The organism is Thalassospiraceae bacterium LMO-JJ14, from assembly GCA_021555105.2.
In the GTDB taxonomy this organism is placed as follows: Bacteria; Pseudomonadota; Alphaproteobacteria; order Rhodospirillales; family Casp-alpha2; genus UBA4479.
The window spans coordinates 3650001-3705932 of sequence record CP134604.1; the positions used below are offsets into that span (position 1 = coordinate 3650001).

At 58.7% G+C, this 55932-nt stretch carries 61 protein-coding genes and 1 pseudogene (2 of these 62 running past the window's edge); 22 read left to right on the top strand and 40 right to left on the bottom strand.

Annotation, left to right across the window (positions count from 1 at the left end; all coding sequences use genetic code 11):
* Positions 1–2542: the 5' portion of an ATP-dependent chaperone ClpB gene (clpB, locus tag L2D14_17225; protein ID WNJ99593.1), read on the bottom strand. It extends 50 nt beyond the left edge of the window; the window shows 2542 of its 2592 coding nt (coding positions 1–2542); its start codon is at positions 2540–2542; the stop codon falls past the left edge of the window.
* Between the two features lie 269 nt (positions 2543–2811).
* On the opposite strand from clpB, the gene L2D14_17230 reads away from it, so the two are divergent.
* The 3 genes from L2D14_17230 to L2D14_17240 all read left to right on the top strand — a co-directional run bounded on the left by L2D14_17230 (position 2812) and on the right by L2D14_17240 (position 5145).
* Positions 2812–4002, top strand: a complete 1191-nt coding sequence (locus L2D14_17230) for a hypothetical protein (GenBank protein WNJ99594.1) — start codon at positions 2812–2814, stop codon at positions 4000–4002.
* On the top strand, positions 3950–4315 hold the full coding sequence (locus tag L2D14_17235; protein WNJ99595.1) for a hypothetical protein: 366 nt from the start codon (positions 3950–3952) through the stop codon (positions 4313–4315). Before L2D14_17230 ends, L2D14_17235 begins: the two co-directional genes overlap by 53 nt.
* A gap of 68 nt (positions 4316–4383) precedes the next feature.
* Positions 4384–5145 carry an MOSC domain-containing protein gene (locus tag L2D14_17240; protein WNJ99596.1) on the top strand — a complete coding sequence of 254 codons (762 nt, stop codon included), beginning with the start codon at positions 4384–4386 and terminating at the stop codon, positions 5143–5145.
* A 6-nt stretch (positions 5146–5151) separates the two neighbouring features.
* On the opposite strand, the gene L2D14_17245 is transcribed toward L2D14_17240, so the two are convergent.
* From L2D14_17245 to L2D14_17290, 10 genes and pseudogenes are all read right to left on the bottom strand, one after another.
* A complete protein-coding gene (locus L2D14_17245; protein WNK01712.1) occupies positions 5152–5490 on the bottom strand; it encodes a hypothetical protein in 339 nt (112 codons plus the stop codon).
* A 75-nt stretch (positions 5491–5565) separates the two neighbouring features.
* Positions 5566–5799: pseudogene (locus L2D14_17250) on the bottom strand (DUF4167 domain-containing protein).
* A 164-nt stretch (positions 5800–5963) separates the two neighbouring features.
* Positions 5964–6839, bottom strand: coding sequence for a peptide chain release factor N(5)-glutamine methyltransferase (prmC, locus tag L2D14_17255; GenBank protein WNJ99597.1), 876 nt, complete (start codon positions 6837–6839; stop codon positions 5964–5966).
* Complete coding sequence (gene prfA, locus L2D14_17260; protein ID WNJ99598.1) at positions 6839–7906, bottom strand: peptide chain release factor 1; 1068 nt, start codon at positions 7904–7906, stop codon at positions 6839–6841. Before prfA ends, prmC begins: the two co-directional genes overlap by 1 nt.
* Complete coding sequence (gene hemA, locus L2D14_17265) at positions 7903–9174, bottom strand: glutamyl-tRNA reductase (protein ID WNJ99599.1); 1272 nt, start codon at positions 9172–9174, stop codon at positions 7903–7905. Before hemA ends, prfA begins: the two co-directional genes overlap by 4 nt.
* Before the next feature lie 5 nt (positions 9175–9179).
* Positions 9180–10424 (bottom strand): histidine--tRNA ligase, encoded by a 1245-nt coding sequence (gene hisS, locus L2D14_17270; protein WNJ99600.1) that lies wholly within the window; start codon positions 10422–10424, stop codon positions 9180–9182.
* An 18-nt stretch (positions 10425–10442) separates the two neighbouring features.
* Complete coding sequence (ispG, locus tag L2D14_17275; GenBank protein ID WNJ99601.1) at positions 10443–11693, bottom strand: flavodoxin-dependent (E)-4-hydroxy-3-methylbut-2-enyl-diphosphate synthase; 1251 nt, start codon at positions 11691–11693, stop codon at positions 10443–10445.
* A 13-nt stretch (positions 11694–11706) separates the two neighbouring features.
* The gene (locus L2D14_17280; protein ID WNJ99602.1) at positions 11707–13242 is read right to left on the bottom strand and encodes a DUF4115 domain-containing protein; all 1536 of its coding nucleotides are present in this window, start codon (positions 13240–13242) and stop codon (positions 11707–11709) included.
* Positions 13243–13391: 149 nt separating this feature from the next.
* On the bottom strand, positions 13392–15665 hold the full coding sequence (ptsP, locus tag L2D14_17285) for a phosphoenolpyruvate--protein phosphotransferase (GenBank protein WNJ99603.1): 2274 nt from the start codon (positions 15663–15665) through the stop codon (positions 13392–13394).
* Between the two features lie 62 nt (positions 15666–15727).
* Complete coding sequence (locus tag L2D14_17290; GenBank protein ID WNJ99604.1) at positions 15728–16948, bottom strand: aspartate kinase; 1221 nt, start codon at positions 16946–16948, stop codon at positions 15728–15730.
* Between the two features lie 165 nt (positions 16949–17113).
* On the opposite strand from L2D14_17290, the gene ubiG reads away from it, so the two are divergent.
* Positions 17114–17887 (top strand): bifunctional 2-polyprenyl-6-hydroxyphenol methylase/3-demethylubiquinol 3-O-methyltransferase UbiG, encoded by a 774-nt coding sequence (gene ubiG, locus L2D14_17295; protein ID WNJ99605.1) that lies wholly within the window; start codon positions 17114–17116, stop codon positions 17885–17887.
* A gap of 6 nt (positions 17888–17893) precedes the next feature.
* On the opposite strand, the gene L2D14_17300 is transcribed toward ubiG, so the two are convergent.
* On the bottom strand, positions 17894–18319 hold the full coding sequence (locus L2D14_17300; GenBank protein ID WNJ99606.1) for a DUF1178 family protein: 426 nt from the start codon (positions 18317–18319) through the stop codon (positions 17894–17896).
* Positions 18320–18424: 105 nt separating this feature from the next.
* On the opposite strand from L2D14_17300, the gene L2D14_17305 reads away from it, so the two are divergent.
* Positions 18425–19024, top strand: coding sequence for a class I SAM-dependent methyltransferase (locus L2D14_17305; protein WNJ99607.1), 600 nt, complete (start codon positions 18425–18427; stop codon positions 19022–19024).
* Here the strand turns inward: L2D14_17305 and L2D14_17310 are convergent.
* Genes L2D14_17310 through L2D14_17320 form a run of 3 tightly spaced genes read right to left on the bottom strand, consistent with a single transcriptional unit; the run spans position 19021 to position 20926 of the window.
* A complete protein-coding gene (locus L2D14_17310) occupies positions 19021–19848 on the bottom strand; it encodes a carbon-nitrogen hydrolase family protein (GenBank protein ID WNJ99608.1) in 828 nt (275 codons plus the stop codon). The two genes, L2D14_17305 and L2D14_17310, sit on opposite strands and share 4 nt — an antisense overlap.
* Positions 19845–20108: a glutaredoxin 3 gene (grxC, locus tag L2D14_17315; protein ID WNJ99609.1), complete on the bottom strand. Its 264-nt coding sequence runs from the start codon at positions 20106–20108 to the stop codon at positions 19845–19847. Before grxC ends, L2D14_17310 begins: the two co-directional genes overlap by 4 nt.
* Positions 20109–20167: 59 nt before the next feature.
* Entirely contained in the window at positions 20168–20926 is a 759-nt protein-coding gene (locus L2D14_17320; GenBank protein WNJ99610.1) for a ComF family protein, read from the bottom strand.
* 9 nt (positions 20927–20935) lie between these two features.
* Here L2D14_17320 and L2D14_17325 point away from each other — a divergent pair, with 9 nt between their 5' ends.
* Entirely contained in the window at positions 20936–21892 is a 957-nt protein-coding gene (locus L2D14_17325; protein WNJ99611.1) for a methyltransferase domain-containing protein, read from the top strand.
* Positions 21893–21973: 81 nt separating this feature from the next.
* Here L2D14_17325 and grxD read toward each other — a convergent pair whose 3' ends face one another.
* Both grxD and L2D14_17335 read right to left on the bottom strand, forming a co-directional pair.
* Entirely contained in the window at positions 21974–22309 is a 336-nt protein-coding gene (gene grxD / locus L2D14_17330) for a Grx4 family monothiol glutaredoxin (protein WNJ99612.1), read from the bottom strand.
* Positions 22310–22366: 57 nt separating this feature from the next.
* A complete protein-coding gene (locus L2D14_17335) occupies positions 22367–22612 on the bottom strand; it encodes a BolA family transcriptional regulator (GenBank protein ID WNJ99613.1) in 246 nt (81 codons plus the stop codon).
* Positions 22613–22771: 159 nt separating this feature from the next.
* Between L2D14_17335 and L2D14_17340 the strand changes: the two genes are divergently transcribed.
* From L2D14_17340 to L2D14_17355, 4 genes are all read left to right on the top strand, one after another.
* Positions 22772–23536 carry a phosphoribosylaminoimidazolesuccinocarboxamide synthase gene (locus tag L2D14_17340; GenBank protein WNJ99614.1) on the top strand — a complete coding sequence of 255 codons (765 nt, stop codon included), beginning with the start codon at positions 22772–22774 and terminating at the stop codon, positions 23534–23536.
* A gap of 204 nt (positions 23537–23740) precedes the next feature.
* Entirely contained in the window at positions 23741–23980 is a 240-nt protein-coding gene (purS, locus tag L2D14_17345; protein WNJ99615.1) for a phosphoribosylformylglycinamidine synthase subunit PurS, read from the top strand.
* Positions 23981–24000: 20 nt separating this feature from the next.
* Positions 24001–24690: a phosphoribosylformylglycinamidine synthase subunit PurQ gene (gene purQ / locus L2D14_17350; GenBank protein WNJ99616.1), complete on the top strand. Its 690-nt coding sequence runs from the start codon at positions 24001–24003 to the stop codon at positions 24688–24690.
* A 149-nt stretch (positions 24691–24839) separates the two neighbouring features.
* The gene (locus L2D14_17355; GenBank protein ID WNJ99617.1) at positions 24840–25904 is read left to right on the top strand and encodes an OmpA family protein; all 1065 of its coding nucleotides are present in this window, start codon (positions 24840–24842) and stop codon (positions 25902–25904) included.
* 76 nt (positions 25905–25980) lie between these two features.
* Here L2D14_17355 and L2D14_17360 read toward each other — a convergent pair whose 3' ends face one another.
* Positions 25981–26469 carry a hypothetical protein gene (locus tag L2D14_17360; GenBank protein WNJ99618.1) on the bottom strand — a complete coding sequence of 163 codons (489 nt, stop codon included), beginning with the start codon at positions 26467–26469 and terminating at the stop codon, positions 25981–25983.
* A 189-nt stretch (positions 26470–26658) separates the two neighbouring features.
* On the opposite strand from L2D14_17360, the gene purL reads away from it, so the two are divergent.
* The gene (purL, locus tag L2D14_17365; protein ID WNJ99619.1) at positions 26659–28860 is read left to right on the top strand and encodes a phosphoribosylformylglycinamidine synthase subunit PurL; all 2202 of its coding nucleotides are present in this window, start codon (positions 26659–26661) and stop codon (positions 28858–28860) included.
* A gap of 31 nt (positions 28861–28891) precedes the next feature.
* Here the strand turns inward: purL and L2D14_17370 are convergent, their stop codons facing one another.
* The 3 genes from L2D14_17370 to L2D14_17380 form a co-directional block, all read right to left on the bottom strand.
* Positions 28892–29521 carry a hypothetical protein gene (locus L2D14_17370; protein ID WNJ99620.1) on the bottom strand — a complete coding sequence of 210 codons (630 nt, stop codon included), beginning with the start codon at positions 29519–29521 and terminating at the stop codon, positions 28892–28894.
* Positions 29522–29667: 146 nt separating this feature from the next.
* Positions 29668–30246 (bottom strand): hypothetical protein, encoded by a 579-nt coding sequence (locus L2D14_17375; GenBank protein ID WNJ99621.1) that lies wholly within the window; start codon positions 30244–30246, stop codon positions 29668–29670.
* Complete coding sequence (locus L2D14_17380) at positions 30236–30994, bottom strand: NRDE family protein (GenBank protein ID WNJ99622.1); 759 nt, start codon at positions 30992–30994, stop codon at positions 30236–30238. The genes L2D14_17375 and L2D14_17380 overlap by 11 nt, the downstream gene beginning before the upstream one ends.
* A 111-nt stretch (positions 30995–31105) precedes the next feature.
* Between L2D14_17380 and L2D14_17385 the strand changes: the two genes are divergently transcribed.
* Complete coding sequence (locus tag L2D14_17385; GenBank protein ID WNJ99623.1) at positions 31106–31432, top strand: DUF1476 domain-containing protein; 327 nt, start codon at positions 31106–31108, stop codon at positions 31430–31432.
* A gap of 21 nt (positions 31433–31453) precedes the next feature.
* Here L2D14_17385 and purB read toward each other — a convergent pair whose 3' ends face one another.
* Entirely contained in the window at positions 31454–32842 is a 1389-nt protein-coding gene (gene purB, locus L2D14_17390; GenBank protein WNJ99624.1) for an adenylosuccinate lyase, read from the bottom strand.
* A 117-nt stretch (positions 32843–32959) separates the two neighbouring features.
* Here purB and L2D14_17395 point away from each other — a divergent pair, with 117 nt between their 5' ends.
* Complete coding sequence (locus L2D14_17395; GenBank protein ID WNJ99625.1) at positions 32960–33970, top strand: hypothetical protein; 1011 nt, start codon at positions 32960–32962, stop codon at positions 33968–33970.
* Here L2D14_17395 and L2D14_17400 read toward each other — a convergent pair.
* Positions 33936–35165 (bottom strand): MFS transporter, encoded by a 1230-nt coding sequence (locus tag L2D14_17400; GenBank protein WNJ99626.1) that lies wholly within the window; start codon positions 35163–35165, stop codon positions 33936–33938. The two genes, L2D14_17395 and L2D14_17400, sit on opposite strands and share 35 nt — an antisense overlap.
* Before the next feature lie 192 nt (positions 35166–35357).
* Here L2D14_17400 and L2D14_17405 point away from each other — a divergent pair, with 192 nt between their 5' ends.
* Complete coding sequence (locus L2D14_17405) at positions 35358–35972, top strand: DUF2062 domain-containing protein (protein WNJ99627.1); 615 nt, start codon at positions 35358–35360, stop codon at positions 35970–35972.
* A gap of 9 nt (positions 35973–35981) precedes the next feature.
* On the opposite strand, the gene radC is transcribed toward L2D14_17405, so the two are convergent.
* The 4 genes from radC to L2D14_17425 all read right to left on the bottom strand — a co-directional run bounded on the left by radC (position 35982) and on the right by L2D14_17425 (position 38842).
* Positions 35982–36671, bottom strand: coding sequence for a DNA repair protein RadC (gene radC / locus L2D14_17410; protein WNJ99628.1), 690 nt, complete (start codon positions 36669–36671; stop codon positions 35982–35984).
* A 4-nt stretch (positions 36672–36675) separates the two neighbouring features.
* Positions 36676–37497, bottom strand: coding sequence for a type I methionyl aminopeptidase (gene map / locus L2D14_17415; GenBank protein WNJ99629.1), 822 nt, complete (start codon positions 37495–37497; stop codon positions 36676–36678).
* An 88-nt stretch (positions 37498–37585) separates the two neighbouring features.
* A complete protein-coding gene (sfsA, locus tag L2D14_17420) occupies positions 37586–38293 on the bottom strand; it encodes a DNA/RNA nuclease SfsA (protein WNJ99630.1) in 708 nt (235 codons plus the stop codon).
* Between the two features lie 54 nt (positions 38294–38347).
* Positions 38348–38842: a TerB family tellurite resistance protein gene (locus L2D14_17425; GenBank protein WNJ99631.1), complete on the bottom strand. Its 495-nt coding sequence runs from the start codon at positions 38840–38842 to the stop codon at positions 38348–38350.
* A gap of 145 nt (positions 38843–38987) precedes the next feature.
* On the opposite strand from L2D14_17425, the gene L2D14_17430 reads away from it, so the two are divergent.
* Positions 38988–39617 carry a hypothetical protein gene (locus L2D14_17430; GenBank protein WNJ99632.1) on the top strand — a complete coding sequence of 210 codons (630 nt, stop codon included), beginning with the start codon at positions 38988–38990 and terminating at the stop codon, positions 39615–39617.
* On the opposite strand, the gene L2D14_17435 is transcribed toward L2D14_17430, so the two are convergent.
* The 3 genes from L2D14_17435 to L2D14_17445 all read right to left on the bottom strand — a co-directional run bounded on the left by L2D14_17435 (position 39614) and on the right by L2D14_17445 (position 41961).
* Positions 39614–40366 carry a glycosyltransferase family 2 protein gene (locus L2D14_17435; protein ID WNJ99633.1) on the bottom strand — a complete coding sequence of 251 codons (753 nt, stop codon included), beginning with the start codon at positions 40364–40366 and terminating at the stop codon, positions 39614–39616. The genes L2D14_17430 and L2D14_17435 overlap by 4 nt on opposite strands.
* Positions 40367–40478: 112 nt before the next feature.
* Positions 40479–41093 (bottom strand): 30S ribosomal protein S4, encoded by a 615-nt coding sequence (gene rpsD, locus L2D14_17440; protein WNJ99634.1) that lies wholly within the window; start codon positions 41091–41093, stop codon positions 40479–40481.
* Positions 41094–41256: 163 nt separating this feature from the next.
* Positions 41257–41961: a winged helix-turn-helix domain-containing protein gene (locus L2D14_17445; protein ID WNJ99635.1), complete on the bottom strand. Its 705-nt coding sequence runs from the start codon at positions 41959–41961 to the stop codon at positions 41257–41259.
* A 115-nt stretch (positions 41962–42076) separates the two neighbouring features.
* Here L2D14_17445 and L2D14_17450 point away from each other — a divergent pair, with 115 nt between their 5' ends.
* Together L2D14_17450 and L2D14_17455 are read left to right on the top strand one after the other, a co-directional pair.
* Entirely contained in the window at positions 42077–42904 is an 828-nt protein-coding gene (locus tag L2D14_17450; GenBank protein ID WNJ99636.1) for an isocitrate lyase/phosphoenolpyruvate mutase family protein, read from the top strand.
* A 5-nt stretch (positions 42905–42909) separates the two neighbouring features.
* A complete protein-coding gene (locus L2D14_17455; protein WNJ99637.1) occupies positions 42910–43068 on the top strand; it encodes a DUF1127 domain-containing protein in 159 nt (52 codons plus the stop codon).
* Here the strand turns inward: L2D14_17455 and L2D14_17460 are convergent, their stop codons facing one another.
* The 3 genes from L2D14_17460 to L2D14_17470 all read right to left on the bottom strand — a co-directional run bounded on the left by L2D14_17460 (position 43069) and on the right by L2D14_17470 (position 45043).
* On the bottom strand, positions 43069–43629 hold the full coding sequence (locus tag L2D14_17460) for a hypothetical protein (GenBank protein ID WNJ99638.1): 561 nt from the start codon (positions 43627–43629) through the stop codon (positions 43069–43071).
* Between the two features lie 74 nt (positions 43630–43703).
* Positions 43704–44258 carry an HNH endonuclease gene (locus tag L2D14_17465; protein ID WNJ99639.1) on the bottom strand — a complete coding sequence of 185 codons (555 nt, stop codon included), beginning with the start codon at positions 44256–44258 and terminating at the stop codon, positions 43704–43706.
* Between the two features lie 89 nt (positions 44259–44347).
* The gene (locus L2D14_17470; GenBank protein WNJ99640.1) at positions 44348–45043 is read right to left on the bottom strand and encodes a phospholipase; all 696 of its coding nucleotides are present in this window, start codon (positions 45041–45043) and stop codon (positions 44348–44350) included.
* A gap of 93 nt (positions 45044–45136) precedes the next feature.
* On the opposite strand from L2D14_17470, the gene gluQRS reads away from it, so the two are divergent.
* The 3 genes from gluQRS to L2D14_17485 all read left to right on the top strand — a co-directional run bounded on the left by gluQRS (position 45137) and on the right by L2D14_17485 (position 48364).
* On the top strand, positions 45137–46003 hold the full coding sequence (gluQRS, locus tag L2D14_17475; protein ID WNK01700.1) for a tRNA glutamyl-Q(34) synthetase GluQRS: 867 nt from the start codon (positions 45137–45139) through the stop codon (positions 46001–46003).
* Positions 46004–46792, top strand: a complete 789-nt coding sequence (locus L2D14_17480) for a thermonuclease family protein (GenBank protein WNJ99641.1) — start codon at positions 46004–46006, stop codon at positions 46790–46792.
* 135 nt (positions 46793–46927) lie between these two features.
* Positions 46928–48364 carry a M48 family metalloprotease gene (locus L2D14_17485; protein WNJ99642.1) on the top strand — a complete coding sequence of 479 codons (1437 nt, stop codon included), beginning with the start codon at positions 46928–46930 and terminating at the stop codon, positions 48362–48364.
* Positions 48365–48379: 15 nt separating this feature from the next.
* Here the strand turns inward: L2D14_17485 and L2D14_17490 are convergent, their stop codons facing one another.
* From L2D14_17490 to L2D14_17505, 4 genes are all read right to left on the bottom strand, one after another.
* Positions 48380–48886, bottom strand: coding sequence for a putative molybdenum carrier protein (locus L2D14_17490; protein WNJ99643.1), 507 nt, complete (start codon positions 48884–48886; stop codon positions 48380–48382).
* A 29-nt stretch (positions 48887–48915) separates the two neighbouring features.
* Positions 48916–49410: a CarD family transcriptional regulator gene (locus L2D14_17495; protein WNJ99644.1), complete on the bottom strand. Its 495-nt coding sequence runs from the start codon at positions 49408–49410 to the stop codon at positions 48916–48918.
* Between the two features lie 224 nt (positions 49411–49634).
* Complete coding sequence (locus L2D14_17500) at positions 49635–49970, bottom strand: ferredoxin family protein (GenBank protein WNJ99645.1); 336 nt, start codon at positions 49968–49970, stop codon at positions 49635–49637.
* Between the two features lie 10 nt (positions 49971–49980).
* The gene (locus tag L2D14_17505) at positions 49981–50451 is read right to left on the bottom strand and encodes a TerB family tellurite resistance protein (protein ID WNJ99646.1); all 471 of its coding nucleotides are present in this window, start codon (positions 50449–50451) and stop codon (positions 49981–49983) included.
* Positions 50452–50545: 94 nt separating this feature from the next.
* Here L2D14_17505 and L2D14_17510 point away from each other — a divergent pair, with 94 nt between their 5' ends.
* Entirely contained in the window at positions 50546–51172 is a 627-nt protein-coding gene (locus L2D14_17510) for a DUF938 domain-containing protein (GenBank protein ID WNJ99647.1), read from the top strand.
* Between the two features lie 53 nt (positions 51173–51225).
* Here the strand turns inward: L2D14_17510 and uvrB are convergent, their stop codons facing one another.
* Both uvrB and L2D14_17520 read right to left on the bottom strand, forming a co-directional pair.
* Positions 51226–53340, bottom strand: a complete 2115-nt coding sequence (gene uvrB / locus L2D14_17515; protein WNJ99648.1) for an excinuclease ABC subunit UvrB — start codon at positions 53338–53340, stop codon at positions 51226–51228.
* 33 nt (positions 53341–53373) lie between these two features.
* Complete coding sequence (locus tag L2D14_17520; GenBank protein ID WNJ99649.1) at positions 53374–53964, bottom strand: class GN sortase; 591 nt, start codon at positions 53962–53964, stop codon at positions 53374–53376.
* A gap of 168 nt (positions 53965–54132) precedes the next feature.
* On the opposite strand from L2D14_17520, the gene L2D14_17525 reads away from it, so the two are divergent.
* A complete protein-coding gene (locus L2D14_17525; protein ID WNJ99650.1) occupies positions 54133–55335 on the top strand; it encodes a pyridoxal phosphate-dependent aminotransferase in 1203 nt (400 codons plus the stop codon).
* 37 nt (positions 55336–55372) lie between these two features.
* On the opposite strand, the gene htpG is transcribed toward L2D14_17525, so the two are convergent.
* On the bottom strand, positions 55373–55932 hold the 3' portion of the coding sequence (htpG, locus tag L2D14_17530) for a molecular chaperone HtpG (GenBank protein ID WNJ99651.1). It continues 1339 nt past the right edge of the window; only the last 560 of its 1899 coding nucleotides appear in the window; its start codon lies off the right edge, out of view; its stop codon occupies positions 55373–55375.

Below are 55932 nucleotides of genomic sequence, written 5' to 3' on the forward strand. Positions count from 1 at the left end.
CAGAGATCTTGATCTCGTCGCCGTCGTTGATGCGGCCTTCGAGGATCGCCTGCGCCAGCGGATTTTCCAGTGCGCGCTGAATCGTCCGCTTGAGCGGCCGGGCACCGTACACCGGATCGTAGCCCTGATCGGCAAGCCAGCCGCGCGCCGCGCCATCGAGCTTCAGCGTGATGCCCCGGTCCATGATGCGTTCGCGCAACCGGCCCAACTGAATTTCGACGATACCGTCCATATGCTCGCGCGCCAGACGGCGGAACAGGATGGTTTCGTCCAGCCGGTTGAGAAATTCCGGGCGGAACGAAGACTGCACCACTTCCATCACCAGCGGGCGGATTTCCTCGAGATCGTGGCCGGGTTCCTGCGCCGCGATCAGATCGCTGCCGAGGTTCGAGGTCATGATGATCAGGGTATTGCGGAAATCGACGGTGCGTCCCTGGCCATCGGTCAGACGTCCGTCGTCCAGCACCTGCAGCAACACATTGAAGACATCCGGATGCGCCTTCTCGACCTCGTCGAACAGGATCACCTGGTAGGGCCGGCGGCGAATCGCTTCGGTCAGGGATCCGCCCTCGTCATACCCGACATAGCCCGGCGGCGCCCCGATAAGACGGGCGACGGCATGCTTTTCCATGAATTCCGACATGTCGATGCGGACCATGGCCTGCTCGTCATCGAACAGGAACTCGGCCAGCGCTTTGGTCAGCTCGGTCTTGCCGACACCGGTCGGCCCGAGGAACAGGAAAGAGCCGATCGGCCTGTTCGGATCGCCGAGACCGGCACGCGCCCGGCGGACCGCGTTGGAAACGGCAACCAGCGCATCGTCCTGGCCGATGACCCGGCCGCGGAGTGCTTCTTCCATACGCAGCAGTTTGTCGCGCTCGCCTTCGAGCATCTTGTCGACAGGAATGCCGGTCCAGCGTGAAACCACCTGCGCCACATGTTCGGCAGTCACCGATTCGTCGACCATATGCGATTCCGACCCATCCTCGGCTTTTTCAAGAGCCTCCTGGAGGCGCGGGATCTCGCTGTAGGTCAGTTGCCCAGCTTCCTCGAGGTGACCCTCACGGATCGCCCTGTCGGCGGCCATGCGGGCGGCATCGAGCTCTTCCTTGAGCTTGGTCGTATCAGCCAGCGAGGCTTTGTCGGCCTCCCACCGGCTGGTCAGCTCTTCGGATTCTGCTTCGAGCCCCTCAAGCTCCCCCTCAATTTTCACGAGGCGATCCTGGGATGCCTTGTCGGTTTCCTTTTTCAGGGCTTCACGTTCGATCTTGAGCTGGATGATGCGCCGGTCCAGTTCATCGATTTCCTCGGGCTTGCTGTCGATCTGCATCTTCAGTCGGCTCGCCGATTCATCGACCAGATCGATCGCCTTATCCGGCAGGAAACGATCCGTAATGTAACGCGCGCTCAACGTCGCGGCGGCAACCAGCGAAGAATCGGTAATCCGCACGCCGTGATGCAGTTCGTACTTTTCCTTGATGCCGCGAAGAATGGAAATCGTGTCCTCGACCGTCGGTTCGGAGACGAACACCGGCTGAAAACGCCGCGCCAGGGCCGCATCCTTTTCGACATACTTGCGATATTCATTCAACGTCGTCGCGCCGACACAGTGCATCTCGCCGCGCGCCAATGCCGGCTTCAGCAGATTGGACGCATCCATCGAGCCTTCACCCGCACCGGCGCCGACAAGCGTGTGCATTTCATCGATGAACATGATGATCTGCCCGGCCGCCTGCGTCACCTCGTTCAGGACGGCCTTGAGGCGTTCCTCGAACTCACCGCGGAATTTCGCCCCAGCGACAAGTGCGCCCAGATCCAGAACCATCAGGGTCTTCTGTTTCAGGTTTTCCGGCACATCGCCGTCGACGATACGCTGTGCCAGCCCCTCGACGATGGCGGTCTTGCCGACACCGGGCTCACCGATCAGCACCGGGTTATTCTTGGTGCGGCGGGAAAGCACCTGAATGGTACGGCGAATTTCCTCGTCACGGCCGATAACCGGGTCGAGTTTCCCCTCCATCGCGGCCTGGGTCAGGTCGCGGGCATATTTGTTCAAGGCGTCGTAATTGTCTTCGGCATTGGCACTGTGCGCCGGCCGGCCCTTGCGGAATTCATTGATCGCGGCGTTGAGGTTCTGCGGCGTCAGCCCGGCATCGCTCAGCACCTTCGCGGCAACCGTGTCCTTGGCCAGGGCAATCGCGAGCAAAACCCGCTCGGCGGTCACGACGCTGTCACCAGCCTTTTCGGCAAGCTGTTCCGCCTGATCGAACAGGCGTGCCGCTTCAGGTGCGAGATAGAGCTGGCCCGCACCTTCGCCTTCGACTTTGGGAATTTTATAGAATTCGCGGTTCACGCCTTCGATCGCGCGACCGCGATCACCGCCTGCGGCATCGATCAGATTTGCCGCCAGGCCTTCCTTGTCCTCAAGCAGAACCTTCAGCACATGAAGCGGTGTCAGTTGCTGATGGTTGGTCCTGAGCGCCAGTGTTTGCGCGGACTGTATAAAGCCCCGCGCACGGTCGGTAAAGTTTTCAAAATCCATGGTCTCGTCCTTTCAATGCGCCGGTGGCAATCACCCCCAATCGGGCAGCGATAACCCCTCGCGGTATGTGGATATCTTACTCCAAATATGGCCTGCAGGGCGAGGGCCGCAAGTCTATCCACATGAAAATATCATGCGCCCTTCAGGCAATGTAGATACGCCCCAATCCGATTACATGCGTGAAATAATCGGAAATCACCCGATAACACTTACAGGTTACAAGATTGTCCCAGAATTGGTTCCAAGAAGAGGGACGCGGCCACAGAACGATGGCACTGAGCGAGTTCGATATTCAGATTCTCCGCGATAGCCGCTGGACCACGGAAGCCGTCCGGGGCAGCGAAATGGATGCGCGTGCCCTCGCCACGAAATACCTGAAAGATCCCGAATGCGCAGGGGCACGGGTTGTCGCCAACCGGACAATGCGTGACGGGACGATCAATGAAATTGTCGTGTTTGAGGAAACCCAGTCGGTTTCCGGTGACAAGCCCGTCCGTATCACACCGATCGAAAGTATTAAGCCTTATTGCAAGACGCCCAAGGATTTCTTCGGTCTCGAATGCCGGATGCACCTGAACAGACTGTTCCGCGAATATCTTGAAGACGTGACCCTGCCCCCGACCGAAGTACTGCACAGCCATAAACAACTGCAACGTCTTTTCGAGCGCGATTCCCTCAGGCTTTCGGCCGTCAGTCACATCGCTTCGTTACAAGTCAAGGGACAGGGAAAAAGTAACAGGCAACGACAGGCCGAGCTGAACATAATAATTGATCAGATTGCCGAACAGGCGCACGAGGCAGTATCAATCAAACTGCCGAAACTGGGCGGCAAGTTCTCGCGCACGATCGCCGGCGTTCCGAAAATTCAGAGCCAGAGTGTCGAATATCTGGCCATGGTTACGCTGTCGTGTGAATTGATTAAATTACCCAGTTGGATCGGCAAGCTCGACCTGCTTTGCGAAATGGCGCTACGGGAAACCGACCGTACGGCGACCCTTTTGCTCGACACCGTGATTGCCGATTTGCTTGGAGCCAACGTCATTCAGGAAATCCTCGGCGCTGCTTTACAAAGCCGATCCATCAAAGGAGATGGAGGAGTACCAGCGCGTCCTGGCCCGGCTGCTGGTGCCGGAGGGTATTCTCTCCGGTGCTCAGGCCGCAGAAGCACTTACCATGCGCGGTTCGCAATTCGTCGAGGCCGGCGGGAGATCCGGCCGGCGCGCCGCCATCGGGGCAACCGTCAAGGCATTGTCCGATCCCGTCCGAGGCACCATGTATCTTGCCGAACTGTCGAAAACCGAGCTCATCGACGAGCACATGGACGATATCGTCCAGCAGCTCGACGTTGTCTTCAGCGCGCGCGTCATCAATCAACTTTGCCTTCAGTTCATGTCCCACAAGGACCGCATGGTGACGGCTACCGGGGCATATCAGGCAGCGGCATCTTCGGAGCTGCCTGACGATGTAAAACATCATGTAACGGAACACATCGACACCGTTCTGGAACGCTACCTGCTCGACGAAAATATTATCGAACGCCTGGACAGCCCCAGCACACATATTCGCGACCGTGCCGTGCGTCTGGTTAAATTTTGTGGGGCCGGTGTCCTGCCAGAAGGCAAGGCATTGAAACTGGCGCGCAAACGCATCGTCAAATTACTGCGCCAACCGGATTTCGATGCGCATTTCATCGAGGGGATCGAGGATCCGGTAAAAGCCGAAAAAGCGCTGCGTGATTTTCATAAGCTTCTGATTCAAGGCGGCCTTGCCTGAGAAGCCACCGATGAGCCATGAAGCGCAACCGTTTGACAGCTTCATGAGGGCTCGCCAATCTGTCGGCCATGACCATCGCACTCGACAATATCTGCCGTTATCCGGTGAAAGGGTTGAGCCCTGATCGCCTCGACGCGGTCACGTTAAGTGCCGATGCGGCATTGCCTTATGACCGTCATTACGCACTGGCGCTGGGCTCGACCCCCGTATCCGGGGCCATATCGCAGTGGATGCCCAAATCAAGCTTCCTGTGCCTGATGCGCAATGAAAAACTTGCACAGCTCGAAACGCAATTTGACGACACGACGGCAACCCTGACCATCCGCAGGGGCGGCAATCAGGTGGCGCGCGGCCAACTGACCCAGAAAATCGGCCGCACCATGATCGAGGATTTCTTTGCCGCCTTTATGAAGGAAGAAGCCCGCGGTCGACCCAAGCTGGTCGAAGCCGCAGACGGGCATGCCCTGTCCGATCACGACAGACCGGTAATTTCCATTATCAACCTGAACTCGGTCAAGGATCTGGCCCGGGTCGTCGGCAGCGAAATCGATCCAGCGCGGTTCCGCGGCAACTTCATGATTGATGGTCTTGATGCGTGGGCTGAATTCGATCTTTACGGCAAATATATCGCCGTGGGCGGCGCACGTCTGGAAATCGTCATGCCTATCGACCGGTGCGCCGCAACCAACGTCAACCCGACAACTGCCGAACGCGATCTGAATATTCCAAAGGATATGATGCGCGGCTACGGCCACATCGATTGCGGCGTATTCGCACATGTCATCGAAGGCGGCACAGTCAAGGCCGGCGATGAGATAAGAATTGTCTGAAGACTGTCAGTCTGCTGCGGACTGGTCCGTTGCATCAACGACCGGCTGTTCCGTCTTGCGCGGACGGCGTGCACGCGGTTTGCGCGGCGCTACCGGCTCGGCATCATCGGCTGCAGCCTGTTCCGTTACGGCATCTGTATCGCTAGAGGGTGTTTCTGCATCCGGCTGACGGCGCTTCCCATTCTGGCCGCGCGAAACGGTGCGTTTCAGCCCGTTCGCGTCGTCGCCGTCCGGCGCCGAGCGGCTTTCGGCCCGCGATTCGGAATCCCCGTCTGACTGAGAATTGGATTTGGCGTTCGACTGCGGATTGTCGTCCTCGTTATCCATATCATCATCGCGGTTCATGTCTTCGTCACGGTTCCCATGCACCTGACGACCGCGGTTCCCATCCCGTCCGGACCCTTCACTCTCAGAGTTCAAAATCCGGTAATAATGTTCGGCATGCTGCAGATAGCCTTCGGCAAGAATCCGGTCACCCGCAGAATACGCATCGCGTGACAGGGCTTGATATTTTTCAAGGACCTGCTGCGCCGTTCCGCGGACTTTCGCTTCTGGACCATTGCTCTCGAAAGAGCCGCCTTTTTGATTCGGGTACCTGCGGGGGTTTCCACCGCGTGACCGTTGACGTCTATTATTATTTTGACCGTGTTTCATTATCTCAGATGCTTATCTGTGTAAGACAGTGCCCACGTCACACCAAGCTCTTGCTCGGCTGAGAGTCCTCCCCCGAAGAAAGATGACCAGAACGTGGAACGGTGGGTTTTTGGACGCCGTTTGGCGTTCCCCCCTCAACCCCGAAAGGCTGAACTGAAAGGAAGTTAGCCTGTGGCTCCGGGAATTCCAACACCTTTTTTACAAAAAGAAATCGCCCTTTCAATGCCGGCAATATCACGTTTTGCGGGGCCTGGTAAAAGTCCTGTGTGCGTTGCGAGTCCCAACACGTCTGCAGCCTGGCCGATCCCGACTTCAACTATCAACACACCATCGCCAGCCAGGGATTTCTCCGCAAGCGGCAGCAATTCACGATACGCGTCAAGGCCATCCGCGCCACCATCAAGTGCGGACAGCGGTTCATGATCTCGCACATCACGTTCAAGTCTTCCAATATCAGCGCTTGGAATATAGGGAGGGTTCGAAACTATCAGATCATAGGTTTCATTGATTCCGCTTGCCCATGTTGCCTCGATAATTTCGCAGCGAGGATCAAGACCCAGCGCATGTGCATTGCTGCATGCAATCCGGCATGCCTCTTCTGAAATGTCCATGCCGCATCCCGTTGCCTCGGGGAAACATGTCAGCAGACCCATGAGAATACACCCGCTGCCGGTGCCGAGATCGAGAATCTTTTTCGGATACGGCCGCTCCTTGTAAATCTCGAGCGCGAGTTCGATCACCGTTTCCGTATCCGGTCGCGGGATCAGTGTTGCCGGCGACACCTGAAAATCGAGGCTCCAGAATTCCCGTTTGCCGGTGATATGCGCCAACGGCGTCCCAGTGGCGCGTTGTCTCACGGCATTATGGAACGCCTGCAGTCCAGCATCATCGGCATCTTCATTGATACGGTTGAATACCTGAGCTCTCGACAGACCGAGGATATGCGCCAGCAAAAGCCGCGCTTCCATTCTCGCATTTTCGATACCGGAGCGCTTGAGCGTCTTTAAAGCCTCGTCCAGCGCCGACCCTATGGTGGTCATTACATGCTCGCAAGAAGTTGCGCGTTGTCTTCGGCAAGCAGCGCATCGACGACGTCGTCTATCTCGCCGTTTAGAAAACTGTCCAGATTATGCAACGTCAAACCGATACGATGATCGGTTACCCGGCGTTCCGGGAAATTATATGTGCGGATACGTTCGGAGCGGTCGCCGGAGCCGACCTGCTGCTTGCGGTTCTGGGCGCGCTCGCTGGCCTGGCGTTCCCGCTCGGCATCGAACAGGCGCGCGCGCAACACCTTCATCGCCGCGGCCTTGTTCTTGTGCTGTGATTTTTCATCCTGCTGCGACACCACCATACCGGTCGGCAGGTGGGTGATCCGCACGGCACTGTCGGTCGTGTTGACGTGCTGCCCCCCGGCGCCCTGGGCACGGAAAGTATCGATCCGCAGGTCCTTGTCCTCGATATGGATGTCGACCTCTTCGGCTTCCGGCATCACGGCGACGGTGGCCGCGGATGTATGAATGCGGCCGCCGGATTCCGTCACCGGCACACGCTGCACCCGATGCACGCCGCTTTCGAATTTGAGATAGCGGAACACGTCGCGCCCAGTGATTTCGGCAATCGCTTCCTTGGCCCCGCCAATCCCCGTTTCCTGCAGATGTATGATGGAGAATTTCCATCCCATGCGGTCGGCATATCGCTGATACATGCGAAACAGATCGGCGGCAAAAAGCGCGGCCTCATCACCGCCGGTGCCGGCACGGACTTCAAGAATGGCGTTCCTGCTGTCGGCCTCGTCCTTCGGCACCATCATTAGTTTCACCGCATCCTCAAGCTCCGGCAGCCGCGCTTTCAATTCCCGGCATTCTTCTTCGGCCAAGGCGCGCATTTCGGCATCGCTGTCCGGATCATCTACAAGTGCCGCCGCGTCGATGAACTGCTGGCGGGCCTCGTTGAAGGCATTTATCGCGGCAACAATTGGCGACAGGTCGGAATATTCTTTCGACAGCGCCGCATATGTTTCGCCGGAAACGTTACTTTCCGACATCAGATGCGTCAGCTCGTCAAACCGCGACGTCACGCGCTGCAGATGTTCTTCCATGCTCACGGCTTGTCGTCTCCATCATCGGCTATATCGAATAAATCACGGATCATCCGTTCAGCGGCGGCGATGTCCTCTCCCGAATGGGCCTTCGCGCGCAGCCGTTCACTCGGTGTGTGCAACAGGCGCTGCACAAGTAAATGCGTTGCTTTTTCGGCGTCATTGCCCGCTTCCAGCAGCACGCTTTCGCGCAACGCAGCAACATGACGACGGAGCGCACTCAAAGCCGGCGTCGCGGTTCGCTCTGCCCGCCCTTTCTGATATCCCTCGACCTCGGCAAGGACGATATGCTCGGCCGATTCCGCTTCGAACGAGCGACGGGCCTGTCCCTCCATGGCCAGACGCTCAAGGTCCGCCAAGTCGTATAGGAACGCATCATCGAGCCTGTCGACCGCCGTCTCGACATCGCGGGGCAGACTGGCATCGACAATGAACTGCGGTCGCGAGCGGCGTGCCTTCAAAGCCAGACGCACCATGTCGGCGCTGAGTGCCTGGGCGCGCCCGCCGATAGCCGTGACAATCACATCGGCATCGGCCAGGGCCGCCGTCAGATCGGAAGGCTCGATCCGATATGCGCCAAGCCTCTCGATCATGTCCGCTGCTGGTCTGCCAAATTCGCAGACCGAAAGCACCCCGAGACCACCACGTTGCAGCTCTTCAGCGATCACCTCGCCCATATCACCGGTTCCTATCAACAGCGCCCGGGTATCTTCCAGTCGACCATGCACTTCACGGGCGATCCCGACGGCGACGGCGGCAATCGATACCGGACGTTCACCGATTGCAGTTTCCGTACGGACCCGTTTGGCGGCGCTGTAGGCAGACTGCAGAAGCCTTTCCAAGTCGCCCGATACAGCCCCATGATCCCGCGCCATGCGGTGGCATGCCTTGACCTGTCCCAACACCTGCGGCTCGCCGACGACAACGCTTTCCAAGGACGATGCCACGCGGAACAGGTGACGCACGGCTTCCGTCCCCATATGACACTTCATTGCCGACGTAACTTCATCATTAGGAAGGCCGGCGTGCTGCGAAAAAGCATCTACGATGATGCCCTGATCCCTGTCGGAATCTCCACTCATCGTGATGACTTCGACCCGGTCACATGTCGACAGGACAACTGCCTGATCGATCCCCAGATCTCGTAATTTTTCAAGGAAATCAGGCACGTCCGCGTCTTCGACAAACAGCTTGTCACGCAGGGTTAAACTGCCGCTGCGATGATTGACGCCGGTGATCAGAGGGATGCGCGATGTTGTGGAGTCGCCGGCCACGGTCGCTAGCGATACTTGGCGAGGTGCTCCCCAAGGTCCGAGAGTGGCACCTCGGTTTGCTCGCCGCTTTGCATGTCGCGCACGCTGGCAGCATCGCGCGCCAATTCATCCTCACCAAGGATAACTGTTGCGATGGCGTTGATTTTGTCGGCCCGCTTCATGCGTTTTCCCATATTGCCGCTGTAACCCAGGTCGACATGATAGCCTGCTTCACGGAGCGACTGGGTAATTTTCATCGCCGCACGTCCGGCATCTGCACCGACCGGCACGACAGCGATGGGGCGCACCGCACCAGCCGCATGACCGACCATCATCGCCAGTCGTTCAACGCCTGCCGCCCATCCGATTCCCGGCATCGGGCGCCCGCCCATCTGTTCCATCAGGCCATCGTAACGGCCGCCTGCCAGCACCGCACCCTGCGCGCCCAACTTGTCGGTAACGAATTCGAACGCCGTGTGTGAATAGTAATCGAGACCGCGCACCAGCCGGGGGTTTATGTGTGCCGCAACACCGACATCGGCGAGGCCTTCAAGCACGGTATCGAAGAACTCGCGCGAATGATCGTTCAGATGCTCGCTCAGTAACGGCGCATCGGCCATCACCGCGCGATCGCCTTCATCCTTCGAATCGAAAATGCGGAGCGGGTTTTTTTCCAGACGGTTCAGGCTGTCTTCGGACAATTTGCTTTTGTGCGCCGTCAGATACTCGATCAGGGTGTCGCGGTAATTCTGCCGGCTCTCGGTATCGCCCAGCGTATTGATCTCAAGCTTCACATCGTCGGCGATCCCCAGCGCACGGAGCAGATGCGCACCGACGGCGATGACCTCGATATCCGCCTGCGGTCCGGGCACGCCGAGTATCTCCACGTCGACCTGATGAAACTGACGCAAGCGGCCCTTCTGCGGACGCTCGTAACGGAACACCGGGCCGCGCGCAAAGAATTTGACCGGCACGGTCTGCTGCAAGCCGTTCGACATGAAGGCCCGCGCGATGCCTGCCGTGAATTCCGGGCGCAAGGTGATGCTGTCGCCGCCCCGGTCATCGAAGGTATACATCTCCTTGGTGACGATGTCCGACGTGTCGCCGAGCGTGCGCTGGAAAACGTCGGTGAATTCGAACACTGGTGGCGTCATTTCCTCGAAACCGTACAAAAGCGCAATCGCCGCGGCGGTATCGGCAACATGGCGCTGCGCGCGCATGTCTTCGGGCAGCAGATCGTGAGTACCGCGTACAGGTTGCAGCGTCGCCATGGTTTCCAGTCCTGTCAGCTATTCAGCGGCGTCGGAGGCAGAGCCGCTACCGTAGCGGGTCTTCACATAGTCCTCGACGAGACCCTGAAATTCCTCGGCAATGCCCGGTCCCTTTAGGGTCATCCGTTTCTCGCCGTCAATGAATACGGGTGCCGACGGCGTTTCGCCGGTGCCGGGCAGGGAAATGCCGATATCCGCGTGTTTGCTCTCGCCGGGGCCATTGACGATGCAGCCCATGACGGCGACGTTCATTTCCTCGACACCCGGATAGTTCTCACGCCATTCCGGCATGCGGGTGCGAATGTATGTCTGAATTTTACCGGCGAGATCCTGAAACACGGTCGACGTGGTGCGCCCGCAACCGGGGCACGCCGTCACCAACGGCATGAACGAGCGGATGCCCATCGTCTGCAAGATCTGCTGTGCGACGATGACTTCTTCGGTTCTGTCGCCCCCCGGCAATGGCGTCAGGGAAACCCGGATCGTATCGCCAATCCCTTCCTGCAGCAGCACCGCGAGTGCCGCCGTAGACGCGACGATCCCTTTCGAGCCCATTCCTGCCTCGGTCAGACCAAGGTGCAGCGCATAGTCGCATTGCCGGGCCAGAGCACGGTAAACCCGGATCAGACTCTGCACTTCGGAAACCTTGCACGACAACACGATCTTGTCGGCACCCATGCCGAGTTCACGGGCAAGCTCGGCGCTTTGCAACGCCGACAACACCAATGCTTCTTCGGTGATATCTTGCGCCGGTTTGGGATTGGCCGACTTGGCATTCTGATCCATCAGGGCAACGACCAGTTCCTGATCAAGGCTGCCCCAGTTGACGCCGATGCGTACCGGGCGGTCGTACTTCAGCGCGACCTCGATCATTGTCGTGAACTGGCGGTCTTTCTTTTCGCGAAATCCGACGTTGCCGGGATTGATGCGGTACTTGGCCAACGCTTCGGCGCAAGCCGGGTTTTCCGTCAGCAGCTTGTGGCCGATATAATGAAAGTCGCCGACCAGCGGTACGTCGCAGCCCATCTTGTCGAGCGCATCGCGGATATGCGGCACGGCCCTGGCGGCTTCGTCTCGGTCAACCGTGATGCGGACAATCTCCGATCCGGCAGCAGCCAGTGCAGCAACCTGTTCCGCCGTTCCCTTGATGTCGGCTGTATCCGTATTGGTCATCGACTGCACCACGACCGGGCCACCGCCGATAACGATGTCGCCGACGCGTACCGGAACGCTTTGACGGCGAATGATCGAAGCGGATTGCATGCTCATCGATTGGTCCCGATCAACGGCTAACGGCAGTGCCGGCCTTGAGGCGGTCTGCATCAAGGGCGACGTTCTTGCGTACCGCACCAACACCGCCAATTTGCGGCACAGTCGTGCCATCGACGCTGATTTCGAGCGCCCCGGCGTTCCCGGTATCGAGGGTCAGGCCCTCTGTATCCGGCACGTTGAAAACGTTTCCGGCATTCATCAGGCCGGTGAAGATGATATCGCCGTTGGCCGGGTTTCTGATTTCAACCCAACTGCTCGACGTAGCGCGGATCGCGATCCCCGTCGTCTGCGCCACATCACCAGACGCAAGCGAAGCCGCCTCAGGCGGTGCGGGTGCGGTTGTCTGATCGGAAACACCGGTCGCCTGACGCAGCACCAGCGCATTCAGGTCTTCGGCCGTGACTTCGGCGACAGCCGGTTTTTGATCCGGCTGTGCACTCGACGTCTCGCCTTCGCTTGCCGGCTGCTCAGCGATAACAGGGGTCGTTTCCGCCGTCTCGGATTGCGGGGGAGATGCCGCTTCAACGGCCGGAGCCGCCGGGCTTGCCGCTTCATTCAATGGTGCAGGCGTTTCACTTTGCGTCGCCGCACTGGCAGTTTCAGTTACCGTTTCAGCCGGTGATGCCGCATTCGATACCGATGGTTCGGATGACGTTGCAGCTTCTGTTGCAGGTGTAGTGGTCTCGGTTTCCGGTGTCTCACTGGGCATGGCGGCAGGCGCACTTGAGGCAGCTAACGCAGCATCGCTTGCCGTCTCGGCAGACGGCTCAACCTTCTCAGCGGCATCGTCCGCACCTTCACTCACCGCTGTCGTAACCGTTTCGGCGGTCTCCGTAACCGTTTTGGTTGTATCCGTAACCGCCTCGGCAGTTGAATCCGCAGCACGCTGCGCGGCGACACCGGCATCGTTGGCCATTTGTTCGGCCGCCGCCGTGGTTTCACGAACAACTTTTTCGATTTCGGCCGTAGCTTTCTCCGTTATCTCCGGCGCGGCTGTTTCGCTTTGCGTTGCTGCGGCATCATCCGGCTTGGCATCGCTTGGAGCACTGCCGACCGCATCATCATTGGTCACCAGATGCTTCAGATGATCCGGCACAGGAGAGATCAGGTCCGAGAGGATGCTTTCATCGGTCGTCGTCACATACCAGCCGCCATAAACCAGCAGCGCGATCAGCACACCAATGAAAACGATGGCGCCCTTCGGCACGCCGCTGTCCGGCACAGGTGTCGGGAAGGCCAGGTCCGTGGCGCTTTTCTGTCCTGACTGCTCGACCCGGTAACGGCGCACAACCTCGTCACCGTCCAGCCCGAGATGTTCCGCATACGAGCGGATGAAGCCGACCGCATAGGTGTTGCCCGGCAAATCCCCATAACGGCAATCCTCGATCGCCTCAAGATACAGATAGCGGATACACAGGATGTCCGAGACATTCCGCAAGTCCTCGCCAACACGCAATCTGGACGCGCGAAGCAACGCGCCGACCTGAGGCGAGCGGCCATTGCCGTTCTTCTGATCTTGGTCTTTTTTCTGGTCTTTATTGCTCATAAGGCTCGTTTAAACCCGTCGTTGCGGGACGCGATCACGTTCGCCGCGCTTTCCCGGGTCCGCTCTGCGTCGTTATTCTCACAATTCGCCTTTGATTTACAAGGGTAAATCGGGTTTTGCACATTCTTTAAGCTGGCAGACTCCAGCATTTAAACCGCCACACCGTGATCCAGAGCGAAACTCCTGAGTTTGCCGCGCAAACTATGTTCTGCAGAACCCAACAGCGGTGTGACAAAACCCTCCAGCGCCTTGACGTTCAAAGAACGCGTCATTTCCTTGACCGGGCCGATACTCGGGTTGGCCATCGACAGCCGTCTGTAGCCTAAGCCGACAAGTGCCATGGCTTCCAGTGGCCGCCCTGCCATTTCGCCACATACCGTTACCGGAACGCCCGCTTGATTACAGCTGTCGACGATCGTCTTGAGCATACGGAGTGCCGCCGGCGACAAGGTATCATAGCGATCCGACAATCTCGGATTGCCGCGGTCCGTTGCGAACATAAACTGCATCAGGTCGTTCGATCCCACGGACAGAAAATCGACCTGCGCCATCAACTGATCGAGCTGGAACAAAAGGCTCGGCACCTCAAGCATGGCGCCGGCATGAATTTCCTGCCCGGGCGCTTCACTCTCGATTTCCCGCATCAGAAGTTTCTTCGCGGCGACGAACTCCTCTACCTCGGTGATCATCGGAAACATAATCGAGATATCGGTTTTGCACTGTTTGGCGGCACGGACCATCGCCCGCATCTGGCGGCGCAGCAACATCGGACGATCAAGGCCGACACGGATCGCCCGCCAACCCATAGACGGATTCTCCTCATCATCGCTTTCAAGATATGGCAGCGTCTTGTCGCTGCCGACATCAAGGGTGCGGAACGTGACGTGCCGTCCATCGGCAACTTCAATGGTCCGCCGGTAAAAATCGGTCTGATCCTCGATGCTCGGCAGTTCCGGGCGCATCATGAAATGGATTTCCGTGCGGAAAAGGCCGATCCCCTCTGCACCAAGAGAACTCATCTGCTCGACATCAACCAGCAATCCCGCATTGGCAAGCAAGGTGACGTGCTGTTCATCCTTGGTATCGGACGGCAGGGGAATAAGCTCGTTATAATATTCCAGGCGCTCCTTGTGTATACGAACGGTGTCGAGGAAACTGCGGCGAATGTCCTCACCCGGGCGCAGGAAAACCTGCGCACGGTCCCCGTCGACGACAACCGGATCGCCTTCGCTGATACGGTCCATCACACCCTTGATGCGACCGATCACCGGAATGTCCAGCGCCCGTGCAATGATCGCCACGTGCGCCGTCGGCGAGCCTTCTTCGAGAATGACTCCTCTCAGGTGCTTGGCGTCATAATCCAGGAGTTGCGCCGGCCCCAGGGACTTTGCGATCAGGATCGCCCCGTCCTCGAATGACGACAGATCGGGGCCGCTGGGATCACCGATAAGATGCTGCAACAATCTGTGCGCCAGATCCTCAAAATCGTGGACCCGTTCGCGCAGGTACGGATCGCTGATCTGAGCCATACGCGCGCGTAAATCATCGAGGACGCGCTGCACCGCAGCTTCTGCAGTCAGGCCGGCCTTGATCGCCTCTTCCATGCGTTTCAGCCAGCCCTGATCGCGAGCAATCATGGAGTAGGTTTCCATGATATCGCGGTGTTCACCGCTGCTTTTCATATGCTCCGACGTCATCATATCGTCGATTGCACCGTGCATTTCGACAAACGCCGTCTGCAGACGCCCAAGTTCGATTTCCGGGTCTTCGGCAACCAGCCGCTCGATGCGGAAATGCGGCCGGTGCACGACCGCCTGACCGATACCGATGCCGCCATTCAGCCTGAGACCTTCAAGACGCAACGGCGCCGAAGCCAGACCATCGGCGGGTAGCAATTCATTCGGGTCGATAAGCTCGCCACCGGCGACCAACTCGGCCAGAACCATGGCCACGGTCTGCAGGCTCTCAACCTCTTCGTCGTTATATTTTCGCCGGGTCCGGTTCTGCACCGCCATGACACCGATGACTCGGCCGCTTCTGATAATCGGCACACCCATCATCGAGTGAAAAATTTCTTCCCCTGTTTCCGGGCGATAAGCAAAGCTCGGGTGCTGCTGCGCATCGGCGAGCGCAAACGGCCGCGCCATGGCGGCAATCTCGCCGATAATGCCTTCGCCGATACGAAGACGGGTATTGTGGATCGCCGATGTTTTCAGGCCGCGCGTTGCAAACAGCTCAAGGATGTCCCCGGCGCGACGGACATAGATGGAGCACACTTCTGCTACAAGGTCGGCAGCGACAATTTCAGCGATCTGCTCAAGGCGCTTTTCAGCCGTTCCCGTATCCGCCATCAGATCGCGGACACGCGCCAACAGACGGCGCGGGGCCGGTGTCAACTTGGCGCGGGGCGTTCTCTCGGACATGCCTCGAGTTCCTCAGGTGATGGATCGGCTCCCGGACCCTGTCGGTCCCGGGTCATGCGGCGTCAGTCTGCGTCCAGACCATATGCCGTGTGCAGTGCGCGCACCGCCAGTTCCGTGTATTCTTCGGAGATCAGGACACTGACCTTGATTTCCGAGGTCGAAATGACCTGGATGTTGATGCCCTTCTCGGCCAGGGTCGTGAACATCGTTTGCGCAACCCCTGCATGCGAGCGCATACCGACACCGATCACGGACAGTTTCGTAACGTTTTTATCCGCCCTGAGGTCCGCAAACCCAAGCTCGGCGCGCTTGCCTTCCAGCGTCGCAACGGCACGTTCCAGGTCGGCGATCGGCAGCGTAAAGGTCAAATCCGTGGAACGATTGTCCTGGGAAATGTTTTGCACGATCATATCCACGTTGATCCCGTTATCCGCCAGCGGACCGAAGATCGCCGCTGCGATACCCGGCTGGTCCGGAACCGCAACCAGAGTGATTTTTGCTTCGTCGCGGCTGTAGGCGATGCCGCTTACCAATTCCTGTTCCACGATCTCATCCTCATCAACAACCAGAGTTCCGGGTTCGTCACTGTAGCTGGACAGCACCTGTACGCGCACGCCGTGCTTCATGGCCAGTTCGACGGAGCGGGTCTGCAGAACCTTGGCCCCCACCGAGGCCATCTCAAGCATTTCCTCGTAGGTGATCTTGTCCAGTTTCCGCGCTTTGGGCGTGATGCGCGGGTCTGTCGTATAGACACCGTCGACATCGGTATAAATATCACATCTGTCGGCATTCAGGGCAGCCGCCAGAGCAACGGCGCTGGTATCGGAGCCGCCGCGGCCAAGCGTGGTAATCCGATTATCGGGCCCCAGCCCCTGAAAACCGGCGACGACACAAACGTCGCCTCGTGCAAGGCGCTTTTCCATATCCTCGGTTTCGATGCGCTGAATCCGGGCCTTGCCATGCACACCGTCGGTGTGAATCGGAATTTGCCAGCCGAGCCACGAACGTGCCGGAATGCCGATATCCTGCAGTGCCAGCGATAAAAGTCCGACGGTCACCTGCTCGCCGGTAGCGACGATGGTGTCGTATTCCCGGGCATCGTAGAGCTTGCTGACGGACGTCACATATTCGACAAGCTTGTTGGTTTCCCCCGACATCGCCGACAGAATAACCGCAACTTCATTTCCGGCATCGACCTCGGCTTTGACGCGTTGCGCCACGGCCTTGATCCGCTCGACATTGGCAACCGACGTGCCACCGAATTTTTGTACGATTCGTGCCATTTTCCGCCAACTTTCCAGGATCGTTCCCAGATACAACCAAGCCTGAACATTCCCCGTTCTTGAGGTTGAAGCTCAGGCGGCGCATACATACTCTGTGGGGTGCGCGCAAGCAACCCTGATAGACGTTATGAGCACGTCCTGATTGAACGCAAAGGCATGACCCGCATGACACCCGATACGGCCACAGCAGAGACTTCCAAGCCGGCTTTAGGCGGCACTGCGGACGCCGATGAAGTCGCCCGCTTTGTCGCTATTGCCGAACAGTGGTGGGACCCCAACGGCAAGTTCCGGCCCTTGCACCAGCTGGCCCCCGTGCGCCTGGGATTTATTCGCGATCAGGTCACGGCTCGGCTCGGGCTTGATGCAGATGCCGAACAGCCGTTCAAGGGGCTGAAAATTCTCGATGTCGGTTGCGGTGGCGGGCTGGTAAGCGAGCCTTTGGCTCGCCTTGGCGCTTCTGTTACCGCCATCGATGCGGCCGAGCGCAATATCGAGGTGGCCAAACTGCACGCCGAACAGAGCGGCCTCAGGATCGATTACCGGGCTACGCAACCCGAAGATCTCGTGGAATCAGGGGCCACGTTCGATATCGTCATCAATCTCGAGGTTGTCGAGCACGTCGCCGATCTTCAGGCATTCCTGCAGGCATCAGCGACGATGGTGCGGCCGGGGGGCGGCATGGTGCTATCGACCATAAACAGGACGCTGAAATCACTGGCGCTGGCCAAGATCATGGCGGAATACATCCTCAGATGGCTGCCTGTCGGCACGCACGAGTGGCACAAATTCGTCAAACCTTCGGAACTTGCCGCCGGGATGCGCGATGCCGGGATGCAGATCACTGCGCTGCAGGGGATGCACTACGACCCGATCGCCGATCATTGGCAGGCGGGTGGCAATCTCGACATCAATTACCTGGCTTTTGCGAAGAAAGACTGAACCGCGTCAGCTGTCGCGGCGAAGATTCGGCAGGCGGTAAACCTCAATACCCTCTTCGTCGAGTTCGCGGCTTTCATCTTCCGATGCCTCGCCATAGATGCCGCGTTCATCCGTTTCGCCGTAATGAATACGCCGTGCCTCGTCCGCGAACTGATCGCCGACATACTCGCAATTCGATTCGACCTCTTGGCGCATCTGCTGGGCGGCCTCAAGAATCCGCTCTGCAACTTCGCGGGCACGGGCTTCCGGCGTCGAGCCGGTATTCGAGGATTTTGAAATACGCGGTGACATCGGCGCCTTGGCAACCTTGGTGTTGCCGCAGTGCGGACACACGACATCGCCGCTCTTGGCCTGCGCGTCAAACGTCGCGCTGTCCTTGAACCAGCCTTCAAATTCGTGCGTGTTGGCGCATCTGAGCGAATACTTGATCATTTTTCCACCGGACTTCGTAAAGAACGGATTACAAGCTTTATATAGTGGCCAATTCAAAGAAAAAAAGCGTTAACAAAATGCACTTACCAGCGTCATAGTGAATGCATGGAAACCTCTTCTCATCAATCCCGTCATCTCGGCATGGTCGAAGCGTCCGCATGGTTCAGGGAATTTCAACCCCTTGTTCCCATCAATGGCGACGTTCTTGACGTCGCGGCGGGCGGCGGCCGTCACGTGCGGTTTTTTGCCGATGCCGGGTATCGGGTCACCGCATTGGACCGCAATGCCGAGCCTCTGCAGCCCTTGCAGCAAAGCCACGGCGCGGAAATCATTGAAGCCGATCTCGAGGATGGATCACCCTGGCCCTTGGGCGACCGCCGTTTCGACGCCGTCATCGTCTGCAATTATCTGCACCGCCCATTGTTCGGCTCATTGATCGGCGCTTTGAAACCCGGTGGTGTGCTGCTTTACGAGACATTCGCGCTCGGAAACGAGGTTTACAGCCGCCCGCGAAATCCGGATCACCTTTTGAAATCCGGCGAACTGCTTGAACTGGTGGGGGCCTGGTTACAGGTCGTCGCCTACCGGCACGGTATCGTCGATGGCGGCGAGTGCCCGGGCGTCAAACAGATGCTCTGCGCCGTCAACAACCTTGGCCTGTCCGCGCGGGACGACGGCGAACCGGCCCCGCTGCCGTTGCCCTAGATAGAATACGTCCTGTCGTGTTGCAGTGCCGGAATGCGCTGGCGCGCTTCAAGGGCCTGTTCCGTATGGATATCCGCATAGCTGATACCGGGTTCCGTTCCGCCGTCTACCAGAATTTCACCCCACGGTCCGACCGCCAGGGAATGGCCGTATGTCTTCCGCCCGCCCGCATGCTCGCCGGTCTGTGCAGGGGCAAAGACAAATGCGCCGCATTCGATGGCCCGGGCCCGCAACAGCACATGCCAGTGCGCTTCACCGGTCGGGCGGGTAAACGCCGACGGCGCGCTGAGCATCACCGCCCCGGCGCGGGCCAAATCGCGATAAAGGTGCGGAAACCGCATGTCATAACAGATCGTCATGCCGAAAAGCCCCCACGGCGTCGGCACCAGCGTGACGGACGAGCCGGCACGATAGGTATCGCTCTCGCGGTAAACATTACCCGTGCCGACATCGACGTCGAACAGATGCATCTTGTCGTAAGCGCCGACGATTTCGCCACCGGCATCGATCATGAACGATCGGTTGGCGAGCTTGCCGGGCGTATCTTCCGATTGTGCAACGATGGAGCCGACCAGCACCCAGACACTCAGTTCGGCGGCGGCCGCCCTGAGCGCCATCAGCGTTTCATCTTCCGCCGCCGGCAGGGCCTTGGCACGGCACGCCGCACGGTCGGGTTCGATCATATTGCAGACTTCGGGGAACATAACGAAATCCGCACCGTTGGCGGCTGCTTGCTTCAGGTAGTGGACATTGGTTTCGGCGTTGACCGACGGGTCCGGCCCGGCGGTGATCTGGACAAGTGCGGCTTTGAAGCGGCCGCTCAAGCGCCGATCCCCAGCAGAGCGTCCAGATTACCCGCCGCATCAAGTCGGTGAATGCCGTCGCAATCGCCGATGTGGTTACCGTCTACAAAAATCTGCGGCACCGAGCGCGAACCGCCCGCCATCGCGGTCATTTTTCTCCTGAGCGAGGCATTCATCATCACATCGTGTTCGACGTAATCCACGCCCTTGGTCTTGAGCAGATTTTTCGCCCGCGCGCAGTATGGGCAGAAGGGCGTGGTATATATTTCGATCTTCGCCATTGAATTCCCAATCACATCTCATCATCACGAATATGACATATAAGCGATTCCCACGGCGATCAAAGTCCGGATGTGACAACGCGCGCAATCGTGATGACGTCGACGTCACCGGCACCGGCACGCAGCAGGGCCCGCGCACAGGCTTCGAGCGTTGCCCCGGTCGTCATGACGTCATCCACCAGTAATACCCGCTTGTCCCGCAGCCCGGGAACATATCCGGCGCGGACCCGGAAAGCCCCCTGGACGTTGCGTATTCTGGCGGGACGCGATTTTCCGCCCTGCGTCCCTGTACGGCGCTTGCGGACAAGCAAATCCGGCAGCGCCAGAGCGCCCGCACGCCGGGCCAAGGCATTCGACAGCAAGGCCGACTGGTTGTAACGCCGGTGCAACAGGCGGCTCCAGTGCAGGGGCACCGGGGCAACGATGTCCGCGTCCTGCAGCAAAGCCGCCACCGGCCTCGCCAGCCAGTTCACAAGCGCCGGCGCAAGATCGGTACGGTCGGCATGTTTGAAGGCAAGGATCATCGGCCGACTGGCATCGTCATAGACAAAAGCGGCCCTGGCACGCGCATAGGGCGGGCGTGCCTTGGTACACGCCGCACAGAGCGCCTCCGGACCGGGATCGAAGGGGAACGGCACGCCGCAGGCATAGCACTGCGGCGCCCCCAGAAACGTTACCGCATCCCAGCAGTCGGAACACAATCCGCCACCCTGCACCTGCGCGTCGCATACGGCGCAGACCGGCGGCCACAGATGATCGCGGATTGTCGTGCCGGTCTGGTGAACGGCGCTTTTGAGCATTGCCGTCAAACGTGTCATATAGCCTCCATGAGCGCACCGTCCGATCACACATCCGGGACAATCCCGGATCACATGAACGTCTTTGACCGCAAGCTTGTGCGCGCCCACCGGACCCGCGCCGCACGATCACTGGGCGATCATGATTTTCTGTTTATGGAAGGCGCAGAGCGGCTTTGTGACAGACTGCTCGATATCAACCGAACTTTTTCCCTGGGCCTCGACCTCGGCTGCCATGGTGGCGAGATTGCCCGCGCATTGCCGCCGGGCAGGATCGAAACCCTGATCCAGGCCGACCTTTCCGATGCCATGGTGCGACGGGCAAAATCGCACGCCAACACCCCGGCCCTCGTTATGGATGAGGAAACGTTGCCGTTCGGCTTGGGTGCCTTCGATATCGTGCTGTCGAATTTAAGCCTGCACTGGGTCAACGACCTGCCGGGCGCCTTGTCGCAAATCAGGATGGCGCTGAAACCGGACGGCCTGTTCCTGGCGCAGGTTTTCGGCGGTGCGACACTGAACGAGCTGCGCAACGTATTGGCGGAAGCGGAAATAGAAATCGACGGCGGTCTGAGTCCGCGCGTCTCGCCGTTTGCCGATGTCCGCGATCTCGGATCGCTTCTGCAGCGTGCCGGATTCGCCCTGCCCGTCGTCGACAGCGACATCGTCACCGTTAGTTACGGGGAACCGCTGAAACTGCTGACAGACCTGCGCGGCATGGGCGAAAGCAATGCCGTGCTGGAACGCCGCCGCGCGCCATTGAAGCGCCATACCCTAATGACGGCGCTGGCGAAATATCTTGAACGCCACGGCGATGCCGACGGGCGTATCCCGGCGACCTTTGAAATCATCACCATGACAGCCTGGGCACCGGCGCCGACGCAGCAAAAACCCCTGCAGCCCGGCAGCGCCCAAGGCCGTCTTGCCGATGCGCTGGAGACGCGGGAAGTACCGCTCGGGGAAAAAGCGGACCCGCAAAAGGGCTGAGCTAGAAACAGGAAAAGGGCCGTGCGCTGCACGGCCCCTCCCTCAAAAGCTCCCCGTAATGGCTCCCTGGGAAACTGGAGCTTACGAGGCGTATTGTACGCCCTTCTCATCGAAGAGCTTTTTAAGTTCACCAGACTCATACATTTCCCGAACGATATCGCAACCCCCGATAAACTCGCCTTTGACATAAAGCTGGGGAATGGTCGGCCAGTTCGAGAAATCCTTGATACCCTGGCGGATTTCCATGTCGGCAAGGACATCAACGCCCTTGAACTTGACGCCCATCATGGTCAGCGCCTGCGCCACGGCGGCGGAGAAGCCGCACTGCGGCTGGATCGGTGAGCCCTTCATGAAAAGCACCACGTCGCTGCCTTCGATCTCACCTTGAATTTGCGTAAAAGCCGGGTTGTCGCTCATTGCGTTATCCTCACTTTGACGGTCCCGAAAAAGACCATGAATACCTTAATGAATTGCTTATTCCGATTGCTGTTCTGGCTCGGACGTCTGCAGCGCCAGTGCGTGCAGCTCATTTCCCATCCGCCCCTGCAGCGCCTGATAAACCATCTGGTGCTGCTGGACGCGGGACTTGCCGGCAAACGAAGCCGAAACCACATGTGCCGCGTAATGATCGCCGTCTCCGGCCAGATCGTTAATCGTCACTTTGGCGTCGGGAATTGCTTCCCTGATCATTTGCTCGATTTCACCGGCTGCCATGGCCATAACGGCAATTCTCCTTGGTCACTTAAGATGAGGATATGGCGCTTTCGCCTGTTTCCGTCAACCCCAGGCAGATTGTGGGTTTAGCGCGATTACATTGTCTTCCGCCGATGACCCTGATATAGGGTCGCGGAATTACTCATACCTGACGGGACGCTCATCATGGCGAGACGCAGACAGGTTTACGAGGGCAAAGGCAAAGTCCTCTTCGAAGGGCCTGAACCCGGCACTCTGGTGCAATACTTCAAGGACGATGCTCTGGCGGCTGGCGACGGCCGGCGCGGCGTGATCACCGGCAAGGGTGTGCTCAACAACCGCATATCCGAATTTCTGATGATGCGCCTGACCGAGATCGGCGTGCCGACCCACTTCGTGCGCCGCCTCAACATGCGCGAGCAGCTTGTGCGCGAAGTTGAAATCATTCCGATCATCCTGTGTGTGCGCAATGTTGCCGCCGGCAGCTTTGCCGAACGATTCGGCCTTGCCGAAGGCACGCAGCTGCCCCGGTCCATCGTGGAATATTATTACAAGTCCGACGAGCTCAAGGACCCGATGGTATCGGAAGAACACATCACCGCGTTCGGCTGGGCCGCACCGCCCGACCTCGACGAGATGATGGCGATGGCGCTTCGTATCAACGATTTTCTGACCGGGCTTTTTTTGGGCATCGGCCTGCGTCTTGTCGATTTTCGTGTCGAGTTCGGCAGACTCTGGGAAGAAGAGCACGTCCGCCTGATCCTTGCCGACGAATTGAGCCCGGACAATTGCCGGCTTTGGGATGTGCACACCGGTGAAAAGCTCGACCGCGACCGCTTCGATCGTGAACTCGGCAATGTCGAGGAAGGTTATCAGGAAGTGGCGCGCCGGCTCGGCATCTTGCCCGAATCGGGGCCGGCGGACATGCCCGGCCCAGCGGCGATGCAATAATAGAGCGCCGTGCCGGGGACTAAAATTGAACGTGAGTAAGTGATAGACGTGTACCAGCCTTAGCCGGTTGAAATTAAGTGCGGTCTGAGGCATTAAATTCAAAATTATCCGTCACCCCCGCGAAAGCGGGGGCCCAGTCATCCGGGCGCTCTGGGTTCCCGCTTTCTCGGGAATGACAACATTTTTTAAAGTGGAGACAGTCCCTTGAAAGCCAAAGTCCACATCACCTTGAAAAACGGTGTTCTCGACCCCCAGGGCAAGGCCGTGCAGCACGCTTTGGCCGGTCTCGGATTCGCCGGTGTCGAGGATGTCCGCCAGGGCAAGTTCATTGAGCTTGAATTGAGCGAGACCGATCCCGCCAAGGCGCACGTCCAGGCCGAGGAAATGTGCAAGAAGCTCCTCGCCAATACGGTGATCGAGAATTACACGGTCGAAATCGAATAAAATTTTATCGGGGCTGAGCTATGAAATCCGCTGTTATCGTCTTTCCCGGATCAAACTGCGACCGTGACATTCAGGTTTCGCTGGCCGATGTCACCGGCGGCGACGTCGTTATGCACTGGCATGGCGATGCGGACCTGCCGGATGTCGACCTGATCGCGGTGCCGGGCGGCTTCTCATACGGCGATTATCTGCGCTGCGGCGCCATGGCGGCGAAATCGCCGGTCATGCGCGAGGTCAAGAAGCGCGCCGACGCCGGCACGCCGGTCATCGGGATCTGCAACGGCTTCCAGGTACTGACCGAGATCGAACTGCTGCCGGGCGTGTTGATGCGCAATGCCGATCTCAAGTTCGTCTGCAAGGATGTGCACCTGTCCGTCGAAACCGACGCGTCCGACTTTACCGGCGGCTATGCTAAGGGCCAGGTGATCCGCATCCCGGTCGCGCATCACGACGGCAACTATGTCACCGACGATGACACATTGAAGGCGCTCAACGATCAGGACCGGATCGCCTTCCGCTATGTTTCCGCCGACGGCAAACGTGGCAACGGCGCCAATCCGAACGGTTCCATGGACGACATCGCCGGGATTTTGAACGAAAAACGCAATGTTCTGGGCATGATGCCCCACCCGGAACGCCTGGCAGATGCGGCGCTCGGCGGCACCGACGGCCGGGCGATGTTCGAGGGACTACTGGCCGCCCTCGGCTGACGTGTCACTGCCTTATTAAGGTCACCTTCACCTCTCATCATGATCGCTGTTTAACAAAACACCGATGTTGGTGTATTGTGTGGTGGATACCGATTCGCACGTTTGGAGCACAGCTCACGTGCGAGAATTTTATCTGGGACATCGATTACATGCGCTTTATCAGCAAACTGGCGATTATCTGCGCAAGCACTTTGGTGGCAGCAAGCCCTGCTTTGGCAGCAGACCGCCCCACCGGCACATATCTGAGCGGCGGCATCGGCGCCAACATTGCCAACGACAGCGATGTCAGCGGCAGCGGCATCAATACCGACATCGGTCACGAAAACGGGATTGCTGGCATTCTCGCATTGGGGCATGCCTATGCAAACGGGATTCGCGGCGAATTTGAAGTCGGCCGCCGCCACAACAGCATTGATCAAAGCGGCACAACGTCGACCGGCGGCTCAAGCACCGTGCTCAGCGCCATGATCAACGGGTATTACGATTTCGCCAGAGGCTCCGCGTTCATCCCCTATCTGGGCGCCGGTATCGGTTACGGCAACATCGATATGAACGTTTCTCCGGTCGGTTCCACCGCCGTCAACGACAGCGGCAGCGGCCTGGCCCTTCAGGGCATCGCGGGCATCGGCTATCAGATGACCGACAGTTGGACCGGGACGCTGGAATACCGTTATTTCCGACTGCAAGGCGCGGATATCAATACCCTCGCCGGCAGTGGTGTCGACGTGGATTACGATGCGCATACGGTCATGGTCGGGCTGCGCTACACCTTCGGCGCCGAGAAGAAGCCAATGGCGGCCGCGCCGGCCCCGGCACCCATGCCGATGGCACAGAAGAAACCTGAACCGGCTCCGCCCCCCGCACCGCAGGCACCGCCGCCGGTTGCCAGGAACTACATCGTGTTTTTCGACTGGGACAAAGCCGACATTACCGACGAAGCGCTGGCGATCCTGAAAAGCGCCGCTGAAAATGCCCGCAAGGGCAACATCAGCCGCATCCAGGCAACCGGCCACGCCGATACGTCCGGTACGCGCGCCTATAACACCAAGCTGTCGGAGCGGCGCGCTCGCGCCGTGCAGGCGCAGTTGAACAAACTCGGCATCGCCACCAACCAGATCGGTGTCGACTGGAAAGGAGAACTGCAACCGCTGGTGCCGACTGCTGACGGTGTCCGCGAACCGCAGAACCGCCGCGTCGAGATCGTCTTTCCGTAAGACGCCTTGCGGGCCTAAATGACAAGAGGCGCGGGAAACCGCGCCTCTTTTTATGCGTAAACGAAATGAAGGGTGTCTATTTCGTCTTGTCGACGAGGATCACTTCCGAGCGGCAGGTGCTGGGCACATCGATTTCACTGGCCGGGCGGCTCATGGAAAATGCTGCCAGTTCCGCGGGTTTAAGACCCGTCAGCGCACTGAAGGTCCGCATCGTATGTTCGCAATACTGATCGCGGCGCGCGATGGAGCGTTGCGAGGCGCGATTGGCCAGCGCCGTGACATAAGCATTCAGCGCCTTGTCGGCGCGGGAGCCGTGCAGATGGTGAAACAGCGCTTTTAAAGCCATGCCATGATCGACAAGCGTGTTCTGGAATTTTCGTGCAAAGCTGTTGTACTGGGGCTTTGCGCCGCAGGTCAGCGCGGCGACCATCAGATCGGTTTGCAGGGCGCGAACATGGAATGCCGCTTTTTCGCTGCGGTCATTGCACGACGCCGCAATCGCAGACCCGGCAGTCAGGCCGGTGATCGCAACCGCGACGGCGAATCCAAGGGCTTTTCCCCGCATATACACTTCCCCAGACGTCTGAATCTGTCAGGAAAGTCCCACGTTTTATGTTTTGTATCAAGGGGTTTGTGGCAAAACCGTGGCACAAAGGCCGCAATGGGGGTGGCAAGCGACGAAAGGTGTGTCACCTTGCCTCATCATTTGCTATGAAGCGTCGCAATCCTAAACGACAAGCCATGGGACAGGACCTTGAGCGAGATCACCCCCGAAATCATCTCTGAACACGGCATTTCCGAAGACGAATATGCGAAAATCCTCGAGATTCTGGATGGCCGCGCACCGAACCTGACGGAGTTGGGTATTTTCTCGGTGATGTGGTCGGAGCACTGCTCGTACAAATCCTCCAAAAAGTGGTTGAAAACCCTGCCAACGGAAGGCCCGCAAGTCATCTGCGGCCCGGGCGAAAATGCCGGCATTGTCGATATCGGCGACGGCCAGGCGGCAATCTTCAAGATGGAAAGCCATAACCATCCGTCCTACATCGAGCCTTATCAGGGTGCGGCAACCGGGGTCGGCGGGATTCTCCGCGATGTCTTCACCATGGGCGCACGCCCGGTGTGCAACCTGAATGCGCTCCGCTTCGGCAGCCCGGATCATCCGAAAACCAAACATCTGGTGTCCGGCGTCGTCGCCGGCATCGGCGGGTACGGCAACTGTGTCGGCGTCCCCACGGTCGGCGGCGAATGCGAATTCCATCCCAGCTACAACGGCAATATTCTCGTCAACGCCATGACCGTCGGCATCGCCGATACCGACAAGATCTTCTATTCCGCCGCTGCCGGGATCGGCAATCCGGTGGTCTATGTGGGCTCGAAAACCGGGCGCGACGGCATTCACGGTGCGACCATGGCCTCGGCCGAGTTTTCCGAAGATTCGGAAGAAAAGCGCCCGACCGTGCAGGTCGGCGACCCGTTCACCGAAAAACTCTTGATCGAAGCCTGCATGGAACTGATGGCCACCGACATGATCGTCGCCATTCAGGACATGGGCGCAGCCGGCCTGACGTCGTCGTCGTTCGAAATGGCATCGAAAGGCGGCATGGGTGTCGAACTGGATCTGGATCATGTCCCACAGCGCGAAGAAAACATGACGGCATACGAAATGATGCTGTCGGAAAGCCAGGAGCGCATGCTGATGGTCCTGAAGCCCGGCCGTGAGGACGATGCCCGCAAAATCTTCGACAAGTGGGAACTGGACTTCGCCGTTGTCGGACATCTGACCGACAGCGGCCATATGGTCCTGAAACACAAGGGCGAGATCGTTGCCGATCTGCCGATCGACCCGCTGGCCCTGGCGTCACCCGAATATGACCGCCCGTGGGTAAAAACCCCTGCCCCGCTGCAATTGGACGCCAGCGACGTCCCGGCCCCGAACGACCCGATGACCGCGCTGGAAACCCTGATCGGCACACCCGCGTTGTCGTCGAAGCGCTGGATCTGGGAACAGTACGACCACATGGTCATGGGCGACACTTTGGGCACCGGACGACCAGGCGGCGCCGATGCAGCCCTGGTCCGGGTTCATGGCACCGACAAGGCGATTGCCGCCACGTCCGACTGCACGCCGCGCTATTGCAAGGCCGACCCTGTCGAAGGCGGCAAGCAGGTGGTCGCCGAAGCCTGGCGCAATATTACGGCAACAGGTGCGACGCCCCTTGCCATCACAGACAACATGAACTTCGGCAACCCTGAAAAACCGGAAATCATGGGCCAGTTCGTCGGCTGCATCGAAGGCATGCGCGACGCCTGCAATGCGCTCGACTTCCCCGTCGTTTCCGGAAACGTGTCGCTTTATAACGAAACCAACGGTCAGGCGATCCTGCCGACGCCGACCATCGGCGCCATCGGCTTGTTGAGCGATTATACCAAGGCCGTGGGCATTGGCTTCGCCAATGAAGGCGAAGGCATTGTTCTGATCGGCGAGACCCGGGGCCATCTGGGGCAGAGCCTTTACTTGCGCGAACTTCACGGCCGTGAAGAAGGCCCGCCGCCGCCGGTCGACCTGGAACTCGAACGCCGCAATGGCGATCTGGTGCGTACGTTGATCCTGTCCGGCCTTGCCAGCGCCTGTCACGATCTCGCCGACGGGGGCCTTCTGGTCGGCGTCGCGGAAATGGCCATGGGCGGCGGCATCGGTGCAAAGATCGATGTCGCGTCCGGTGCCGTGCCGGCGCATGCATGGCTGTTCGGCGAAGATCAGGGCCGATATCTGATTACGACCCGCGACGTGGATGCGGTGATGGCCAAGGCCATGGCGGCGGGTGTGAGCGCGGTGCATATCGGCAGCACAGGCGGCGATGCATTGACGCTGTCAAGCGGCGAAACCGCAGCCTTGTCGATTCTCAAAGGTAAAAACGAAGGCTGGTTGCCGGGCTTCATGGGCACGGCCTGAAGTACTCCGGAACGGATTCAGGACCTCGGTGTCAGTTTGGCAGACCGATCCGGTGTCGCCATGCAGCTTCCAGTTCAGCAAGGCTTTTCCCGGTCTCGCCATTGAAGTCGGCATTTTTGTAAAGACGCTTGAACGCCGTCATGTCACCGGCCAGCTCGGTTTCGAGTAAATACCGCGTAAACGATCCCGCCAGCAAATAAGCGTTCCGGCGGTCATCGGGATCGATATCCTCCCATTTCACTTTTGTGCGACCATCCGTTCCCCGGTTGCGCCGGAAAAAAGCTTCCGCCACGGCAAACGAACGCACCGATGCATCACGTTGTTTTGCAAGGCGCGACACAACAAGCCGGTCGCCATCACGGCCATAATTCGGGAATCCGTTCACCTCCCCGAAGCGGTCCTGCGCATACACGGCAATACCTTCGCGCAACGCCTCGGAATGCCTCTCAGGCATAAACAAGTGCGTCATTTCATGCGCAATGATTGCCGCATTTCTATCCACTACCTGCTTCGGAAAGCCGATCGTGTTGACATCGGCATAGGATTTTGAGACCCGGTGATCCGGCCCCAGATCAATGATGACCGGCGTCGGCACGGTCCGGCCGAAAAATGCCGCCAGTTTTGGAAAAATCCGGTCCGCCCGGTTTGCCAGTTCTGCCATCGTAGTAAGCGGAGTTTCCTGTGAATGACTTTCAACCCGCACATACCGCCCGGACACGGTTTGTCCGCCCTGCCCCGCACAACTCGCCGAGAGCAGGAGAACAGCCATTATGGAAAATATCGATATACGCATGTTCCGCCCATCAGCTACCGAGGCGTACTATTGCCACAGAGAATCAATCCGTCCATCACCATCGGCAGTTCACGCGGTGCGAACAAATTCACGAGAATCCGTTCGTACCACGGCATGTTGTCACGCCAGTCGATCAACTCGTCGATCAAGGGCGGCGCCACGCTGAAGGCTTCCGATGTCTCGCCAAACGAAACCTGGCAGCTCCCTTTGGGCAAAGCCAAGGGCCGCATTTCGATCGTCCGCTTGCCGCCATCACAATCCATAAGACGCCTGACGACTTCGTAAATCACTTCCCGTTTACCCTTGCAGGCGAATGTCAGGCTTTTTCTAAGTGTCCAGGCGTAATCGTCGGCACTCATATCCGTTTCACTGCCGTCGCGGGTTTTGAGGGTACAATGATGATTGCTGCCCCGGAATTGAATGGGCCAGCCCTCGGGCGTGTCGCGTTTCGCGTACATTTCCCGGCACAGTTCATTGAAACCGGGCGCATCTGCAGGTGGCAGCCGCAAATCCGCTTGGGCTGGTTCAGCGCGAACGGGTTGGCCAAGCCCCAAAATAATAGCCAGCAGAAGAAACACCCGCTTAGCTGCCAAGGTCCACATCCAGAAACGGCATCCGGTCCGGCGAGCCTGCGCAGAACAACCATTTCGGTTTCTCGCCGAAACGCGCCATGCCCGGCAGTGCGATCATCGACGAACACACGGTCATGAACCCGCTGTCGGTGCCGACATTCATGGCGCCGCGTTCACCGTCAGACGCCAATGCCTCGCGGCTGGAGATGAGCGCCTGCCATGTCGACCAGTCGCCACTGTCCGGGTCCGGCATTTCGGCTTCCCTGAATTTCGGAAGATATGCCTTGATGCGCGCCGTTTCGGTATCGTTCAGATCGTTCGCCGTCAGCATTGAGATCCCTAACGGAACCGGCATGACCTGCACAGCCGCATCCTCGCCGGTCGAGCGGAGCCAGAAGGCATCGTTGCAATCGGCAATCAGCATGTTGAAGCTGCGATATGCCCGGCCATCGAGATTGCCGAGCGCCTGAGCGGCTTCGGTCGCTTCTGCATGGCTGAGAGCTTCCAGAGGTAATTCGCCCCGCGAACGCTTGCCATCGGCAGGGCCGAGCGAACCGCGACGATTAAGGACGGCTGCAAAAAGCCCGTCGTCATTCAACCCCATCCAGGTGCCGCCGGCTTCTTCGTCGATACCTGCAATGACATGAGGATGATCGCCCCAATGACGGCCGGGGGGCTGCCATAACCGTGAAGACATCTCGTCACGATTGGTGGCGATCATGACAGGCCAAGGGCGATCCGGCTGGCGGGCGATGACAACGGTACACATAACGAAAAAATAATATGCCTTCGGAAGATAAACCAGCGAAAGCGCGGCTTGCGGCTTTCCCGTCAGCGGACTATTTATGTGGCAGATAGAACCAGTTCAGGGAGCGATCCGATGGCCGATTCTTTTTCCAAACGCGAAAAAGGCGAAGAACGTAAATACGAGATGGATCAGCAGTTGCTGTTCAGAGCGGAAAACCGCCGTAACAAGCTGCTCGGACTGTGGCTCGCTGAAAGTTTCGGCCTGACAGGTGATGGCGCCGAAAATTACGCAAAGGAAGTCGTCGCTTCAGATTTCGACGAACCCGGCATTGAAGATGTTATCCGCAAGGTCATGAGCGACATCAAGGAACGGAGCGCATCGATCACCGAAGCGCAGGTTCGCAGTAAAATGCAGGAACTGGAGAGCGTCGCGCTCGATCAGGTTAAAAACGAAGCCTGATCTCGGACTTTTACCCTCCGTTCAGCCGAACACGCGGGCAAAGATGTCGTCCACCCGCGCCGTGTGGTAGCTGACCGAATCTTTCTCCAGCAAATTCTTCAGATCGTCCGCGGACAGCAGATCGGCCAGTTCCGGGTCGTGGCTCAGGAAAAAGGCGAGCCGGTTGTCATGGTTGGACGCCTCTTTCTCGACATCGTCGAGCACCGGTGGTGTGTTCGGATTGTCCTGATCGATGCCGAAGCTTTTCCATACCCGCATGGCGTTCCGCTGGACGATTTTATACGCATCCTCGCGGCTGGCGCCGTTCTGCGTCAGATACAGCAATACCCGCTGCGCATCGTGAATGCCGCCGAAGGCATTCATATGGCCGAGCATGTTGTCGGGATAAACGACCAGCTTGTCGATAACACTGGCCAGACGTGCCAGCGCGAAATCAAGCGTCACCGTCGCATCCGGACCGATCATGCGTTCCACCGAGGAATGCGAGATATCGCGCTCATGCCACAGCGCCACGTTTTCCAGTGCCGGGACCACGGCCGAGCGAACGATCCGCGCCAGCCCTGTCAGGTTTTCCGTCAGGATCGGGTTGCGCTTGTGCGGCATCGCCGATGAGCCCTTCTGACCCGGCGCGAAGTATTCCTGCGCCTCGCGCACTTCGGTACGCTGCATGTGGCGGATTTCGATGGAAACATTTTCGATCGAACTGGCAATCACACCCAGCGTCGCAAAGAAATGCGCATGACGGTCACGGGGAATCACCTGCGTCGAGATCGGCTCAGGGCTCAGCCCAAGCTTTGCCGCGACATGCGCCTCGACACGGGGATCAATGTTGGCAAAAGTCCCGACGGCGCCGGAAATGGCGCATGTTGCAATGTCGGCACGCGCCGCCTCGAGCCGAACCTTGCTCCGTGCAAACTCCGCATAAAAACGCGCGAATTTAAGCCCCATCGTTGTCGGCTCTGCATGAATTCCGTGCGAGCGGCCCATGACAGGCATCAGCTTGGTTTCGTGCGCCCGGCGCTTCAGCGCCTCTAGAAGCTTGTCGATATCGGCAAGCAGGATGTCGGCAGCCTGCATCATCTGCACGGCCAGACACGTATCGAGTACATCCGACGAGGTCATCCCCTGATGCACGAAGCGTGACGCCTCGCCAACATGTTCGGCAAGCTCGGTGGTGAAGGCGATGACGTCATGCTTGGTTTCAAGCTCAATGGCATCAATGCGCGCAATCCGCTCAGGGGTATATGGTTTGTCACCGTTGGTCCATATATCGGCAGCGGCTTCTTTCGGGATCACGCCCAGCTCTGCCATGGCGTCGCAGGCATGCGCCTCGATCTCGAACCAGATGCGGAATTTGTTCGCCGGTTCCCAGATGGCGACCATATCGGGGCGGCTGTAGCGCGGAATCATGCAGAATCTCCTATTCAGGCGGGCGATCATACCTGTGCGGACAGTATTTTAAAGCCCGCATTCGCATCCGGCGAGGTTTCATGACAATGCAACACCACACGCGTATATAGTGTCACCATGGATTCACCGATACCGGATAATGAAAAGCTTGTGGAGATCCCCTTTGTCGATGCGACGGAGGGCGGCGCACTGGATGTCGCTCGCGCCGAAGCGGGGCGTTTCCAGGCCGTTATCAGGGCTGGCCGGGAACATTACGGTGCACTGCCGATCAGCATCGGGGACATCGTATCCAGAGGCTGGCTCAAGCGTCAGCACAGCCCATTGATGGCTGAGATCGATGCCGTTGCCGGCGAAGCCGGCAAGACGGGCGCATGGCTTTTAAACCTGTCGTATGAGTGGAGTTGCACGACCGGCACCGGGCCGGACCCGTCCGGAAGCGGCAATCGCATGCTGCGCACTCTTGACTGGCCGCTCGACGGTCTCGGCGAAACCGTCGTCGTCGCCAAGTTCAAGGGAAAGGCGGGGCCTTATTTCAACGTTACCTGGCCGGGCTTCGTCGGTGTCGTCACGGCAATGGCACCGGGACGGTTTTCCGCAGCCATCAACCAGCCGCCCTTCCGCAAGTGGAGCCGGTCGTGCTGGCTGGACTGGGGGATCAACCGTTCCCGCCTGATGGTGCGCAAGGCGCAGCCGCCGACACACTTGTTGCGCGAGATATTCGATACCTGCGCAACATACGATGAGGCCAAGGAGAAACTTATCGAAACGCCGCTGGCGATTCCTGCATTCTTCACGCTGAGCGGAACCAGCCCGGATCAGGCCTGCCTGATCGAACGCGAGGAAGACGCCGCCAGCATACATGACAGTCCGACGGCATGCGCAAATCACTGGATGGCGCGCGATGTGCCGGGTCATCACCGGGGCGTCGACAGTGTCGGACGCCGCGCCCTGATGGAAGAAACCCGCGATCAGGCAGAAGACGGCTTTGCCTGGGTCAAGCCGCCTATCCTCAATGAAACCACCCGCATTGCCGTTGTCGCCAACGCCCTCGAAGGCAAGCTGCTGGTGCGGGGCTACGAACGCGACGGTGCTGTCACACGGGACTTTCGACGACCCGTTCCGTCCTGAAGACCATGAACCAGATCAGCGCCACGAACTGCAGGCCCGCGACGATACCGAAAGCATAGCGGTAGCCTTCGGGATGGAAGCCGCCCGTTGCCGTCAGCGGCCAGAAATCGATCACGACACCTATTCCCCACTGCACGCCGAAAGCGCCGAAGAACGCCAAAAGGTTGACCGCCGTCACGACACGGCCCGCCAATGTCACCGCGAAGCGCTGCGTCAATCCGGCGTAGCTGACGATGCCGTATGTCGCCGTGAATGCCCAGACCATCCATGTCGTATCGTTCACCGGCACAAGTTCGAAGACGATGAGAAGCTGCATGACCAGAAAAATACTCATACCGGTCACCGATATGGGGATGGCCCCGACCCCCCTCTTGCTCAAATATCCCGTAATCCAGGCCAGACACAAATAGCTGGCAACCATGGCCGCCGCGACATGCGATAGCGCCGTCGCGGTCGCCCTGCTGTCCAGCCCCATCACGTCGTGAAACCACGGTCCCAGCCACAGGCTTTGTATCCCGAGGAAAGCCGCCTGAGACGCGACACAGAGCGGTGCTATTCGCCAGAACAAGGGAGACCAGAAAACCTGACGGATACCACCGATCGTCTGTCGCAGGGTTTCCGTACCGTGATGCGGATCGTTCCGGCGCGGCACAATGGTATAGACGATTATCGCCATGGCGAGCGCGACCGCCGTCAGAACCCAGAAAACGCCGCGCCAGCCAAGCGCCTCCTCGACAAACTCGACCGGCGTGGTGCCGATCAGCGCACCGATACCGCCGGCCACCATCTGGTATCCATTGACGGCGGGCAGGCGTTCCTTGGGCAACCACAAGGCATATGCCGTAAATGCCGCCATCAAACAGGCGGAAGTTCCCAGGCCAATCATGGCCCGTCCCAACACCAACAAGGCAAGCGACCCGGCCAGTGCGAAAGTTGCCGTCCCCGCCGCAGCTACGATCAGCAAAACAGCCTCGATCTTTCTCGGTCCATAACGGTCGAGTAAGACGCCGAGCGGCAACTGAAAAGCCGCAAATGCGAACAGATTTGCGCTGGTCAACAAGCCGAGATCGGAAGCAGTCAGTCCAAGATCGTTGACCAGTGCCGGTGCGATCACGGCATTGACGACCCTAAGCAGATACGACAGCAGATAGCCCAGGGCGAACGGCACGAAGACACGGATAAAAGTACTCGACAATGGCTCCCCCAAACTCCCGGCTAATACTAACCGAGCATTCCCGCCTTGGGGAGCGCAAACACACAAGGGAAAAAAGGAGCGGCTTGTCGGAAATCCTAAGAACTAAATGATTTAGAGTGTTGAGCAGTCCGGTATTTCTGCCATCATCCGGAACATGATTCAAAAGCGTGCATGAGGCAATCGGAGACTGGAATGACGTCGGTGGATCGCGTCAAACGAGGGTTTTTGGACCGTATGGGGCGTCTGTCACGCCTCAAGCTGCTGATTCCTTTGCGTCGCAGTCCGCATGAGCCTGAGTATTCGGCACGCGGCGTCGCCGTCGGCATGTTCTGGGCGCTGACGCCGCTCGTCGGTATCCAGATGTATCTATGTCTGGTGACGTGGTTTATCGCAAAACCGGCGAGAAAATTCCGCTTCAGCCTCGTCATTGCCTGCGCCTGGACATGGGTCACCAACGTTTTCACCATGCTGCCGGTCTATTACATGTTCTATGCGACCGGGCAGATTATGCGCGGCGACTGGCATAATATCACCGGATACGAAACCTTTCTCAGTTCCTGGGACGAAGCTTTCGCCGATGGTGGCGGATTCTGGCAGGTTACCCTGGATCTGATGGGATTGTTGGCAAAAGAACTGGGCTTGTCCATGGGCATCGGCTGCCTGCCTTATGCCATTATCGGCAGCTGGCTCAGTTACAAGCTATCGCTCAAATACATACGCCGGCGGCGGCGCAGAAATAAAGAAAGATGGATCAAGGAACACGCCGCGAAACCGGCGCAAAACATGGCCGGCAATCAAACCGACTGATCCGGCAATTCAAAGCAGGCCTAGCGACTTAAAGGATTGGTGCCCGGTTTTCGAGACAATGATGTGGTCGTGCAGCTGGATGCCAAGCCGTTCCGCCGTATCCTTGATCTCCCGTGTCATATCGATATCGCCCCTTGATGGCTCCGGGTCGCCGGACGGATGATTGTGCAGCATGATGATGGCGCTGGCACCCAGTTGCAGGGCACGCTTCACGACCTCGCGCGGATAGACGGGTGTGTGATCGATGGTCCCGCGCTGCTGTTCCTCGTCGGCGATCAGGATATTTTTGCGGTTCAGGAACAATATCCGGAAATGCTCCCGTTCGGCTCGGCCAAGCCGCATCCTGCAATATTCAATCAGCCTGTCCCAACTCGACAAAACCGGGCTGTTTATTACGGATTCCTGACCCAGACGCTGCGCCGCAGCCTCGACAACCTTGAGCGCCGCAATAGCAGCTTCGCCCATACCCTGCACTTCCATCAGCGCTTCCGAAGGTGCGCCAATGGTGTCGGCAAAACCGCCAAAACGCTTTATCAGCCGCTTGGCCAGCGGCTTGACATCGCCACGGGGAATTGCCGCAAAGAGCACCATTTCAAGGAGCTCGTAATCGGGCATCGTTTCGCCGCCCGCAGCGAGAAACCGGGTTCGCAGACGTTGACGGTGGCCGGCATGTTCGCTGCTGCGCACTGCCGCCGTCATGGGATCAGACCTTATATGGCGGGCAATCCAGCCCGCTCGGTGACAGGGTGAAGATCTCATAGCCGTCTTTAGTCACCGCGAGCGAATGTTCGAATTGCGCGGACAGTGAGCGGTCCTTGGTTACCGCCGTCCAGCCATCGGCAAGGATTTTTACGTCCAGCTTGCCCGCATTGATCATCGGTTCGATGGTGAAAAACATGCCTTCACGCAGGATTTCCCCTTCTCCAGGACGGCCGAAGTGCATGATATTCGGCGCATCGTGAAATACCCGCCCAAGACCGTGACCGCAGAAGTCCCGCACCACCGAATAGCGTTTCTTTTCGGCATACGACTGAATGGCATGGCCGATGTCGCCAAGCGTGGCCCCCGGGCGCACCACTTCAATGCCGCGCCACAGGCACTCAAAGGTGGTTTCGACCAGCTTTTGTGCCTTCAGCCCGGGCTTACCGACATAAAACATGCGGCTTGTGTCACCGAACCAACCGTCGAGGATTACGGTGACGTCGATATTGATGATATCGCCGTCGATCAGAACCTTTTCGCCCGGAATACCATGGCACACGACATGATTGACCGACGTGCAGATCGATTTTGGAAACCCACGGTAATTCAAGGGCGCCGGAATTGCGTCACGCTCCAGCGTCCAGTCGTGGCAAAGCAGGTTCAGCTCGTCCGTACTGACACTCGGTTTGACGTAAGGGGTAATGAAATCAAGGCATTCCGCGGCCAGCAAGCCGGCTTTACGCATACCTTCAAATCCCACTTCATCGTGGATTTTAATGTAGCGTCCATCTCGGCTAGGGACTTTAACTGCCTGATCGTTCATATTTCTATCCATTATGTTTTATCTTATATAAGCCTTCTTATCTTATGTAAGCCCTCAGGTGGTTTTTTCATACCCACCCGGCCATTTTTTACAATTCAAGGGGTATTTTTCGAACCACGGTGATCTCTTCGGGACTGAGTGCGCACCCATAACACACCACCTCGACACCGGCTTTCATCGCCTTGGAAAGCTCTTGCGCATAGGTCGGATCGATATCTCCGGCGACGGTAAAGACATCGCCATCCTCTCGCTGAGCCAGATAAAACATCACCGCGCGATGCCCATCGGCAACCATGTCGGAAAGCTCGACCAGATGCTTGGCGCCCCGGGAGGTCACCGCATCGGGAAATTCCAGTGGCCCGCCCTGCAGGTCCCGGCGCATCGTCGTGTTCTTAACCTCGACGTAGCATTTCGGTTTTGCATCATCCTCGAGCAGGATATCGATACGTGAATTCTTGCCATATTTCACTTCACGGCGAAGCGACCCATAGCCTGTCAATTCATCGACCTTGCCCGCTTCGATGGCTTCCGAAACAATCATATTGGGCAGCGAGGTATTGATGCCGACCAGCGTCTCGCCGATGCGGATCATCTCCCAGGTATACTTCAATTTACGGTCGGGATTCCGGGCCGGTGACAACCACACCTCGGCGCCCGGCTCGTTGACACTGAGCATTGAACCGGAATTAGCGCAATGCGCGACGACAACGCTGCCGTCTTCAAGCTCGACATCCGTTAAAAAGCGTTTGTATCGCTTGATCAGGCGACCGCGTATCAGGGGATCGGGAAATCTCATGCGGCGCTCATAACTGACGCTTGGACGGAGTGCAACCCCTGGTTATGCCTGCCCTCATGCCTCAAGGTCCATGCGGTCCAGAAAGCTGAACCTGAAATCACTGGAATTGTTCGGGTGGTCCGTACGCAGAAAAAGCGATGTATCGTTCTTGATCATCAGTATTTCGCGGATCGTATTGACGACCCGGCGGTCTATATCGAAAAACCGGAAGAACTCCTCGACCAGTTCTTTTTCCCTGGAAACGACATTGCCGTCGACAATCATCGTTTCGTACATGTTCGACATGATGGAAATAATCTGCGCCGGGGACAGCGTCGCCTCGATCGACATCAGAAACTTGTCGAATTCGTACTTGGCAACATATGCGAAAGCATCCGCCGTCAGCCGCTGAATCTGTGTCGAACTTAACTCACGGCGGCTGACGTGCTTGCCGAGTAAACTCACCAGCGAAGCCCTTTCCTCGGGCAACGCCTTTTTGTCCGCCATGACCACGTACGCTGTGCTGACGGCAAGCGCCTGCAACGGCGACAGCTCCGGCATTCCATCCATTTTCGCTATTCCCCCGGGCTCACAGTTCGATTTTGCAAACAACTTAAGATTCATTATAATTACAACGTCGAGAAGCGACCACCAATAAGGTGTATCAGACGTAGAAGACGCCAAACAGGACCTGAACGAATATCGGGTTATTTAAATGGCGTTAGAAGTTTCCTTACTCGCCAGCGCCGTGCGCCAACAGGTGCAGAGCGACCAGCGTACAGAACTTTCCCGTGCACGCCAGCGCGAGGAAGCGGTTCAGCGCGCCAATGAAGCAGACCGACAGGCAGTTGAAAAACGTCTTGCCGATGCCACCGCCGACGACATTGACCGTGCCCGGCGTCAGCGTGAATATGCCCGCAGCGTCGCCGATGCCAAACGCTTTGATTCCTTAATCGCCCGCGACACGGAAGATGCCCGCATCGATGAGCGCATTGCCCGCGAAGAATCGGATCTTCGACAGCTTTTCGCCGACGAGCGGCTGCGCGCCAATGACCGGGACGCCGCCTACAATGCCCAGGCGCCGTTAACACCGACGACACCGCCCCCCGCGCCAACCGTCGAGGATGCGCCTGCAACGCCGCAGACACGGCAGGCCACCTTTGAGGATCTTTTAACTGGCCGGAATGAACGTCTCGCCGAGCGCGCCGCCCAGGACCGGCAGTTCATCGAGACGCAGAACAGGGATTTTTCCCGTTCCGTCCGTACCATCGAGGATTTGCAGACAAACCCGATCGCCTTACCGGAGGATCCGCCGCGCGGCTCCGTCGTCGACTTTTCCGCTTAAGCGCGGATTTCCTGCGCCTTCAGATGTGCGACAAGCGGGTAAAGCGCCGACAGGATCGAAATGACGAGCCCGACACCCCCTTCCCTGTAACCTTTGCGCGCAACGTAGCATTTCCAGAACCGCGACAGGGCCTTTCGCGCCAGACTTCTGGTCTTCGCGGTTTCGCCCTTGCTGGCAATATCCTCGGCGCGGAGCGACGTGTTCCTGTTGAACCTCTGAAGCAGAGCGGAAACATCGGGGACGAAATTGTGATGAATGGCCTGCGTGAAATCCGCCCCCCGACGACCCGTGAACGAGACACCTGTGTGCACCCGCTCCATCCCCCATGTCTTATGCCCTTTGCGAAACAGGCTACCTTTCAGGTCCGGCGCCAGCGCCGCCATCCATCCGTATCTGACCCACTTGCCGCCGACTTGGTTCCGCATGCGTATGAAATGGAAATCGGCCGTGTCCGCTTGCACCGCTTGCAGGATTTCTTCAGCCAATAGTGGGTCAATCCACTCATCGGCATCGACTTCAAGTACCCACGGGCCTTTTGACGCGGCAATCCCGGCCATGCGCCGGTCTCCTTCGAGCGGCCATGCACCTTCCAGGGTCTTCGCGCTATGCTTTCCGGCGATACCCTTTGTGTCATCCGTGCAACGGTCGAGCACGACGACGATCTCATCGGCAAAGCTCAACCGCTCCAGGCAAGCATCCAGGACCGCCTCTTCGTTATGTGCGACAACAAGGGCCGTGAGCTTGCTCATGCATTGAACCTAGCAAAAGTAAGGTCGGGACAGACATGCAAATCCGTGGCGCAGGCAAAACAAAGGCCGGCATCCAGAAGATACCGGCCCTTGAGAATGCTTTCCGAAACGATCAGCGCGAATAAAATTCGATGACCAGGTTCGGTTCCATCTGCACCGGATACGGTACGTCTTCCAATTTCGGCTGACGGACAAACGTCCCGGTCATGCGCTGGTGGTTGACTTCGACGTAATCCGGCACTTCGCGTTCCGAGCTTTCGCTGGCCAGCAGCACGAGCGGCAGTTGGCGCGATTTTTCGCGGATTTCGATTACATCGCCTTCCTTGACCATGAACGACGGAATGTTGACGCGCTGACCGTTCACCTTGACGTGGCCGTGGTTGATGAACTGGCGCGAGGAGAAGACGGTCGGGACGAATTTCATGCGGTAGATGACCGCGTCCAGACGGCGTTCGAGAATGCCGATCAGGTTTTCCGAAGTGTCGCCGCGGCGGCGCACTGCTTCGGTGTAATATTTGCGGAACTGTTTTTCCGAGATGTTGCCGTAGTAGCCCTTGAGCTTCTGCTTGGCCATCAGCTGCAGCCCGAAGTCGGACGGCTTTTTGCGGCGCTGGCCGTGCTCACCGGGGCCATAATCGCGGGTGTTGACCGGGCTTTTCGGACGGCCCCAAAGATTGACGCCAAGGCGGCGGTTAATCTTGTATTTCGACTGTACACGTTTTGTCATTTTGGTTCTCTCTTACGTTAACCGGATGTTATAGGCCCAGTAGTCCGACCCGCTATCGCGGCGGCGGGGAATGGCGAAACAAAGCCGCCAGCCCACATTCCCGGGCAGAAGGCGCGGAATATAGGGAAAATCGGGGAAATGTCAAAGGCTTCGGCGGATTTTTCTATTCAATGCCGAGCCGCTGGGTCAGCGCGTCCCGGCCGGATTCGGTCAGAACTACCTTGCGGCTGTCGGGGATCCGTTCGATCCAGCCTTTTTGCATAAAAGAATCCGCAAGCGCCGCCCCCAAAGCGCCGCCGACGTGCGGGCGGCGTTCGCTCCAATCCAGGCAGCGTCGCGCCAAATGCCGGCGCTTTTCTTTCAGGCCTTCGAAGTCGATGCCGATCTCGGCAAAGAACCCGACACCGGTAGCGGTGGCATGAAAATCCTTGTCGTCTTCGGTGACGTACCCCCGGGCCTTGAGGGCATCGGCAACGGCAACGCCGAGCACCCCCGCCAGATGGTCGTAGCACATCCGGGATTCCTTAAGTTCCAGCAGGATTTTGGACGGTTTCCTGTGGACGACCGGCTGATCCGGCAACAGATGCGCCAGCGGCTCCAACGCATCGAAGACCCGCGCATCGGCAAGGCGGTAATAGCGGTGGCGTCCCTGCTTCTCGGCGACGATCAGGTTGAGGTCGCTCATCTTCTTCAAATGCGAAGATGCCGTCTGTGCCGTAACACCTGCATGCAGCGCCAGTTCCGTCGCCGTCAATGCCTGCCCGCCAGCCAGCGCGGCCAGCATATTGGCCCGTGCGGGTACCCCGATGACGGCGCCGATCCGAGCCGCCGCGCGCGCGTCATGTTTTTCCCAGCCATCGTTAAACATTTGAAACTCCTATAACATCCATATTTCGATCATAAGCGAAACGTTTATGCATGACAAGCCTGACGGATCGCGCGATTGTCCCTTCACCCGCCACCAACCGACATGGAGTTCCGTCATGCATAGAGACGATTTTCTGAAACGCCACGCAGAAGGCCCAATGATCCGCATGCCTAACGCCTGGGACGCGGGCTCGGCACGGATCATGGAGCACGCCGGGGCGGACGCCATCGGCACCACCAGCGCCGGGATCGTCTATACAATGGCGCGCCCCGATTACGAGGGCGCGCTGAACCGGGATGAATGCCTGCGCGCACTCGAAGTGATCTGCAGCGCCGTGGATATCCCCGTCAGCGTCGACAGCGAAGACGGATACGGCGAGACCCCGGAGGATGTCGCGGAAACGTTTCGACTGCTGATCGAAGCCGGGGCGCGCGGCGGCAGCATCGAAGATCACCACCGCACAGGCGGCGACGCCCTGATGAGCATCGGGGAAACGGTGGACCGCATTCAGGCGGCACGGCAAGCCATCGACACATCGAAGATCCCGTTTGTCCTGACGGCCCGTGCGGAATGTTTTCTGGTCCCCCATCCTGATCCGCTGAACGATAGCCTGACCCGCATCCGGGCCTATGAGGCGGCGGGGGCGGATTGCCTGTATGTGCCGGGCTTGAGGACGCGCGAACAGATCACGGCCTTGCTGGAATGCGTCAAAAAGCCCGTCAATGTGCTGGTCGGGATGCGCGGGTTCGACATCCCCCTGGAAGAGCTTGAAAAGATGGGTGTGCGGCGCATTTCGACGGGCGGCAGCGTCATGTGCGCGACGCTTGGTCTTGTCCGCGACGCCGTCCGAAATCTGCACACCGGGAGACTCGGCTATCTCGACGGCATGATCTCACACGACGATCTGACCGGGATTTTCACCGATCAAAAGCAAAAAGGATAACGATTATGCTGTTCCCGAACCTGCTCGGCACGCTTTACCTGTGGTTCATGCGCGCACGCCAGCGTCAGCAGTTAAAGCGGATGGAAGCCTGGCAATTGCGTGATCTCGGCCTCACACACCGTGACGCCGTGCGTGAAAGCCGAAAACCGTGCTGGCGGAGCTGATTATTCCGCGGCTGCGCGCGAAGCGAGAAATCTTTCCTCGGCCTCGGCGAAACAGCGGCGCGTGGTTTCTACGTCCCACGGGCGCTCCTTGAGGGTCTCGTGGTCCCATTCGCTGCGTGGCTCATCGGGCTCGAAGAAATCACCGCCATAAACATGGATCGCCGAGGTGAACTTGCCCAGCGGGTTGGTCACCGAATGAATAATGCTGTGGCCGAGGGTCCCGACATCGCCGGGGCCGAGTGAGTCGGCGCCGGCGGCTTCGATCACGCCATCGCCGCGCTTCCAGAAAATATTGTCCTCACGTCCATGATAAATACCGATGGCCGCGAACATGTTGTGGTTATGCGGGATCAGCGTCATGTAGGGCGACCAGATGAAGTTGATCACCGTCAGGTCCGGCGAGCGGTGCAAAAGGTCGATCCCGGCCTTTGTCGGCTCGCCCAGTTCCTTGACGATGCCCGCCGGATCCGAGACCGCTTCCTTGACCAACTCGCGGGTGGCTGCCTGCCCTTCCTTGACGGCGGCGGCGCAAGCCTCGATGAACCCTTCTTTGCTGAACATGATCATTCCTTCGCATCACAAAAACCGAAAGCGAAGATATGCAGCAAACGGCGAACTGTCCAGACACCGATATCTCAGGCTTCGAGTTCGCTGTCCCAGTAAAGAAAATCCCGCCAACTTTCGTGGAGGAAATTTGGCGGGAACGAACGGCCGTTCTCTTGAAGGGTATGACACGTAGGTCTTGCCGGCTCGCGCATCGGAAACATGCGCGCGTGTTTCGGCAATTTGTGCCCCTTGACCAGATTACAGGGTGAACAGGCCGTGACCACGTTTTCCCAAGTCGTGCGGCCGCCGCGGCAACGCGGCACCACATGATCGAACGTCAGTTCCTCGGCCGCCATGCGTCCGCCGCAGTACTGACAGGTAAAGCCGTCGCGGAGAAACACGTTGAACCGTGTGAACGCCGGGCGGCGGTTCATCGGGATGTATTCCTTGAGCGCAATCACGCTCGGCAAGGCGAACTCCTGCGAAGGAGAGCGGGCCTTCACATCATATTCGGAAACGACCGACACACGGTCCAGAAACACGGCCTTCAGGGCTTCCTGCCAGGACCAGAGCGACAGCGGAAAGTAGCTGAGCGGACGAAAGTCCGCGTTCAAAGCCAGAGCGGGATAACCGTTGATGGACATCGAATACTACATCTCCTGTCCTGCGAGGAGAAGAATACACGATATTGAAGGAATGCAAAATATTAGCGCATGAATCTTTCGTGACCCGATTACCCGCCGAGGTTCTGCAGATTGACCCCGAACACATCGGCCAGAAAGAACATCCCCGCCTTGATCCCGTCGTCATCGAGACCATGGCCGAGGCCCGGCCGCGCCAGCCCTTCGCACGGCACCCCGTTGAGGCGCAGCACCGCCAGTGCTGCGGGCATGAAGTCGAAGGGGAGAATTTCATCCGACTGTCCGTGGCATAAAAGCACCGGCGGTTTGACGGTGATTTCGTCGGTCAGGCTTTCGACATCGACCAGCATGCCGGAATAACCGAGGATGCCAGCGCAGGAATTTGCCCGCCTGAGGCCTACGTGCAGCGCCATCATCGTGCCTTGGGAAAACCCGACCAACGCCAGGTCTTTGTCCTCAAGCCCGAGGATGCCGAGTTGCTCATCGATATAGGCATTGAGGATCGGCGCAGCGGCACGCACTCCATTGTTGCGTTCCTCGTTACTGAAATCCTGTAGGGAGAACCATTGATAGCCGATCGGGCCGCCGTCGAACTGGAACGGTGCATGGGGGGATACGAACCGCGCATCCGGCAGGACTTTCTGAAAAAACGGCGCCAGCCCCAGAAGATCATCGCCGTCAGACCCGACACCGTGACACATGATCACCAACTGCTTCGGCGTACGGCCGCCGAGCGGCTCCAGGGTCGGGCCAGTCAGTTTCGGGAGTTCAGGGGTCTCGTCGCTCATACTTGCATGCTCCTAGGGTCCGGGTGCACAAGTGGTAGCGCATAAAGATCGTTATTGCCACCCGTCCACTGCGTCAAAGGCCGCATCGAGATCATGTCCGTCATCACCCGCTTCGCCCCTAGTCCGACCGGTTATCTTCATCTGGGTCATGCGTACGCCGCCCTGTTCGCGGAAAAAGCGGCCAGGGACGCCGCTGGGAAGTTTTTGCTGAGGATCGAAGACATCGACATGGGGCGATGCCGCCCCGAATTCGAACAAGCCATATACGACGACCTGGCATGGCTGGGTCTTGAATGGGAACAGCCGGTGCGCCGCCAATCAGAACAATTCAGCACCTACACGCAGGCCCTGGCAGGCCTCGGCGATGCCGGACTGACGTATCCCTGCTTCTGTACCCGCAAGGATATCGAAGCGGAGATAACGGCTGCCGGCGGTGCACCGCACGGGCCCGACGGCCCTGTATATCCGGGCATCTGCCGCCACATGGACAAACATGAACGTCTCGACCGCCTTGCCGCCGGCGAGCCGCACGCGGTGCGTCTGGACATGCACGCGGCATTGGCCCGCACAGGCAGGCTCTCTTGGACGGACATTGCGGCCGGAACGATCCAGGCCGCCCCCGAGCGCTTCGGCGATGTGGTCCTGGCCCGCAAGGATACACCGACCAGTTATCATTTGTCGGTTACACTGGACGATCATTTGCAAGGTGTGACGCTGGTGACGCGGGGAACGGATTTATTCGAGGCAACGGACGTGCACAGGGTGCTGCAAGCGCTCATGGATCTTGACGTGCCAGCATATCACCATCACCCGCTTTTACGCGGCGAAGATGGCAAGCGCTTTGCCAAACGCGATAAGTCCCTGACTTTGGCAGCGTTACGATCCACCGGCGCCACGCCGCAAGATATCAGAAACATGATCCAAAGCCATGTGCCGGAACCGAATGGCGGGGATATCTGAATGCCCCGTTTCATGCTCGCTTTTGTGGTTTTTCTGAGTGCCTTGCCGGCGCTCGCCGAACCGGTGCACACCGCGCGGGTAACCGAAGTCGTCGACGGCGATACCGTTTTTATCCATCCGCCGTACAAGGACAGCAATGAAATCCGACTGGTCGGCATTCAGGCGCCGAAGCTGCCGCTTGGGCGTCGAAACTTTCTCGAATGGCCGTTGGCAAAGGAATCCAAGCATGCGTTGGAAGCACTCGTGCTCGGCAAACACGTGACACTTAACTTCACAGGCGCCCGGCGCGACAGATATGCCCGCTGGCTGGCGCACCTTGATGTCATCGACGACGGGCGGCCGGTATGGGTCCAGGGCGAGATGCTCAAATCCGGGATGGCACGGGTCTACAGCTTTCCCGACAATCGCGATCGGGCAGAAGACATGCTGGCGATGGAACAGACGGCCAGACGAGCACAAATCGGCATTTGGGCACATCCCTACTACACGATCCGCAATCCTGATCCGGAGGCGCTGCTGGACCTGCTCGGCACATTTCAACTGGTCGAAGGCCGCGTCGTTGATGCGGCTGAGGTAAAGGGAACGTTGTATTTGAATTTCGGCCAGAATTGGCGGGACGATTTCACCGTTTCCATCGATCGCAATGCCTTGAAACTTTTCCGCGATACCGACCCACATCCCCGCAAGTGGACAGGACATGCGGTCCGGGTCCGGGGCTGGCTGGTCAAACGCAACGGTCCAATGATCCGCGCAACACATCCCGAACAGATCGAGTTTTTGGGGCGTTGAGTGTCATGAAATCGCCTTCGTTGAGCAATAGACAGCGGATACGCTAAGCTTAGCATCGCGAATTTTGACTGAGGTTACGCAATGAGCATTTACGGACGTTTAGGTTGGTTGTTCCCGTCGCTTTTGGCTGTATCAATGGCTGTATCCGGCTGCACCACAAATCGCGCCACCGGCGAGCAGAGCTTCACCGCCTTCATGTCGGAAGAAGACGAGCAACGCGTCGGTGCCGAAGAACATCCGAAAATGCTCGAAGCCTTTGGCGGCACCTATGATGACCGGACGCTACAGGCTTATGTCTCGGCGATCGGCAAGAAGCTTGTGGCGCAATCCGAAACGCCGAACGCACAGTTTCAATTTTTTGTCCTGAACGACGATACGGTCAATGCCTTCGCCCTGCCGGGGGGGTATGTCTATATCTCGCGCGGCCTGATCGCATTGTGTGAAGACGAGGCGGAACTGGCCGGCGTCATCGGTCACGAGATCGGTCATGTTACTGCCCGCCATTCCGCGCAACGGTATTCCTCGGCCATGGCAACCAACCTCGGTCTGGCGGCGGTCGGTATTCTCGGCAGTGTCTTTGGCGCACCGAGCGGCGTCGGCGACGTCATTTCCTATGGGGCGCAGGCTGCCCTGCAAAGCTATTCACGCACGCAGGAGCTCGAAGCCGACCGTCTAGGCGCACGCTACATGACCCGCGCTAGTTACGACCCAAGCGCACTTACGGATTTCTTCGCCAAGCTCGATCTTCAGAACGGAATCGAAGCCGAAAAAGCGGGCCGTCCCAAGGATAATTTCTCGATTATGTCGACGCACCCACGCACGACCCAGCGGATCGATCAGGCGCGCGAGCTTGCGGCAACCGAACGGCCGACCTCTCCCGTGCGCCAGCGAAACCTATTTTTGACCCAGGTCGACGGGCTGCTATTCGGCAAGGACCCCAAGGAAGGCTTCCTGCAGGGCGATACTTTCATTCATCCGGATCTCGGCTTCCGCTTTGAATTTCCGCCCGGTTTCGACGTCAAAAACGGCAAGACGAACGTCGTCGGCAACGACAACAAGGGCACCACGATCATCTTCGATATGGAAAACCCGAAAGTCGCCACCGGCATGCCCAACCTGAGCGATTATATCGGCCGTCACTGGGGGCCGAAATCAGGGATCAAGCCGGACAATCTCGAACGCCTGACCATCAATGGGCTGGATGCCGCCACCGGCACGGCACGGGTCGACACCAACAAGGGCGTGCGTGATATCCGGCTGCTGGCGATCCGAGGCGGACGCGAAAGCCTGTTCCGCTTTGCCTTTCTCACCGATCCCGCCGTGACATCGCAGATGTCGGTGCCGCTGCGCACAACGACTTACAGTTTCCGCCTTTTGAAGGCAGGTGAAGGCGATGACATCAAGCCGCCGCATATCCGGCTCCGCACCGTCAAGGCGGGCGATACGCCCAAATCCTTTGCCGCCAGGATGCCGCTCGGCAAATACAATGACGATTGGTTCCGGGCCCTGAATCTCAATGTCGTGTCGGACGGGCTTGCTGTCGGTGAGCGCGTGAAAGTCGTTGGCAATTAGAACCGGCAACCGGGACTAGGGGCGCGAACCTGCGGCCAGTTGCAAAAGGTGGCTGAGCACCAGTACCGTTTCGTCATAAATGCCCGGCGCTTCGCTTTCGCGGGGCCCGGCGACATTCAGAACAGCAGGCTTCTTCGCCTCGAGCCAGCGTAACGCCGCCAGTGGCGAGTGGGTCCGCTTCAAATCGATGATGTGGTACGGCTTCTTCAATTCCTGCGCCACGGCAAAGGTATCCGCAGTGCCGCCCGCAGGCTCGCCCCGGGTCAGCATCAGTGTCGCATCGCTGTCGATGACGTTCTGGCGGGTACGCATGGCATATGCCGAACTTTTCATTTCGCGCATCGGATACTCAGCGGGAATCGGCCCGTCTTCGGCACGCCGCCCCTTCGGTACCCAGCCGCCACATTTGAGCCCGAGCTTCAGCGCGACATCCAGTGCGGCACGATCGACGCCGGTTTGACCACCGGATACGATCTTGCCGGGCAGCACCCCGCGCGGTCCCTCGACGGGACCGTCGGCCACCGTCGTTTCCGACGGCGCCGTCACGGGAGTTAAGCCGCTTCCAGGATTTGTTCGAGCTTGGAAGTCGCTTTGTCCACGTCGGTTTTTTCGACAGCGGCCAGCTCGGAAGCAAGACGGTCACGCGCCTGTTCGTAGATCTGTCGTTCCGAGAACGACTGATCGGGCTGGCCGACATTACGGTGCAAGTCACGCACGACTTCGGCAATCGATACCGGATCGCCGGAATTGATCTTGAGATCGTATTCCGCAGCGCGGCGGCTCCACATCGTGCGTTTGACGCGCGGACGGCCTTTCAACGTCTGGATGGCTTCATCCATTCGCTTTTTCGACGAAAGTTTACGCAGCCCCGAATTCGCGGCCTTACTGACCGGAACACGCAGCGTCATGCGGTCGCGGTCGAAGCTGATCACGAATAATTCGAGTTTGTGCCCCGCGATCTCTTCTTCCTCGACACTGAGGACCTTGCCGACGCCATGCGTCGGGTAGACAACGAAATCACCGGGATTAAAAAGCAGTTCAGCCATGGTATGTTCTTCTTTGCTCTCTTATCAAAACTCACCCGGCCGTGACATGGCGCGGATGAGGTTTCCAAACCTTCGTCCCGACGCTGAAAGGGCCCATGCGGGCCCCGTCAATGTGCGGTCATTTTGTGCAGAGACCATACCACATTTTTGCAGTGCAGAAAAGAGCAGCGCGGGCCGTTTGATTAAACCAGCCCGCGCCAAAATTATTGCTTTATAACAGTAAGTTAATCGCCCTTGCCGGGGTTTTCGCTGAGCATGGCTTCCTTGTCAGGCTTGCCGTCCCATTCTTCGGCGTCGGGCAGCGGATCGCCCTTGCGCGTGATGTTCGGCCAGACGGAGGCGAATTTCGTATTGATTTCCAACCACTTCTCAACACCCGGTTCGGTATCGGGGATAATCGCTTCGGCCGGACATTCGGGCTCGCAGACGCCACAGTCGATACATTCGTCAGGATGAATGACGAGGAAGTTCTCGCCCTCGTAAAAGCAATCGACGGGACAGACTTCGACACAGTCCTGATACTTACATTTAATGCAATTCTCGGTAACGATATACGTCATACTCAAACCCTCACTCGGTAGTATCCAAACCCAAACGTTCTAAGACCCTTTTGCGGGCCTGGCCGCTGTCACGGTCACGGACGTACAAAAGCCCGGCGACCCGTCTGACCAGATTAGCCTCATAATCGTGAAGCATCCCGTCAGCATATGCGACCTCCCACAACATCTCCATCACATCGATGCGCTCGGCATCGGTAAATTCCTCACGGATCAGGCGCGTCGCCGCATAGACCCTGTTTGCATCCTCGTGCCCGGCGACGGCGTCGTCGATCAGGATTCCGGCATCATCCGCCGATATGGCGAAACGATCAACCAATATGGAATGAATGGCTTCGCGCTCACGCTGATCGAAATCTCCGTCCAGCAGTGCGGTTTCGACCAGCACGGCGACTGCCGCCGCGGCCAGCGCATCGGCGCTGTCTCCGGCGGACTGGGGCGTCTCGTTACCCCCATTGAGAAACGATTTGATAATCGTGAGCATGCGGTTGGGTATCACAGGCTTTTGCGACTAACAACCATGATTAAACTGCGGTTTTAACTTGTCACGCCATGACCCGGGCGGCACCCTCCCGCTTATGGAACGCAATGAGCACCTAAAGCAGATTTCGACGGCGTCCGAACGCAACAAGGACCCGATTCTCGATGTCCTGAAACAGGTTCTGCCCGATACCGGCCTTGTCCTGGAAATCGCCAGCGGCACCGGCCAGCACGCGGTTCATTTTGCCGCCGCGCTCAATGGCATTCGCTGGCAACCGAGCGACATAGACCCTGAACTGCGGGATTCCGTCAGCGCCTGGCGTGACGAAAGCGGGCTGGAGAACCTTCTGGAACCGATACATCTGGATGTCACCGCTGACCCCTGGCCGGTCTCGGAAGCGCACGCCATTGTCTGCACCAACATGATTCATATCGCGCCCTGGGAAGCCTGCACGGGCCTTCTCGACGGGGCCGGCCGCATCCTCCCCGAAGGCGGCATTCTTTATATGTACGGGCCTTACAAGATCGGCGGCAGGCACACGTCCCCCGGCAATGAAACGTTCGATCAGTCGCTCCGGGCCAGTGATGCGTCGTGGGGTATCCGCAATCTCGACGACGTGGCGCTGGAAGCGCGCCGGCGCGGGCTGCACCTGATCAAGACCGTGCAGATGCCGGCCAACAATTTTTCGGTGGTCTATCGCAAGACGGCGATGGTGGAGGGGTAGTTCATCTCGGACGGCAGCTTGGCCGACCCTGCCATCCCCAAGTCACCTGTGATTTAACGCCCCCGCCGCTTTTTCTTCTTGCCTTCCGGCTGCCAGCTGGCGCGCGCCTTGTTCGAAATCCCCGGCCGGTCGAGGCCCAGTTCGTGCGCTTCGAGGCGGCGGATTTCATCCCTGAGCCGCGCCGCTTCCTCGAATTCCAGATTGGCGGCGGCGGCCTGCATCCGGTCGTTCATGTCGGCGATGACTTTCTGGATATTGTGGCCGACATGCTGGACCTCGCCGGAAACCCCGGTATCGACGGTCACGTAATCCTTTTCATAGACGCTTTCGATGGCGTTGGAGATGTTCTTCTTCACGCTCTGCGGCGTGATACCGTGTTCCTTGTTGTAGGCTTCCTGCTTTTCGCGCCGCCGGTTGGTCTCACTGATGGCGTACTCAAGACTGTCCGTCATCTTGTCGGCATACAGAATGACGCGGCCGTCGACGTTGCGGGCAGCCCGGCCGATGGTCTGCACCAGCGAAGTCTTGGAACGCAGAAAGCCCTCCTTGTCGGCATCCAGGATCGCCACCAGCGCGCATTCGGGAATATCCAGCCCTTCACGCAAAAGGTTGATGCCGATCAGGACATCGAACGCGCCGAGGCGTAGATCGCGGATGATTTCAATCCGCTCCAGGGTGTCGATATCGGAATGCATGTAGCGCACGCGGATGCCGTGTTCGTGCAGGTATTCCGTCAGGTCTTCGGCCATGCGCTTGGTCAGGGTCGTGACCAGCACCCGCATGCCCTTGGCGGCAACCTCGCGGCATTCGCCCAAAAGGTCATCGACCTGTGTTTCGACGGGGCGGATAAAGCATTCAGGATCGATCAGGCCGGTCGGACGCACGACCTGTTCGACGAAGACGCCGCCGGTACGCTCCATCTCCCACGGGCCGGGCGTTGCCGACACAAAGATCGACTGCGGGCGCATGGCGTCCCATTCCTCGAACTTCAAAGGCCGGTTGTCGATACACGACGGCAGGCGAAAGCCGAATTCCGCCAGCGTCGATTTCCGGTTGAAGTCGCCCCGGTACATGCCGCCGATCTGCGGCACCGTGACATGGCTTTCATCGACCACGAGGATCGCATTTTCGGGCAGGTATTCGAACAGCGTCGGCGGCGGGTCGCCCGGGTTACGCCCGGTCAGATAGCGCGAATAGTTCTCGATCCCGGCGCAATGCCCGGTGGTTTCCAGCATTTCGATATCAAACGTCGTGCGTTCTTCAAGGCGCTGAGCTTCCAACAGTTTGTTCTCAGCACGGAGCCGTGCGAGCGTTTCCTTCAATTCCGCCTGTATCTGCGGGATCGCCTGCATCAGCGTCGGGCGCGGCGTCACGTAGTGGCTGTTCGGGTAGACGGTGATTTCCGCCAGAGATGCCGTCTTTTCACCGGTCAGCGGATCAATTTCCCAGATCCCTTCCAGCTCGTCACCAAAGAACGACAGCCGCCAGGCACGATCTTCCATATGGCTCGGGAACAGCTCGATCACGTCGCCCCGGACCCGGAACGAGCCGCGATAGAAGTTCTGGTCGTTGCGCTGGTATTGCAGTGTCACCAGCTTTTTCATCAGCTCGCGTTGCTCAACCGTGCTGCCGGGTCGGAGTTTCACCGTCATTTCGGAATAGGTCTCGACCGCGCCGATACCATAGATGCACGACACCGAGGCAACGATGATGGTGTCAGGGCGTTCCAGCAGGGCGCGCGTTGCCGAATGGCGCATGCGGTCGATCTGTTCGTTCACCGAGGCGTCTTTTTCGATATAGGTGTCGGTCCGCGGCACATAGGCCTCGGGCTGATAATAATCGTAATAGCTGACGAAATATTCGACGGCGTTGTCCGGGAAAAAGTCCTTCATTTCCGAATAGAGCTGTGCCGCCAGGGTCTTGTTCGGTGCCAGCACCAGCGCCGGGCGTTTCAGGTTCTGCAAACAGTGCGCAATGGTAAACGTCTTGCCCGATCCGGTAACGCCGAGCAGCACCTGCTCGCGCTCCCCCTCCTCGAGGCCTGCCGTCAGCGCGTCGATGGCCTGCGGCTGGTCGCCGTTGGGCTCGAACGGCGAGGTCAGCTTGAAGTCTGCGGCCTCGGAAAAGGCCGGGCGGGCTTCCGGGATGAAAATCGGGCGCGTATCCATGCACTCTTATATAGGCGACCTTGCCGCCCCGTGCTAGGCGGGATCGGCCACCGCCGTGACGACGTACCGAAACGGGCCCTTCGGGTTCCAGTCAGAAAACGGATAACAGGTCACAAGGGTAAGAAAATCGGCCGCGGGTTCGATCTCGATCTTCTGTTTACGCACATCGAGGATTTTCTTTTCAACCACCACATAGGCAACCTTCACGCCCCCCGGGCGCTCGACTTCGATCGGGTCGCCGATACGGATATGACGCAGAAAGGCGAATTGCCGCTCGCGGCTGGCGGCAATGACACTATGGCCCGGCCCGCCCGGCGTGGCGGTGCCGTCGACAAGTGCCGCACCGTACGGCAAGGCGGGACCGTGACCGCCCGCCAGAACGAGCACCGACACATCACGCTTCGGCATACCGATCCGCGCCACCGGTCGGGTGTCCGCCCACGGCCAGGGGCGCGGTGCAGGGCCATCCCCGGGGGCGGCTTCCCAGGCCCGCGCCACTAAAAGCCGCGCCAGCGCCGCCTTGGCCGGCAGGTAATAGCCGTAGCCTGCGAAAACCAGACCCGCAGCAATCAGAACGATGCCGGCGATCTCCTGCAGGCGGGTCGATGTGACGCACAAGGCCATGCCGCTTCCTTCCGGTTTCAGGCATGCGGATCATCAGACAGGACGGATTTGGCGAAATTTGGCTGAAATTGAGATGATATCGGGGCAAACCTTGCCGAAAGCAAAGGCTGGGCGTAAAGTTCCGCCGGTTTCAAACAAACCTGCCAATTCATTCAGCGGAGTTTCCCGATGTCCATCGTTGCCGATCGCCTGAACGTCATCAAGCCGTCCCCCACCATCGCCATCACGCAGAAAGCCCGCGATCTTGCTGCCGCCGGGCGCGATATCATTTCCTTGAGCGCGGGGGAGCCCGACTTCGATACGCCGCAACACGTTATCGACGCCGCCAAGAAGGCGCTGGATGAGGGCATGACCCGCTACACCAACGTCAACGGTGTGCCGGAACTGCTGGACGCGATTATCGCCAAATTCAAGCGCGACAACGATCTGGAATATACCCGCGACGAAATTCACGTCAGCTGTGGCGGCAAGCCGGTCATCTTCAACGCCATGATGGCGTCGCTGAACCCCGGCGACGAGGTTATCGTCCCTGCCCCTTACTGGGTCAGCTACCCGGACATCGCCGTCCTTTTCGATGGCGTGCCGGTCGTTGTCGATTGCCCGAAAGAGGCCAACTTCAAACTGACGGCGGCACAGCTGGAAGCGGCGATCACGCCGAAGACCCGTTGGTTGATTTTAAACTCGCCGTCGAACCCGACCGGCAGCGGCTATACGGAACAGGACCTGAAAGCCCTTGGCGAGGTCCTGAAGAAACATGAACACGTGTGGATTCTGACCGACGATATCTATGAGCACCTTGTCTATGACGACTTCAAATTCAAGACCATTGCCCAGGTGACGCCGGAACTGAAATCCCGCACCCTGACCATGAACGGCATGTCGAAAGCCTATTGCATGACCGGCTGGCGCGTCGGCTTCTGTGGCGGCCCAAAGGAACTGATCAAGGCCATGACCATGGTTCAGTCCCAGTCGATCACGCACACCGCCGCCGTATCGCAGGCAGCGTCGATTGCCGCCCTGAACGGGCCGCACGATTTCATCGAAAAGAACAATGCGATCTTCAAGGAACGCCGCGATCTGGTCGTCAGCATGCTGAACCAGGCACCGGGCCTGAGTTGTGCAACCCCTGAAGGGGCGTTTTACGTCTATCCGTCATGCGCCGGCACGATCGGTAAGAAGACCCCTGGCGGCAAGGTTATCGAGAACGACGAGGATTTCGTGGTCGAACTTCTGGAAGCGGAAGGTGTCGCCGCCGTGCATGGCGAAGCGTTCGGGCTGAGCCCGCATTTCCGCATTTCCTATGCCACGGCCACGGAATTGCTGGAAGACGCGTGTCAGCGCATCCAGCGGTTCTGCGCGTCGCTCAGCTAAGCCCCTTCAGAAAAGCGGGACGTAAGAATGGCGGCGATCAGGCCGCCATTCCTTTTTGCATCATCGCTGTCATACGGCGAATGAAATCCTGCGGATCGACGACCGGCTCACCTTCGACGATGCGCGCCTGATCGAGCAGCAGGTAAGCTGCATCTTCCAGCATCTTATCCGTTGCATCCTTTTCGGCGATCGCGCTCAGGTGCTTGATCAGCGCATGCTTGGGATTGATCTCAAGGACCCTGGGCGACGCCGCATCGATCTGATTATGCGCCTTAAGAAGCTTTTCCAGATGCATATCCATATCACCCTCGTCGGCAACCAGGCAGACTGGGCTGTCGGTCAGGCGTGACGATGTCCGCACATCCTTGACCTTATCGCCAAGCGCCAGTTTGAACGCCATCGTCAGGGCATCGATCCCGCCTGCCGCCTCGTCCTTGGTGTCATCCTTGTCACCGTCCCTGTTCTTGTCGTCGGCCCCGCTAATGGCCGACAGATCGACGCCGCCACGGGTCGCCGATTTGAACGGTTTCTCTTCGAACTGGCCGATGGCGGGCATCCAGAATTCGTCAACCGGATCGGTCATGAACAGCACTTCGA

Excerpts from the sequence above, each read along its gene's own strand:
- L2D14_17495 (WNJ99644.1), bottom strand. The coding sequence starts at position 49,410 with ATGGCTGAACTGCTTTTTAATCCCGGTGATTTCGTTGTCTACCCGACG.
- L2D14_17360 (WNJ99618.1), bottom strand. The coding sequence starts at position 26,469 with ATGCGGGGAAAAGCCCTTGGATTCGCCGTCGCGGTTGCGATCACCGGC.
- L2D14_17470 (WNJ99640.1), bottom strand. The coding sequence starts at position 45,043 with ATGAGCGACGAGACCCCTGAACTCCCGAAACTGACTGGCCCGACCCTG.
- L2D14_17325 (WNJ99611.1), top strand. The coding sequence starts at position 20,936 with ATGAGCGCACCGTCCGATCACACATCCGGGACAATCCCGGATCACATG.
- map (WNJ99629.1), bottom strand. The coding sequence starts at position 37,497 with ATGAACGATCAGGCAGTTAAAGTCCCTAGCCGAGATGGACGCTACATT.
- rpsD (WNJ99634.1), bottom strand. The coding sequence starts at position 41,093 with ATGACAAAACGTGTACAGTCGAAATACAAGATTAACCGCCGCCTTGGC.
- purQ (WNJ99616.1), top strand. The coding sequence starts at position 24,001 with ATGAAATCCGCTGTTATCGTCTTTCCCGGATCAAACTGCGACCGTGAC.
- L2D14_17425 (WNJ99631.1), bottom strand. The coding sequence starts at position 38,842 with ATGGATGGAATGCCGGAGCTGTCGCCGTTGCAGGCGCTTGCCGTCAGC.
- L2D14_17340 (WNJ99614.1), top strand. The coding sequence starts at position 22,772 with ATGGCGAGACGCAGACAGGTTTACGAGGGCAAAGGCAAAGTCCTCTTC.
- L2D14_17245 (WNK01712.1), bottom strand. The coding sequence starts at position 5,490 with ATGAACCGCGATGATGATATGGATAACGAGGACGACAATCCGCAGTCG.
- L2D14_17435 (WNJ99633.1), bottom strand. The coding sequence starts at position 40,366 with ATGAGCAAGCTCACGGCCCTTGTTGTCGCACATAACGAAGAGGCGGTC.
- grxD (WNJ99612.1), bottom strand. The coding sequence starts at position 22,309 with ATGAGCGACAACCCGGCTTTTACGCAAATTCAAGGTGAGATCGAAGGC.
- L2D14_17460 (WNJ99638.1), bottom strand. The coding sequence starts at position 43,629 with ATGTTCAGCAAAGAAGGGTTCATCGAGGCTTGCGCCGCCGCCGTCAAG.
- ispG (WNJ99601.1), bottom strand. The coding sequence starts at position 11,693 with ATGAGCATGCAATCCGCTTCGATCATTCGCCGTCAAAGCGTTCCGGTA.
- L2D14_17300 (WNJ99606.1), bottom strand. The coding sequence starts at position 18,319 with ATGATCAAGTATTCGCTCAGATGCGCCAACACGCACGAATTTGAAGGC.
- L2D14_17450 (WNJ99636.1), top strand. The coding sequence starts at position 42,077 with ATGCATAGAGACGATTTTCTGAAACGCCACGCAGAAGGCCCAATGATC.
- L2D14_17380 (WNJ99622.1), bottom strand. The coding sequence starts at position 30,994 with ATGTGTACCGTTGTCATCGCCCGCCAGCCGGATCGCCCTTGGCCTGTC.
- ubiG (WNJ99605.1), top strand. The coding sequence starts at position 17,114 with ATGACACCCGATACGGCCACAGCAGAGACTTCCAAGCCGGCTTTAGGC.
- purB (WNJ99624.1), bottom strand. The coding sequence starts at position 32,842 with ATGATTCCGCGCTACAGCCGCCCCGATATGGTCGCCATCTGGGAACCG.
- L2D14_17320 (WNJ99610.1), bottom strand. The coding sequence starts at position 20,926 with ATGACACGTTTGACGGCAATGCTCAAAAGCGCCGTTCACCAGACCGGC.
- gluQRS (WNK01700.1), top strand. The coding sequence starts at position 45,137 with ATGTCCGTCATCACCCGCTTCGCCCCTAGTCCGACCGGTTATCTTCAT.
- L2D14_17305 (WNJ99607.1), top strand. The coding sequence starts at position 18,425 with ATGGAAACCTCTTCTCATCAATCCCGTCATCTCGGCATGGTCGAAGCG.
- L2D14_17235 (WNJ99595.1), top strand. The coding sequence starts at position 3,950 with ATGGTGACGGCTACCGGGGCATATCAGGCAGCGGCATCTTCGGAGCTG.
- L2D14_17500 (WNJ99645.1), bottom strand. The coding sequence starts at position 49,970 with ATGACGTATATCGTTACCGAGAATTGCATTAAATGTAAGTATCAGGAC.
- L2D14_17395 (WNJ99625.1), top strand. The coding sequence starts at position 32,960 with ATGGATTCACCGATACCGGATAATGAAAAGCTTGTGGAGATCCCCTTT.
- L2D14_17280 (WNJ99602.1), bottom strand. The coding sequence starts at position 13,242 with ATGAGCAATAAAGACCAGAAAAAAGACCAAGATCAGAAGAACGGCAAT.
- L2D14_17230 (WNJ99594.1), top strand. The coding sequence starts at position 2,812 with ATGGCACTGAGCGAGTTCGATATTCAGATTCTCCGCGATAGCCGCTGG.
- L2D14_17455 (WNJ99637.1), top strand. The coding sequence starts at position 42,910 with ATGCTGTTCCCGAACCTGCTCGGCACGCTTTACCTGTGGTTCATGCGC.
- L2D14_17510 (WNJ99647.1), top strand. The coding sequence starts at position 50,546 with ATGGAACGCAATGAGCACCTAAAGCAGATTTCGACGGCGTCCGAACGC.
- grxC (WNJ99609.1), bottom strand. The coding sequence starts at position 20,108 with ATGGCGAAGATCGAAATATATACCACGCCCTTCTGCCCATACTGCGCG.
- L2D14_17370 (WNJ99620.1), bottom strand. The coding sequence starts at position 29,521 with ATGGCAGAACTGGCAAACCGGGCGGACCGGATTTTTCCAAAACTGGCG.
- hisS (WNJ99600.1), bottom strand. The coding sequence starts at position 10,424 with ATGGCGACGCTGCAACCTGTACGCGGTACTCACGATCTGCTGCCCGAA.
- L2D14_17480 (WNJ99641.1), top strand. The coding sequence starts at position 46,004 with ATGCCCCGTTTCATGCTCGCTTTTGTGGTTTTTCTGAGTGCCTTGCCG.
- L2D14_17465 (WNJ99639.1), bottom strand. The coding sequence starts at position 44,258 with ATGTCCATCAACGGTTATCCCGCTCTGGCTTTGAACGCGGACTTTCGT.
- radC (WNJ99628.1), bottom strand. The coding sequence starts at position 36,671 with ATGACGGCGGCAGTGCGCAGCAGCGAACATGCCGGCCACCGTCAACGT.
- L2D14_17445 (WNJ99635.1), bottom strand. The coding sequence starts at position 41,961 with ATGTTTAACGATGGCTGGGAAAAACATGACGCGCGCGCGGCGGCTCGG.
- L2D14_17430 (WNJ99632.1), top strand. The coding sequence starts at position 38,988 with ATGGCGTTAGAAGTTTCCTTACTCGCCAGCGCCGTGCGCCAACAGGTG.
- ptsP (WNJ99603.1), bottom strand. The coding sequence starts at position 15,665 with ATGTCCGAGAGAACGCCCCGCGCCAAGTTGACACCGGCCCCGCGCCGT.
- L2D14_17290 (WNJ99604.1), bottom strand. The coding sequence starts at position 16,948 with ATGGCACGAATCGTACAAAAATTCGGTGGCACGTCGGTTGCCAATGTC.
- uvrB (WNJ99648.1), bottom strand. The coding sequence starts at position 53,340 with ATGGATACGCGCCCGATTTTCATCCCGGAAGCCCGCCCGGCCTTTTCC.
- prmC (WNJ99597.1), bottom strand. The coding sequence starts at position 6,839 with ATGACCACCATAGGGTCGGCGCTGGACGAGGCTTTAAAGACGCTCAAG.
- L2D14_17525 (WNJ99650.1), top strand. The coding sequence starts at position 54,133 with ATGTCCATCGTTGCCGATCGCCTGAACGTCATCAAGCCGTCCCCCACC.
- sfsA (WNJ99630.1), bottom strand. The coding sequence starts at position 38,293 with ATGAGATTTCCCGATCCCCTGATACGCGGTCGCCTGATCAAGCGATAC.
- L2D14_17335 (WNJ99613.1), bottom strand. The coding sequence starts at position 22,612 with ATGGCCATGGCAGCCGGTGAAATCGAGCAAATGATCAGGGAAGCAATT.
- L2D14_17485 (WNJ99642.1), top strand. The coding sequence starts at position 46,928 with ATGGCTGTATCCGGCTGCACCACAAATCGCGCCACCGGCGAGCAGAGC.
- L2D14_17405 (WNJ99627.1), top strand. The coding sequence starts at position 35,358 with ATGACGTCGGTGGATCGCGTCAAACGAGGGTTTTTGGACCGTATGGGG.
- L2D14_17505 (WNJ99646.1), bottom strand. The coding sequence starts at position 50,451 with ATGCTCACGATTATCAAATCGTTTCTCAATGGGGGTAACGAGACGCCC.
- L2D14_17520 (WNJ99649.1), bottom strand. The coding sequence starts at position 53,964 with ATGGCCTTGTGCGTCACATCGACCCGCCTGCAGGAGATCGCCGGCATC.
- L2D14_17355 (WNJ99617.1), top strand. The coding sequence starts at position 24,840 with ATGCGCTTTATCAGCAAACTGGCGATTATCTGCGCAAGCACTTTGGTG.
- L2D14_17385 (WNJ99623.1), top strand. The coding sequence starts at position 31,106 with ATGGCCGATTCTTTTTCCAAACGCGAAAAAGGCGAAGAACGTAAATAC.
- L2D14_17240 (WNJ99596.1), top strand. The coding sequence starts at position 4,384 with ATGACCATCGCACTCGACAATATCTGCCGTTATCCGGTGAAAGGGTTG.